Origin of the sequence: Aquirufa esocilacus (assembly GCF_042715595.1) — a bacterium.
GTDB classification, from domain to species: Bacteria; Bacteroidota; Bacteroidia; order Cytophagales; family Spirosomataceae; genus Aquirufa; species Aquirufa esocilacus.
In genome coordinates, this window is sequence record NZ_JBBKXX010000001.1 from 1132715 (window position 1) to 1189979 (window position 57265).

At 43.2% G+C, this 57265-nt stretch carries 57 protein-coding genes and 1 tRNA gene (2 of these 58 cut by a window edge); 34 read left to right on the forward strand and 24 right to left on the reverse strand.

Going from position 1 to position 57265, the window contains the following annotated elements:
• Both SKC37_RS04985 and SKC37_RS04990 read right to left on the reverse strand, forming a co-directional pair.
• On the reverse strand, window positions 1-555 hold the start of the coding sequence (locus SKC37_RS04985) for an NADP-dependent malic enzyme (RefSeq protein WP_377980400.1). The gene continues 1719 nt to the left of window position 1, outside the view; only the first 555 of its 2274 coding nucleotides appear in the window; the start codon lies at window positions 553-555; its stop codon lies off the left edge, out of view.
• A 6-nt stretch (window positions 556-561) separates the two neighbouring features.
• On the reverse strand, window positions 562-1824 hold the full coding sequence (locus SKC37_RS04990; protein ID WP_377980401.1) for a cation:dicarboxylate symporter family transporter: 1263 nt from the start codon (window positions 1822-1824) through the stop codon (window positions 562-564).
• Between the two features lie 115 nt (window positions 1825-1939).
• On the opposite strand from SKC37_RS04990, the gene trxB reads away from it, so the two are divergent.
• From trxB to bshB1, 3 genes are read left to right on the forward strand one after another with little or no spacing between them, the layout of a single operon-like run.
• The gene (gene trxB, locus SKC37_RS04995; RefSeq protein ID WP_377980402.1) at window positions 1940-2878 is read left to right on the forward strand and encodes a thioredoxin-disulfide reductase; all 939 of its coding nucleotides are present in this window, start codon (window positions 1940-1942) and stop codon (window positions 2876-2878) included.
• Window positions 2879-2888: 10 nt separating this feature from the next.
• On the forward strand, window positions 2889-3998 hold the full coding sequence (locus SKC37_RS05000) for a peptidoglycan DD-metalloendopeptidase family protein (protein WP_377980403.1): 1110 nt from the start codon (window positions 2889-2891) through the stop codon (window positions 3996-3998).
• A 5-nt stretch (window positions 3999-4003) separates the two neighbouring features.
• The gene (gene bshB1, locus SKC37_RS05005; protein WP_377980404.1) at window positions 4004-4699 is read left to right on the forward strand and encodes a bacillithiol biosynthesis deacetylase BshB1; all 696 of its coding nucleotides are present in this window, start codon (window positions 4004-4006) and stop codon (window positions 4697-4699) included.
• 173 nt (window positions 4700-4872) lie between these two features.
• On the opposite strand, the gene pdxH is transcribed toward bshB1, so the two are convergent.
• Entirely contained in the window at window positions 4873-5508 is a 636-nt protein-coding gene (gene pdxH / locus SKC37_RS05010; RefSeq protein ID WP_377980405.1) for a pyridoxamine 5'-phosphate oxidase, read from the reverse strand.
• A gap of 62 nt (window positions 5509-5570) precedes the next feature.
• Here pdxH and polA point away from each other — a divergent pair, with 62 nt between their 5' ends.
• Window positions 5571-8393, forward strand: a complete 2823-nt coding sequence (gene polA, locus SKC37_RS05015; RefSeq protein WP_377980406.1) for a DNA polymerase I — start codon at window positions 5571-5573, stop codon at window positions 8391-8393.
• A gap of 178 nt (window positions 8394-8571) precedes the next feature.
• Here the strand turns inward: polA and SKC37_RS05020 are convergent, their stop codons facing one another.
• Entirely contained in the window at window positions 8572-9438 is an 867-nt protein-coding gene (locus SKC37_RS05020) for a carbon-nitrogen hydrolase (RefSeq protein WP_377980407.1), read from the reverse strand.
• A gap of 120 nt (window positions 9439-9558) precedes the next feature.
• On the opposite strand from SKC37_RS05020, the gene SKC37_RS05025 reads away from it, so the two are divergent.
• From SKC37_RS05025 to SKC37_RS05035, 3 genes are all read left to right on the forward strand, one after another.
• Window positions 9559-11040, forward strand: a complete 1482-nt coding sequence (locus SKC37_RS05025) for a glycine--tRNA ligase (RefSeq protein WP_377980408.1) — start codon at window positions 9559-9561, stop codon at window positions 11038-11040.
• A gap of 19 nt (window positions 11041-11059) precedes the next feature.
• Window positions 11060-13030 (forward strand): DUF349 domain-containing protein, encoded by a 1971-nt coding sequence (locus SKC37_RS05030; protein ID WP_377980409.1) that lies wholly within the window; start codon window positions 11060-11062, stop codon window positions 13028-13030.
• Between the two features lie 61 nt (window positions 13031-13091).
• A tRNA-Thr gene (locus tag SKC37_RS05035) sits at window positions 13092-13164 on the forward strand.
• 35 nt (window positions 13165-13199) lie between these two features.
• Here the strand turns inward: SKC37_RS05035 and SKC37_RS05040 are convergent.
• The 3 genes from SKC37_RS05040 to SKC37_RS05050 are packed head-to-tail and all read right to left on the reverse strand — an operon-like array spanning window position 13200 to window position 14752.
• The gene (locus tag SKC37_RS05040; protein ID WP_377980410.1) at window positions 13200-13952 is read right to left on the reverse strand and encodes a DNA/RNA non-specific endonuclease; all 753 of its coding nucleotides are present in this window, start codon (window positions 13950-13952) and stop codon (window positions 13200-13202) included.
• Between the two features lie 12 nt (window positions 13953-13964).
• A complete protein-coding gene (locus SKC37_RS05045) occupies window positions 13965-14300 on the reverse strand; it encodes a 7(1) septoil knot domain-containing protein (protein WP_377980411.1) in 336 nt (111 codons plus the stop codon).
• Between the two features lie 29 nt (window positions 14301-14329).
• Window positions 14330-14752 (reverse strand): hypothetical protein, encoded by a 423-nt coding sequence (locus tag SKC37_RS05050; RefSeq protein ID WP_377980412.1) that lies wholly within the window; start codon window positions 14750-14752, stop codon window positions 14330-14332.
• Between the two features lie 202 nt (window positions 14753-14954).
• Here SKC37_RS05050 and SKC37_RS05055 point away from each other — a divergent pair, with 202 nt between their 5' ends.
• Genes SKC37_RS05055 through SKC37_RS05065 form a run of 3 tightly spaced genes read left to right on the forward strand, consistent with a single transcriptional unit; the run spans window position 14955 to window position 16479 of the window.
• The gene (locus SKC37_RS05055) at window positions 14955-15194 is read left to right on the forward strand and encodes a helix-turn-helix domain-containing protein (protein WP_377980413.1); all 240 of its coding nucleotides are present in this window, start codon (window positions 14955-14957) and stop codon (window positions 15192-15194) included.
• A complete protein-coding gene (locus SKC37_RS05060) occupies window positions 15169-15495 on the forward strand; it encodes a HipA N-terminal domain-containing protein (RefSeq protein WP_377980414.1) in 327 nt (108 codons plus the stop codon). The genes SKC37_RS05055 and SKC37_RS05060 overlap by 26 nt, the downstream gene beginning before the upstream one ends.
• The gene (locus tag SKC37_RS05065; RefSeq protein WP_377980415.1) at window positions 15496-16479 is read left to right on the forward strand and encodes a type II toxin-antitoxin system HipA family toxin; all 984 of its coding nucleotides are present in this window, start codon (window positions 15496-15498) and stop codon (window positions 16477-16479) included.
• Between the two features lie 6 nt (window positions 16480-16485).
• Here SKC37_RS05065 and SKC37_RS05070 read toward each other — a convergent pair whose 3' ends face one another.
• Window positions 16486-17457 (reverse strand): glycosyltransferase family 9 protein, encoded by a 972-nt coding sequence (locus tag SKC37_RS05070; RefSeq protein WP_377980416.1) that lies wholly within the window; start codon window positions 17455-17457, stop codon window positions 16486-16488.
• Window positions 17458-17531: 74 nt separating this feature from the next.
• On the opposite strand from SKC37_RS05070, the gene SKC37_RS05075 reads away from it, so the two are divergent.
• Window positions 17532-18749, forward strand: a complete 1218-nt coding sequence (locus SKC37_RS05075) for a M24 family metallopeptidase (RefSeq protein WP_377980417.1) — start codon at window positions 17532-17534, stop codon at window positions 18747-18749.
• Here SKC37_RS05075 and SKC37_RS05080 read toward each other — a convergent pair.
• The gene (locus SKC37_RS05080) at window positions 18735-20084 is read right to left on the reverse strand and encodes an ATP-binding cassette domain-containing protein (protein WP_377980418.1); all 1350 of its coding nucleotides are present in this window, start codon (window positions 20082-20084) and stop codon (window positions 18735-18737) included. The two genes, SKC37_RS05075 and SKC37_RS05080, sit on opposite strands and share 15 nt — an antisense overlap.
• Window positions 20085-20121: 37 nt before the next feature.
• Here SKC37_RS05080 and SKC37_RS05085 point away from each other — a divergent pair, with 37 nt between their 5' ends.
• Window positions 20122-21630 (forward strand): serine hydrolase domain-containing protein, encoded by a 1509-nt coding sequence (locus SKC37_RS05085; RefSeq protein ID WP_377980419.1) that lies wholly within the window; start codon window positions 20122-20124, stop codon window positions 21628-21630.
• 85 nt (window positions 21631-21715) lie between these two features.
• Entirely contained in the window at window positions 21716-22708 is a 993-nt protein-coding gene (locus tag SKC37_RS05090) for a sugar phosphate isomerase/epimerase family protein (RefSeq protein ID WP_377980420.1), read from the forward strand.
• A 50-nt stretch (window positions 22709-22758) separates the two neighbouring features.
• On the opposite strand, the gene SKC37_RS05095 is transcribed toward SKC37_RS05090, so the two are convergent.
• Window positions 22759-23769: a glycoside hydrolase family 43 protein gene (locus SKC37_RS05095; protein ID WP_377980421.1), complete on the reverse strand. Its 1011-nt coding sequence runs from the start codon at window positions 23767-23769 to the stop codon at window positions 22759-22761.
• A 47-nt stretch (window positions 23770-23816) separates the two neighbouring features.
• Between SKC37_RS05095 and SKC37_RS05100 the strand changes: the two genes are divergently transcribed.
• The 12 genes from SKC37_RS05100 to SKC37_RS05155 all read left to right on the forward strand — a co-directional run bounded on the left by SKC37_RS05100 (window position 23817) and on the right by SKC37_RS05155 (window position 32998).
• Window positions 23817-24851 (forward strand): Gfo/Idh/MocA family oxidoreductase, encoded by a 1035-nt coding sequence (locus tag SKC37_RS05100; protein WP_377980422.1) that lies wholly within the window; start codon window positions 23817-23819, stop codon window positions 24849-24851.
• Window position 24852: 1 nt separating this feature from the next.
• Window positions 24853-25476 (forward strand): Crp/Fnr family transcriptional regulator, encoded by a 624-nt coding sequence (locus SKC37_RS05105; protein WP_377980423.1) that lies wholly within the window; start codon window positions 24853-24855, stop codon window positions 25474-25476.
• Window positions 25477-25534: 58 nt separating this feature from the next.
• Entirely contained in the window at window positions 25535-26944 is a 1410-nt protein-coding gene (locus tag SKC37_RS05110) for a hypothetical protein (RefSeq protein WP_377980424.1), read from the forward strand.
• 90 nt (window positions 26945-27034) lie between these two features.
• A complete protein-coding gene (locus SKC37_RS05115) occupies window positions 27035-27856 on the forward strand; it encodes a sulfite exporter TauE/SafE family protein (RefSeq protein ID WP_377980426.1) in 822 nt (273 codons plus the stop codon).
• 32 nt (window positions 27857-27888) lie between these two features.
• Window positions 27889-29307: an MBL fold metallo-hydrolase gene (locus SKC37_RS05120; protein WP_377980427.1), complete on the forward strand. Its 1419-nt coding sequence runs from the start codon at window positions 27889-27891 to the stop codon at window positions 29305-29307.
• 2 nt (window positions 29308-29309) lie between these two features.
• The gene (locus SKC37_RS05125; RefSeq protein WP_377980428.1) at window positions 29310-29582 is read left to right on the forward strand and encodes a rhodanese-like domain-containing protein; all 273 of its coding nucleotides are present in this window, start codon (window positions 29310-29312) and stop codon (window positions 29580-29582) included.
• 1 nt (window position 29583) lies between these two features.
• Window positions 29584-29826 (forward strand): hypothetical protein, encoded by a 243-nt coding sequence (locus SKC37_RS05130; RefSeq protein WP_377980429.1) that lies wholly within the window; start codon window positions 29584-29586, stop codon window positions 29824-29826.
• Entirely contained in the window at window positions 29804-30022 is a 219-nt protein-coding gene (locus tag SKC37_RS05135; protein WP_377980430.1) for a hypothetical protein, read from the forward strand. The genes SKC37_RS05130 and SKC37_RS05135 overlap by 23 nt, the downstream gene beginning before the upstream one ends.
• A 116-nt stretch (window positions 30023-30138) precedes the next feature.
• Window positions 30139-30699, forward strand: a complete 561-nt coding sequence (locus SKC37_RS05140; RefSeq protein WP_377980431.1) for a YeeE/YedE family protein — start codon at window positions 30139-30141, stop codon at window positions 30697-30699.
• 68 nt (window positions 30700-30767) lie between these two features.
• Window positions 30768-31214 carry a DUF6691 family protein gene (locus SKC37_RS05145; RefSeq protein ID WP_236633223.1) on the forward strand — a complete coding sequence of 149 codons (447 nt, stop codon included), beginning with the start codon at window positions 30768-30770 and terminating at the stop codon, window positions 31212-31214.
• Window positions 31215-31358: 144 nt separating this feature from the next.
• Complete coding sequence (locus tag SKC37_RS05150) at window positions 31359-31928, forward strand: hypothetical protein (RefSeq protein ID WP_377980432.1); 570 nt, start codon at window positions 31359-31361, stop codon at window positions 31926-31928.
• A 17-nt stretch (window positions 31929-31945) separates the two neighbouring features.
• Window positions 31946-32998 (forward strand): Hint domain-containing protein, encoded by a 1053-nt coding sequence (locus tag SKC37_RS05155; protein ID WP_377980433.1) that lies wholly within the window; start codon window positions 31946-31948, stop codon window positions 32996-32998.
• A gap of 143 nt (window positions 32999-33141) precedes the next feature.
• On the opposite strand, the gene SKC37_RS05160 is transcribed toward SKC37_RS05155, so the two are convergent.
• The 3 genes from SKC37_RS05160 to SKC37_RS05170 form a co-directional block, all read right to left on the reverse strand.
• Window positions 33142-34815 carry a bifunctional metallophosphatase/5'-nucleotidase gene (locus SKC37_RS05160; RefSeq protein WP_377980434.1) on the reverse strand — a complete coding sequence of 558 codons (1674 nt, stop codon included), beginning with the start codon at window positions 34813-34815 and terminating at the stop codon, window positions 33142-33144.
• Window positions 34816-34820: 5 nt separating this feature from the next.
• Window positions 34821-35867 carry a c-type cytochrome gene (locus SKC37_RS05165; protein WP_377980435.1) on the reverse strand — a complete coding sequence of 349 codons (1047 nt, stop codon included), beginning with the start codon at window positions 35865-35867 and terminating at the stop codon, window positions 34821-34823.
• Between the two features lie 89 nt (window positions 35868-35956).
• Window positions 35957-36613, reverse strand: coding sequence for a DUF2202 domain-containing protein (locus SKC37_RS05170; RefSeq protein WP_377980436.1), 657 nt, complete (start codon window positions 36611-36613; stop codon window positions 35957-35959).
• Window positions 36614-36756: 143 nt separating this feature from the next.
• On the opposite strand from SKC37_RS05170, the gene SKC37_RS05175 reads away from it, so the two are divergent.
• A complete protein-coding gene (locus SKC37_RS05175; RefSeq protein WP_377980437.1) occupies window positions 36757-37947 on the forward strand; it encodes an NAD(P)/FAD-dependent oxidoreductase in 1191 nt (396 codons plus the stop codon).
• 32 nt (window positions 37948-37979) lie between these two features.
• Here SKC37_RS05175 and SKC37_RS05180 read toward each other — a convergent pair whose 3' ends face one another.
• The gene (locus SKC37_RS05180) at window positions 37980-38384 is read right to left on the reverse strand and encodes a DsrE family protein (RefSeq protein WP_377980438.1); all 405 of its coding nucleotides are present in this window, start codon (window positions 38382-38384) and stop codon (window positions 37980-37982) included.
• A gap of 34 nt (window positions 38385-38418) precedes the next feature.
• Between SKC37_RS05180 and SKC37_RS05185 the strand changes: the two genes are divergently transcribed.
• The 4 genes from SKC37_RS05185 (at window position 38419) to SKC37_RS05200 (ending at window position 40510) form a co-directional block, all read left to right on the forward strand.
• Window positions 38419-39012 (forward strand): class I SAM-dependent methyltransferase, encoded by a 594-nt coding sequence (locus SKC37_RS05185; protein WP_377980439.1) that lies wholly within the window; start codon window positions 38419-38421, stop codon window positions 39010-39012.
• Between the two features lie 68 nt (window positions 39013-39080).
• Window positions 39081-39386 (forward strand): rhodanese-like domain-containing protein, encoded by a 306-nt coding sequence (locus SKC37_RS05190; protein WP_377980440.1) that lies wholly within the window; start codon window positions 39081-39083, stop codon window positions 39384-39386.
• 114 nt (window positions 39387-39500) lie between these two features.
• Window positions 39501-39800, forward strand: a complete 300-nt coding sequence (gene trxA, locus SKC37_RS05195; RefSeq protein ID WP_130897006.1) for a thioredoxin — start codon at window positions 39501-39503, stop codon at window positions 39798-39800.
• Entirely contained in the window at window positions 39797-40510 is a 714-nt protein-coding gene (locus SKC37_RS05200) for a thioredoxin domain-containing protein (protein ID WP_377980441.1), read from the forward strand. The genes trxA and SKC37_RS05200 overlap by 4 nt, the downstream gene beginning before the upstream one ends.
• Window positions 40511-40651: 141 nt before the next feature.
• Here the strand turns inward: SKC37_RS05200 and SKC37_RS05205 are convergent, their stop codons facing one another.
• The 5 genes from SKC37_RS05205 to dinB all read right to left on the reverse strand — a co-directional run bounded on the left by SKC37_RS05205 (window position 40652) and on the right by dinB (window position 47470).
• The gene (locus SKC37_RS05205; RefSeq protein WP_377980442.1) at window positions 40652-41848 is read right to left on the reverse strand and encodes an MFS transporter; all 1197 of its coding nucleotides are present in this window, start codon (window positions 41846-41848) and stop codon (window positions 40652-40654) included.
• Between the two features lie 63 nt (window positions 41849-41911).
• Window positions 41912-42478: a Crp/Fnr family transcriptional regulator gene (locus SKC37_RS05210; RefSeq protein WP_377980444.1), complete on the reverse strand. Its 567-nt coding sequence runs from the start codon at window positions 42476-42478 to the stop codon at window positions 41912-41914.
• A gap of 122 nt (window positions 42479-42600) precedes the next feature.
• Window positions 42601-43107, reverse strand: a complete 507-nt coding sequence (gene msrB, locus SKC37_RS05215) for a peptide-methionine (R)-S-oxide reductase MsrB (protein WP_377980445.1) — start codon at window positions 43105-43107, stop codon at window positions 42601-42603.
• 208 nt (window positions 43108-43315) lie between these two features.
• Complete coding sequence (locus SKC37_RS05220) at window positions 43316-46234, reverse strand: DNA polymerase III subunit alpha (RefSeq protein ID WP_377980446.1); 2919 nt, start codon at window positions 46232-46234, stop codon at window positions 43316-43318.
• Window positions 46235-47470 (reverse strand): DNA polymerase IV, encoded by a 1236-nt coding sequence (dinB, locus tag SKC37_RS05225; RefSeq protein ID WP_377980447.1) that lies wholly within the window; start codon window positions 47468-47470, stop codon window positions 46235-46237.
• Between the two features lie 108 nt (window positions 47471-47578).
• On the opposite strand from dinB, the gene SKC37_RS05230 reads away from it, so the two are divergent.
• Together SKC37_RS05230 and SKC37_RS05235 are read left to right on the forward strand one after the other, a co-directional pair.
• Window positions 47579-48277, forward strand: a complete 699-nt coding sequence (locus SKC37_RS05230) for an XRE family transcriptional regulator (protein ID WP_130896999.1) — start codon at window positions 47579-47581, stop codon at window positions 48275-48277.
• A 92-nt stretch (window positions 48278-48369) separates the two neighbouring features.
• Entirely contained in the window at window positions 48370-50466 is a 2097-nt protein-coding gene (locus tag SKC37_RS05235) for a Tex family protein (RefSeq protein WP_377980448.1), read from the forward strand.
• 205 nt (window positions 50467-50671) lie between these two features.
• Here the strand turns inward: SKC37_RS05235 and SKC37_RS05240 are convergent, their stop codons facing one another.
• Genes SKC37_RS05240 through SKC37_RS05255 form a run of 4 tightly spaced genes read right to left on the reverse strand, consistent with a single transcriptional unit; the run spans window position 50672 to window position 53640 of the window.
• The gene (locus SKC37_RS05240) at window positions 50672-50989 is read right to left on the reverse strand and encodes a heavy-metal-associated domain-containing protein (RefSeq protein WP_377980449.1); all 318 of its coding nucleotides are present in this window, start codon (window positions 50987-50989) and stop codon (window positions 50672-50674) included.
• A gap of 4 nt (window positions 50990-50993) precedes the next feature.
• Window positions 50994-51197, reverse strand: coding sequence for a heavy metal-binding domain-containing protein (locus SKC37_RS05245; protein ID WP_377980450.1), 204 nt, complete (start codon window positions 51195-51197; stop codon window positions 50994-50996).
• A 1-nt stretch (window position 51198) separates the two neighbouring features.
• On the reverse strand, window positions 51199-53202 hold the full coding sequence (locus SKC37_RS05250) for a TonB-dependent receptor plug domain-containing protein (protein ID WP_377980452.1): 2004 nt from the start codon (window positions 53200-53202) through the stop codon (window positions 51199-51201).
• 42 nt (window positions 53203-53244) lie between these two features.
• Window positions 53245-53640 (reverse strand): HYC_CC_PP family protein, encoded by a 396-nt coding sequence (locus tag SKC37_RS05255; RefSeq protein ID WP_377980453.1) that lies wholly within the window; start codon window positions 53638-53640, stop codon window positions 53245-53247.
• Window positions 53641-53675: 35 nt separating this feature from the next.
• Between SKC37_RS05255 and SKC37_RS05260 the strand changes: the two genes are divergently transcribed.
• Together SKC37_RS05260 and SKC37_RS05265 are read left to right on the forward strand one after the other, a co-directional pair.
• Window positions 53676-55274 carry a S8 family serine peptidase gene (locus tag SKC37_RS05260; RefSeq protein ID WP_377980454.1) on the forward strand — a complete coding sequence of 533 codons (1599 nt, stop codon included), beginning with the start codon at window positions 53676-53678 and terminating at the stop codon, window positions 55272-55274.
• A complete protein-coding gene (locus SKC37_RS05265) occupies window positions 55271-56380 on the forward strand; it encodes an acyltransferase family protein (protein ID WP_377980455.1) in 1110 nt (369 codons plus the stop codon). Before SKC37_RS05260 ends, SKC37_RS05265 begins: the two co-directional genes overlap by 4 nt.
• Before the next feature lie 216 nt (window positions 56381-56596).
• Here SKC37_RS05265 and SKC37_RS05270 read toward each other — a convergent pair whose 3' ends face one another.
• Window positions 56597-57265: the 3' portion of an ROK family protein gene (locus SKC37_RS05270; protein ID WP_377980457.1), read on the reverse strand. Its footprint extends 261 nt past the window's final position; 669 of the gene's 930 nt are visible here — the last part of the coding sequence; the start codon falls outside the window, past its right edge — the gene reads right to left on this strand; the stop codon is at window positions 56597-56599.

The window sequence follows — 57265 nt, forward strand, 5'->3', positions numbered from 1 at the left end:
CTTATCTACGATTTCCAAGGCGTTCAACAGCGCCGCAGACGAAATAATCGCCGTTCCATGCTGATCGTCGTGCATGATGGGAATCTTCAAGCGAGCTTTTAATTTCTCTTCAATTTCGAAGCATTCCGGGGATTTGATATCCTCGAGATTAATCCCGCCAAAAGTCGGTTCTAAACGAGCCACCGTATCCACAAATTCATCTGGATCCGTCACGGCTAATTCAATGTCAAATACATCGATATCAGAGAAAACTTTGAAAAGAACACCTTTCCCCTCCATCACGGGCTTACTTGCCTCTGGGCCTATATTACCTAAACCTAAAACGGCAGTACCGTTTGAGATGACGCCCACTAGGTTTCCTTTGGCCGTGTAATCGTATACTTTCTCTACATTATTGGCAATTTCTAAACAAGGCTCAGCCACACCCGGCGAATAAGCTAAGGACAAATCGCGCTGAGTCGCCGTCGATTTCGTCGGTTTTACTTCAATTTTTCCAGGTTTCCCTCCTGCATGATACTCGAGCGCATCTTGTCTTAAAATGGATGAAATAGACATATATGATTAATTTGTTGATTGTTCTGAATCAAATTCCCCCTCGTGCTTCGCTATCCAAACCGTCGCCACTCCATTCCCGATAAAATTCGTGATCGCTCTCGCCTCTGACATAAAGCGATCCACTCCCAATAATAAAGCCAGGCCTTCCACTGGGATCACTTGCAACGCACTTAAGGTAGATGCCAAAACGACAAAGCCACTGCCTGTCACGCCGGCGGCCCCTTTGGACGTTACCATCAAAATGCCCACAATCGTCAGCATCTGTTCCCAAGACAAATGTACGCCATAAACTTGGGCTAAAAACAAGGTTGCCATGGATAAATAAATACTAGTTCCATCTAAATTAAAGGAATAACCCGCAGGCACCACTAGGCCCACCACGGACTTCGAACAGCCCATTTTTTCTAACTTGTGAATTAAAGACGGTAAGGCAGCCTCAGAGGATGAAGTTCCTAACACCACTAATAATTCGTGTTTGATGTATCCCAAAAAGGACCAAATACGCTCCCCACAGCTTCGCATAATAAATCCCAATACTACGAAAACAAAAATCCCCATCGTCACATAGACCGTCAGCATTAGTTTCGCTAAAGGCACCAAAGAATGAATCCCAAACTTTCCAATGGTAAAAGCCATCCCTCCCAGCGCTCCCAATGGCGCTAAATACATCACAATCTTCAACCCTTTAAACACCCAATGCGAAGCCTGCTGCATCCCGGCAATCATCTTCGCCTTGCCTTTTACATAATTCAAAAAGACCCCGAAGAAAATAGAGAAGCCTAATACCTGGACGGTGAAGTTTTCTTTCAGAAAACCCATCCAAGAGAACCCTGCCGCCCTTTGCGTAAACTTCGAAATGTCCCCGCCTGCAATATCGTCTCGGATAACCCCTATTCCTGGTTCAATAAGCGTAGAAACCGCCAAACCAATCAATAAAGCAATCGTAGTCACCACCTCGAAATACAGTAAGGCCTTGCCGCCCACACGACCCACCTTTTTCAGGTTTCCCATATTCACAATCCCTAAACTAATAGTCAAGAAGATGATAGGGTTGATAAAGAGTTTCACTAAACTGATAAATACTCCGCTCAACACTTCACTGAGTGTAGGACCAAAACTTAATTCAGCTCCGAGTAAATTGTAGGTGAATTTCGAATTCAACACCTTAAGTAAAACAAAATCAGGCGCGAAATGGCCCAGGAGTACCCCCAAAATGATGGATAGTAAAACCCAAAATGTCAGGTTCTGGAAAATATTTAGCTGCTTCATTCGTTTAGGTTCAGTTACCAAACAAATGTAAGAATTATTAAGAAAAATCATCGTTTGTGTTTCTGCCTATATTTCCCGAATTTTGTAGGCTAATTACCTTTCGATAGAAATTCAAATGTCAGAAAAAATCAAATGCCTTATTATCGGTTCCGGTCCTGCCGGCTACACCGCTGCAATTTATGCTTCACGTGCTGGTTTACACCCAGTGATGTACCAAGGTGGACAACCTGGAGGACAATTAACGACGACCACAGAAGTTGATAATTTCCCTGGCTATCCGAACGGTATTGATGGCCCGGCCATGATGGTGGACTTAGAGAATCAAGCGAAGCGTTTTGGAACAGATGTGCGTTATGGCATGGCGACTAAAGTGGATTTCACCTCGTCTCCTAAGAAAGTTTGGATCGATGAAACCACTGAAATAGAAGCAGATGCGGTGATAATTGCTACGGGTGCCAGTGCTAAATGGCTAGGATTAGAGGGTGAAACAAAATTTAATGGCTTAGGTGTTTCTGCTTGTGCCGTTTGTGATGGATTCTTCTACCGCAACCAAACTGTAGCTGTTGTGGGTGCAGGAGATACAGCAGCTGAAGAAGCGAGTTATTTAGCTAATCTTTGTACGAAAGTGCATTTAATCGTTCGCCGCGGCGAAATGCGTGCTTCCTTGATTATGCAGGAGCGAGTAAAGAATAACCCCAAAATTGAGATCCATTGGAACTCTGAAACAGAAGAAATTTTAGGCGACGCAAACGGGGTAACCGGTATTCGCATCGTTAATAATGTAACCAAAGCTACTGAGGAAATTGCCTTAACGGGTTTCTTCGTAGCGATTGGACACCAACCTAATACAGCGATCTTTAAAGGTCAATTAGAGATGGATGCCCAAGAGTATTTACTCACCGAAAAAGGAAGTGCCCGTACAAACATCGATGGTGTTTTCGCCTGTGGTGATGTACAAGACACTATTTATCGCCAAGCAATTACAGCTGCGGGAAGCGGTTGTATGGCGGCATTGGACGCGGAACGTTGGTTAGCCGCGAACAATCTACATTAATCAAATCACCATGAGAGTTGTAAGCTACATTTTGGGAATTATGTTTTTGTTATCGAGTATTACCTCGAATGCACAGGAACGTAATTTATTTAAGAAAAACACAAAAATTGAAGTCAAATCAAACTCTCAGCTTTTTCAAGATAAGGACAAGAAAAAGGACGAACTTGACGAGCTTCCTCCCCTACTTTTCAGAAATGAAACGGAGTCGATAGGCGTGACAGCGGGCTCAGAGATGCAGGAACGTAAATTTGAACCTATTAAGGTGGTCAATGCGAGTATTAGCAATTTTGATACAACCTCCATCGATGAGGGGGAAAATCTTATCGTCGAAATAGAGGAAGAAGCGGCACCCGCGGGTACAGAGGACTATGTTGAAGTAGCGTCCTATTTTGCTATTTGGAATACAAAATCAATTGATCCTTACGATATCGATGCAAAAGATTTTGATGAACCAGTAGACATTGAGCTGTACAATAAGGAGGCCGGTCATAACTGGGCCGCCCCGCTAAATAACGTTAGGCTTACGAGTCAATTTGGACCACGCTGGGGAAGATTGCACGCTGGGGTTGATTTAGACCTAGACACGGGAGATCCTATTTATTCCGCTTTTGATGGAATTGTTCGGGTAAGCAATTATAATCCAGGAGGTTATGGCAACTATGTCGTAGTTCGACACTATAATGGATTTGAAACGCTCTATGGGCACATGTCTGCGAGAGGAGCTGAACCCGGAACTGTCGTGAAAGCAGGTGACCAAATAGGTGTAGGAGGTAGCACAGGTAGAAGCACAGGTCCACATTTACACTTTGAAACGAGGTACGAGGGGAATCCCATGAATCCCAAAAATGTCTATAATTTCAATCCATTCGAACCCTTATCTGACCACGTTACCATTACAGCGAGGTCATTTGACACCCGTTCTCTTACATTAAAAAATGAATATGGGTCGGTAGGTGACAAAGTGCGCTCTAGAACGAAAGCCTGGACTAAAGTAAAGAAAGGGGATTCCTTAGGTGCTATTGCGAGACGCACAGGCGTATCCGTAGCGAAATTGAAGAAATTAAACGGTATCAAAGGATCATCAATTATCCGTCCTGGCCGTAAAATCCGTATTCACTAATCGCTATGAAGTTAGATATCCTCGTGATGGCTGCACACCCAGACGATGCTGAATTAAGCTGCGCTGGGACGATTATTTCACATATCGCGGCCGGAAAGAAAGTGGGAATCGTCGATTTCACCCGAGGCGAATTAGGAACCCGAGGCACCCCAGAAATTCGCTTACAAGAATCAGCAGATGCTACCAAAATTTTAGGATTACATGCCCGCGAAAACCTAGGCATACGGGATGGATTCTTTAGAAATGACGAAGAAACGCAATTAAAGCTCATCGAAATCATTCGCAAATACCAACCTGAAGTTGTGTTAGCTAACGCTTTAGAGGATCGCCACCCAGACCATGGGAAAGGTGCTCAATTAGCGATAGATGCCTGTTTTTTATCAGGGTTACGCCAAATCAAAACAGGCGAACTTCCAGCTTGGAGACCGAAACAAGTTTATCATTACATTCAAGATCGATATTTAGAGCCTGATTTCGTAATTGATATTACAGCTCACTGGGATCAGAAAGAAGCCGCTATTCGGGCATTTAAGAGTCAATTTTTTGATCCAAACTCAGCTGAACCAGCTTCTTATATCTCTAGCCCAGACTTTCTTAACTTCATCCAAGCGCGCGCTATGGAGATGGGACACAAGATTGGGGTGAAGTACGGAGAGGGGTTCCAGAGTCAGAAGACGTTGGAGGTGAAGTTATTTTTGTAAAGCACAAAGAATAAAGCACAAAGTATAAAGTAGGTATCGCCTTCGGCGATGATAGCAAGAAATGTTGTACAATATCTAAACAATAAAAAGAGCGGCAAAAGCCGCTCTTTTTATTCCAACTTTGTTCTTTAGGCTTTGTGCTTTATTCTTTAAAAAGCGTCTAAAGCCGCTTTTTAAGGCGCTACCCGATAACACTCCCAGTCCCCTTTTTCCCTAGCATCATACACCACACGGTCGTGCAAACGAGAAGGTCTGCCTTGCCAAAATTCAAAATAGTCTGGTACTAATCGATAACCTCCCCAATGGTCTGGTTTAGGAATCTCTTTACCATCGTATTCTGCGGCTAATTCAGCGTATCGAGCTTGTAAAACTTCGCGGGAATCTACGCGGGCACTTTGCTCCGATACCCAAGCGCCTAATTGAGATTCGCGCGGACGAGAATGGAAATACGCGGTGGATAATTCAACAGAGAGTTTTTCTACGTGACCTTCGATGCGGATTTGGCGTTCAAGTTCTCCCCAAAAAAAAGTGATTGAAGCTTGCGAGGTAAAGGCTAATTCTTGGCCTTTGCGAGATTCGTAATTGGTAAAAAAACTAAAACCATGATCAACCGTTTTTAATAAAACGATGCGACCTGATGGGCGACCTGAAGCACTTAATGTGCTTAAAAACATCGCGTTTGGCTCTGGAACCTCTGCAGATTGGGCTTCTTTAAACCAAACAGCAAATTGAGCAAAAGGATCGGGATGTACATGTTGTTCGTGTAATTCTCCTTTTTGGTAGTTTAGGCGCAGGTCAGCTAAGTTCATAAGTCGATGATATTTGTTATCTTTACAAAGGCAATCTCTATCCCCAAATATAGCTGAATTACATGAAAAAACTATTCCTTTTTGACGCGATGGCTTTGATTTATCGCGCGCATTTTGCTTTCGCTAAAACACCTCGAATTTCATCAAAAGGAATTAATACTTCCGCCGTTTTTGGCTTTGCAAATACGATCCTAGAGGTTATTAACAAGGAAAAACCAGACTATTTGGGGGTTGCTTTTGACACACCTAAACCTACCTTTCGTCATATCGAATACACTCCCTACAAGGCGCAGCGACAGGAACAGCCGGAGGATATTACGATTGCGATTCCTTATGTAAAGCGTTTAGTGGAGGCGATGGATATTCCGTTGCTGATTTTAGATGGCTATGAGGCGGATGACGTGATCGGGACCATTGCAAAGAAAGCGGTGCGGGCGAATCCGGATATTGAGGTTTACATGATGACCCCAGATAAGGATTACGGGCAATTAGTGGAGGAGCGCATTAAGATGTATAAACCTGCTTTTATGGGCAAGGGTGTAGAGGTTTTAGGGCCAAAGGAGGTTTGCCAACGTTGGAACATCGCTAATGTCGACCAAGTAATCGATATGCTGGGTTTGATGGGTGATGCGGTAGATAACATTCCGGGTATTCCGGGTGTGGGTGAAAAGACGGCCCAAAAGCTCATCGAGCAGTTTGGCTCCTTAGAAAACTTACTAGATAATACCGATCAACTGAAAGGCAAATTGCAAGAAAACTTGATCAATTTCCGCGAGCAAGGGATTTTATCAAAGCATTTGGCCCGTATTATGCTCGAAGTACCTGTCGAATATGAAGAGGAGAAATTAAAAGCAACGCCTCCTAACCGCGCGCTTTTAGAGCCTTTATTAGAAGAATTAGAATTCAGAACGCTGCGCAAGCGAATTTTGGGTGAAGACGAGCCCGTTGTGGCAAAGGTGAAAGCTTCGCCTAAAGTGGATGCGAACCAAATGGATATGTTTGGATCACCTGCTCCTTCCTCCGCTACAACACCTGATACCGAGGAAGAAGAGGTTAGCACAACTAGCTATTCAAATCTCAGTAATACTGCGCACCAATACCATTTAGTGCAAGGCGAGAACGCGATTAAGTCTTTGATTAGCTTCTTGGACCGCCAGGATTCCTTCTGTTTTGATACGGAGACGACGAGTTTGGTGGCCATCGAAGCAGCCTTAGTGGGCATGTCCTTCTCTTACCGCAAGGGCGAGGCCTTTTATGTGCCGTTCCCAGAAGATCCGGCGGCTTGCCAGGCGCAGGCAGATTTATTCAAGGATATTTTTGCCAAAGAATCTACCATCAAAATCGCCCAAAATATCAAGTACGACATGAGCGTCTTGCGTAATTACGGCATCGAAATCAAAGGTGCCACTTACGACACGATGCTCGCGCATTACTTAATCGAACCGGAGAAACGTCATGGGATGGACGCTTTGGCACTTGCCTATTTAAGCTATGAGCCCATGTCCATCGAAAACTTGATTGGCAAAAAAGGCGCGAAGCAAGGCAATATGCGTGAAGTAGAGCTAAACTTGATCAAAGAATATGCGGCAGAAGATGCAGACATTACTTTGCAATTAAAGCCATTCCTGGACAAACAATTAACGACAAATCCGAAAGCCGTTCAGTTACTTCATGAGGTGGAAATGCCGCTAGCCCGCCTTTTGTCCACGATCGAATGCGAAGGTGTAAACCTGGATGTTCCCTTCTTACAGGAAATGTCTAAGACGTTGGAAGCGGATTCCAAAGCCGTGCAAGAGAAGATATTTGCCACGGCTGGCCAAGAATTCAACATTGCCTCCCCTAAGCAATTAGGCGAGATTTTGTTCGAAAAACTGAAGCTAGATCCGAAAGCGAAAAAGACCAAAACCGGCCAATACATGACGGGCGAAGAGGTCTTATCTAAATTAGAAGCGGAACACGAAATCGCCTCCTTGATTCTCGACTTCCGCGAATTACAGAAATTAAAATCAACCTACGTGGATGCCCTACCGGCTCTTATTTCGCCCAAAACAGGCCGCATCCACACGTCTTTCATGCAAGCAGTCACGGCAACCGGTCGTCTGTCTTCGAAGGATCCGAACTTACAAAACATCCCGATCCGTACCGTACGTGGTCGTGAGATCCGTAAGGCCTTCATCCCACGCGATGAAAACCACTTGATTTTATCTGCCGATTATTCCCAAATCGAATTGCGCATTATGGCTGCTTTCTCGAAAGACGAATCGATGCTCGATGCGTTCAACAACGGCCTTGACGTACACAAGGCAACTGCCGCGAAAGTGTTCCATGTCCCTTTAGAAGAAGTTACATCTGACATGCGTCGCAAGGCGAAAACGGTGAACTTTGGGATTATTTACGGCGTTTCGGCCTTTGGCCTAGCGGCTCAATTAGCCATTTCCCGCACGGAAGCAAAGGAAATCATCGATCAATACTTCGTTGAATTCCCTAAAGTGAAGACCTTTATGGACCAAAGCATCGCCGACGCCCGCGAAAATGGCTACGTCGAAACAGTTTTGGGTCGTCGTCGCTATCTACGCGATATCTTATCCGCTAATATGAATGAGCGAGGTTTTGCCGAACGCAATGCCATCAACGCCCCTATCCAGGGTTCAGCGGCTGATATGATCAAAGTAGCGATGATTCAAATCCAAGATTTCCTGGAAAAAGAAAACTTGAAATCGAAAATGATTCTAACGGTGCATGATGAACTCGTGTTCGATGCACATAAAGACGAAGTTGACTACCTTAAAACCCATATCAATAAGATCATGTGCGAAGCGATGGATTTAGGCGTCGCGATGGAAACAGGAATTGGCGTGGGAGAGAATTGGCTGGAAGCGCATTAAAAATCAGCGGAGCAGCTTTTTTAAAGAATAGAGCACAAAGCATAAAGAATAAAGATGGAATAAAAAGAGCGGCAAGTGCCGCTCTTTTTATGTTATAGAAATATAAAACTCTTCACATAATTATCGCCGCAGGCGATACAAACTTTATTCTTTGTGCTTTATTCTTTGTGCTTTGATTTTAATCTATAAACCTCTCCGTAATCCCGCCATACGAATCAATCCTGCGATCTCTAAAGAAAGGCCAGGTTCTGCGGTAATATTCGCTCGAATCGACGTCTACATCTACTAGAGCAATTTCCTCTTGATCATGAGAGGCTTGAAAGATCACACGACCGAATGCATTAGAGACAAAGCTTCCTCCCCAAAACTGTTGGCCATTTTCTGTTCCAACGCGGTTTACTGAAACAACAGGAATGCCGTTAGCGACCGAATGTGAACGTTGGATGGTTTGCCACGCTTGGTATTGTTCGCGGTTTATTTCACCGTCTTTTTCTTCTAAATCCCAACCGATAGCCGTTGGATAGACTAACACCTCTGCTCCTTGCAAAGCCGTTAAACGAGCTGCCTCCGGATACCATTGATCCCAGCAGATGAGCACCCCTATTTTGGCAAACTTCGTTTCAAAAACCTGATATCCTAGATCTCCTGGCGTGAAGTAATACTTTTCATAATAGCCTGGATCATCTGGAATATGCATTTTACGGTACTTACCCAGGTATTTCCCGTCTGCATCAATGACCGCAGTAGTGTTATGGTAGAGTCCTGCCGCCCGCTTTTCGAAAAGAGATGCGACGATAACCACGTTTAATTCAGCTGCCAAAGCGCCTAACTCCTCCGTCGATGGTCCAGGGATCGCCTCTGCCAAAGCAAAGAAATCCTGCTTTTCTTCGTAACAGAAATAGACCGACTTGAACAATTCTTGCAAGCAAATTACTTGGGCGCCCTTAGAGGCGGCGTCGCGAATCGAGCTAATCGTTTTTTGCCAGTTTTCTGAAACAGTTGTGCTGCAGGATAGCTGAATTAAGGCGAAGGAAACGTTTTTCATCAATATCTTGGTTTTTACCATGTTAATCGAGGCAAAATTAAGAAAAAACACGTTGCAAGCCTCATTCTTTGATTCTTTTCGGTAAATTGCAATCTAATACGATTGAAAAAAATTGATTTAATGGAAAATAAAAAACAGGATACCGCCTCGGCATTGAAGGATATTATTTCACACGCGAAAGAATATGGTTTCGTATTTCCTTCTTCGGAGATTTATGATGGTTTGCAAGCGGTATATGATTACGGTCAAAACGGTGTCGAGTTAAAGAATAACTTAAAAACGGTTTGGTATAAGGCGATGACGATGTTGAATGACAACGTAGTAGGTCTTGACGCCTCCATTTTTATGCACCCATTGACTTGGAAGGCTTCTGGTCACGTGGATTCGTTTAACGATCCCATGATTGATAATAAGGATTCCAAAAAGCGTTACCGTGCTGATACTTTATTAGAAGAAAGAGCAGCTCAATTAGAGGACGAGGGAAAAGAGGCAGAAGCAAAGGCTTTATTACAAAAGATGGCGAAATGCTTAGATGCAGGGGATTTAGAGGGAGTTCGCCAGATCATTATCGATGAAAATATCAAGTGTCCGGTTTCGAACACGGCTAATTGGACAGAGGTTCGTCAATTCAATTTGATGTTCTCTACTCAAGTAGGCGCCGTTTCTGAGGATGCGAGTTTAATTTATTTACGTCCAGAGACAGCTCAGGGAATCTTTGTGAACTTCTTAAACGTACAAAAGACGGGCCGGATGAAGGTTCCTTTTGGCATTGCCCAAATCGGAAAAGCATTCCGTAACGAAATCGTTGCCCGTAATTTCATCTTCCGTATGCGGGAATTCGAACAAATGGAGATGCAATTCTTCGTTCGCCCTGGCACGGAAATGGAATGGTACGCAAAGTGGAAAGAAACGCGTATGAAGTTTCACTTAGCCTTAGGTTTACCAGCTACTTCCTTGAAATTCCACGATCACGATAAATTAGCGCACTACGCGAATGCGGCGGTGGATATCGAGTATAAATTCCCGTTTGGCTTTAAAGAAATGGAAGGAATCCACTCGAGAACGGATTTCGACTTGAAAGCACACCAGGATTTATCGAGAAAAAAACAACAATATTTTGACCCAGAAATAAACGAAAATTACATACCTTATGTGGTGGAAACGTCTGTAGGGGCTGATCGTTTATTCTTAGCGATTCTTTGCAATGCGTATACAGAAGAGACGGTGGGCGAAGGAGAACAAGAAAAACAACGTGTTTTCTTGAATTTCCACCCGGCTTTAGCTCCGGTGAAAGTAGCCGTTCTTCCTTTAGTGAAGAAAGATGGTTTAGCAGAGAAAGCACAAGAGATTGTTAACAGCATTAAATTTGCCTTCAATACAACATATGACGATGGTGGCGCCATAGGCAAGCGTTATACCCGTCAAGATTTAATTGGAACACCGTATTGTGTGGTGGTTGATTACCAAACTATGGAAGACAACACCGTGACCGTTCGCGATCGCAACACGATGACCCAAGAGCGCATTTCTATAGCAGACCTAAAAGAGAAAATTGGTTATGCTGTATCGATGGAGCGTATTTTTGAAAAACTTTTAAGTTAAAACGCAAACAACGACGATTATGATCACCGAAGAGAGCAATCCAGCAGAAGAATTGGAAACCACTCCTACTAGCCCAACAGAAACACCTGCAGAAGAAACATCTACTGAGGCAACAACAGTTGAAGAGACAGCTGTTGCTGAAATAGTGGAAGAGACGGCAGTCGAAGCAGCAGCACCTACTGAGGTGGCAGCTCCGGCGGAAGTAGTTTTTCCTGTAGTGGAAGAAAAGGCCGTGGAATTTCCGGTTTTAGACCTTTCAAAAGCAACAAAAGAGAGCATTCTTGCCTTCTATGAGCAATTGAAGTCCATTCTTCAAGCGAGCGCCTCATCGGCGAACTTCAAAAAAGTAGACGAATTAACCAAGGAAGTGAGAACGGCTTGGGAAGCAATCAAGCAAGGCGAGCGCACTGTGGCTTTAGCTGCATTTAAGTCTACTAACGAGGATTCAGAAGAAGGATTCTCTTTCAAAGGGGATGAAATCTCTCAACAAATCGATGCTATCGCTTCCTTTATCCGCACGGAAAGAGGAGCTTTCTTCTCTAATTTGGAGAAATTAAGAGAGAAGGCACTCGAAGGAAAAACGCGTTTAATTAATGAATTAAGAACTTTAGTAGACTCGGATGACAATTCAGATCCGGCGCATGTGAATGCGAGCTTTAAAGCCTTCAAGAAGATTCAAGAAGAGTGGAAAGGTTTAGGCAGTGTGCAAGGACCCATGAATCAGACGCTTTGGCAGAGTTATCATGCCTTAGTAGACCGTTTCTACAGCAATAGAAGCATTTTCTTCGAACTATTAGAGTTAGATCGCAAGAAGAATTTACAGGCCAAAGAAGGTATCGCCACTAAACTAGAAGCTTTAGCAGCAGAAATTTCTAAAGGCGGAGCTTTACAGAAATTATTAAAAGAGGCGGAAGAGCTGTTTGAAGAATACAAGCACATCGGACCCGCAAACAGAGATGACAATGAGTCGCTTTGGACGCGAGTGAAGAAATCATTGGATGTACTTTTTGAACAAAAAAGAGCTATCAACGATGCCCAAAAGCAAGTTTTCGAAGAAAATCTCAAAGTGAAACGCGAGATCGGTGACTTAATGAAGCATTATGCCAATTTCACTGCTGCGAACATCAGCGAATGGAACCAAGCTTCGAAAGCGGTATTAGCGCTACAAGAGCAATGGAATAACTTAAAAGGCGGATTGCCACGTGATGGAGGAAAAGAAGTGAGTCACAACTTTTGGTCTGACTTAAAAACGTTCTTCAAACACAAGAGCGATTTCTTCTCGAAAATCGACGCAGAGCGCAAGGCTAACTTAGCTGCGAAGCAATTGTTGATCGACCAGGTGAACGGTATCGTAGAAACAGGCACCATCACTCCTGAAGTGACTCAGATGGTTATCGAAACACAGAAAAAGTGGAAAGAGATCGGTCACGTACCAGAAAAACAGAAAGATTCCATCTATGCGAAATTTAAGGCAGCATGTGATGCTTACTTTAATTTAACTCGTGAAAAGGGCAAGAATGCGAAAGACGTAGAGTTCGAAGCTAATTTGGAATCGAAGCAAGCGATTTTGAAAGAGATGGAAGCCATGCTCAAAGATCCTAGCCTATTAGCTACCTTAGGAGAAAAGAAAGCAGCTTGGGATGCCATCGGTTTCGTGCCTCGTAACCATGTGAAAGCTATTCAAGAGAGTTTCCGCACAACGTGGAATGCTTTAATCGATTTAGCACGCACACAACCTAAAGAGCAGCTGGCTGCATGGGGTTTTGAATTAAAATCATTGGCTTCTGAAGCAAATAATGGTGGAGAAGAGAAAAAATCTGCTTCCCCAGATGCGCGTAAGAAAATTCAAGCCTTAGAAAATGATATTGCCGTGTTAACCAATAACTTAGAATTCTTCGCGAAGTCTAAAAACTCGGATAAACTACGGGCTGAGGTCGAAAAGAAAATCGCTCAAGCGGAAAAAGAACTCGAAAAATTGAAAAAAGATTAATTTTTTTCAATCAATATTTTGCGTTTTAATCCATTTGGCTTACTTTTGTGAACTCAAATGCGCCTCCTTAGCTCAGCTGGTAGAGCAACTGATTTGTAATCAGTAGGTCATTGGTTCGATCCCGATAGGAGGCTCAAGAAGCTCGACAGCAATGTCGGGCTTTTTTGTTTTACAACCCCCACGCCCCTAAACTCACCGTACCCTCTAATTGATTCTCTAATCCATCCTCCAGTTGAGGGAAGAAATCAATTCCTGTTCGTCTTTCGATTTCGTCTACAGAAACGGCAAATGATTTAATGGGTGAAGAGGAACCTGCGTTGGAGAGAATGAAGCCTATTATTTTGGGATTAGTTCCTGATTTGTATACTATTTTATAAAAAGAACATGGGATAATGATTCCGCCAGCCATTACGCCACAACTTCCGTTTAAAATGGGGCCAGTGACCACATAAACTCCATTGTTTGTGATGGCGGCTTCCCGAACCCAGGATTCCAGTGTGGACCAGATCCCTCGATTAAAAGAGGGAGCCATGGGTGACATATTGGACATATAAAAAGTCTCCGACATGGCTGTGAGATTCAGCGCCATATCAGCGGCAGGACAAAGGTGTCCACGATCATAACCACTACCCTGGTAGGATGTGCTACTAACGGGATTGTTTTTGACTAATGGGTCGATTCGAAAATCATCCGTCCTAGATTGTGTGCCTTTGATACTCTCAGGCGATAATTTATAATAGGAGAATTCAGATTGCCTATCTGAATTGGAATAGGACAAGGTATAATAGGTATGTTTGATGAGGTAACCTTTGGAAGTCGTAGGCGTATAATTTCCTGTATCCGGTGAAATTACTTCCTCTTTGGCACAGGAGGATAGTAAAGTAACGGAGAATAGAAATAGGAAACGGTTAACTAAATTCAATGAAGACGTGGTTTAGTACAACAGGTGCTGTTTAGACGAATTTCTCCAACCTGCTTGATTTTCATAATTCACAAAATACACTTTGAGATCTGCTTGGTTCTCGTAGCGGACAAAATAGATTTTCTTCTTGGCTTGATTGGAATAGTTTGTGAAGAACCACTTACCGTCATTCGAACCCGCTTGATTTTCGTATTTTACTTTATACACTTTTAGATCAGCCTGATTCTCATAGTTAACCACAAAGACTTTGACATCCGCTTGATTCTCATAATCAACGGAGAAAATCTTCTGGGCCTTAGCGGATAAGAAGCAAAATAGTAAGGTCAAAATAGTTGCTATATATTTCATGGTATTAGGTTTAGGTAATTAAGCTTAAGTCAATTTTGGGGTAAACCATTCTTAATCATTTTATCAATATCAGGATGTAAAATCACTTTGCCAAAAATTCCCATTCCCACCGGATTCTTCTTTCCCTCGTAATAAACATTAGTGATAGAGAAAAGATAATAGTCATCTACTCGTACACTTTGATCAATAAATTTGTCCACAATCATCCCTCCTAATGCGGCACCAAAGGTGGCTCCTAATTGCGAAAATTCAGTGTCATTTTCACTCTTCAATTTATCCATTTCCGTATTCAACAACTCCCGCATTTTGTCTTTCAAAATGACTTTATGTTCCGCTGCAGATGGGTTAGTTGCAAACGCTCCGATACCGACTAACAGTATAAAAAAGAGCACAAATAATCCGGATGAACTGGAGCCATTTTTGTGGTAGGTTGGGTGATCAGTAGAAGACATAGAAATAGGTTTATTTTTTTTGAAAAAGTGAATTTAAGCACTTCCATTTTAGTACACTCTTTATTGTCACATTATTTATTTAACGGCAAAAAGTAAACAAATAGCTCAAAACTAACAATTGCATTAAAATGTGCACTATATTGCACAAAATATTCAAATTTAGGAAAAAATACCAAATAATTACACATTAAAGAGCAGTTTAATGCACCAACAATCTATCATAGAAACGCTAAAAACGCGACGAATTAAGCTCCAAGTGACTCAAGAAACACTTTCTTTACTGACGGGGTTGGGTCTCAGAACCATCAAACAGCTGGAGAGTGGCAAGGGCAATCCCACCTTGGAAACCATCCAAAAAATAGCCGACGTTTTAGGGCTAGTATTACGTTTAGATATCAAAAATTTAACGTCGGAAAATGAGATCAACAACGATACTTTATAAGGGAATTCCGGCAGGAATTTTGAGTCAACTAGCGAACGGAAGTTTTCATTTTCGGTATATAGAATCGTGGCTCGATGACAAAAAAATGCCAGCGATAAGTTTGACATTACCCAAGTCAAAAAAGGAGTTTAAATCCCCTCACCTATTCCCTGTATTTTTTCATTTATTACCGGAGGGTGCGAACAAACAAGCGGTCTGTAAATTTAAGAAAATTGATCCGGCGGATCATTTTGGGATACTAATCAATACGGCTCAATTTGATACGAGCGGAGCGATCACTATTCAACCATCGATGTCATAAATGCAAACCCAACTCACCTACTGTCCTAGTACACTTGCCGAGGGGAATGCTTCGTATAGCCGCTCTGCGATTCAGCGACTTTTCACGAATCATAAAGTCCATCACGAGATGACCTATGATTCTCCCTCATGTTCTGAAGAGATGTCCCGCCTCTTCTATGAAAACAGAACCATCATGTCTATTTCTGGAGCACAAGAAAAGTTTTCATTCATATTAGAGAAAAATAAATTGCGTCTGGCCAAATCAGGAGAAAGCGGACAATACCTAGTAAAACCGATTCCTACCTTAGGGAGAAATAAACACTGGATGCCCGCTAATGAGCACTTGACGATGCAAATTGCCCGTCAGGTATATCAAATCGATACGGCAGATAATGGCATTATTTTCTTCAAAACGGGTGAAATGGCTTATTTAACGAAACGGTTTGATCGAGGTGAGGATGGACATAAGCGGGCGAAAGAGGATTTTGCGGTTTTGGCAGAACGAACACCACAATCTCACGGCATAAACTACAAATACGAGGGCAATTACCTCGAATTGTTTCAAATCATGCAGCAATACGTGCCTGCCTATGCAGTCGAGGCGTCCAAACTATTTAAACTCATCCTATTTAATTACCTATTCTCAAATGGGGATGCTCATTTAAAGAATTTCTCTTTGCTAGAAAGTGACGACGGCGATTTCATTTTGAGCCCAGCCTATGATTTATTAAATACAGAAATGCACCAGGCTGAAATTGATTTTGCCTTGCAAGGTGGCCTCTACCCTAAATCACAATACCAGGGTAAAATACTGAATCAATTCATTCAATTGGGAAAACTGGCTAAAATACCAGAAAAGATGGTGGAGCGATTATTAGCACAAATGCTAAGTAACTCTGAGCAGGTTGAGCGCTTAGTTAGAAGCTCTTTCCTAGATGAGACTGGCCAAAAAAACTATTATCAAGCCTACCAAGGTAGATTAAAACGCTTGAAATACACCTAGGTTAAATTACCACAAGCGCTCCACTTGCCGGGCAATTTCTGGCAAATCTTGCTTTTTCATGCAAGCAAAATGACCTTTCGGACACGTCTTGGTTCCAAAATTCGAACAAGGTTGGCAACTTAATTCAGGCACAATCGATTGAAAAACCCGGGCTTTTGAATCCGCTGGCATCAATGGCTCCACCTGCAAAGCGGGAGAAGTAGCCCCCCAGATCGCTATCACATTTTTTTCAAAGGCACAGGCGATATACAACATTCCGGTATCGTGCGAGATGACTACACGGGCTTTGGCAACCATCAAAGCAGATTCATGTAAAGAATAAACGCCACAGGTATTCACGATGCGGGCAGGATCTAGTGCCGCCAATGTATCGCCATCTGCCATCTCCTCCTTACCTCCTACTAGTACAATAGGATGGGGAATCTGTGCACACAACGTCTGTAATGATTCTAATGGCAATTTCTTCGTAGCGTAGGATGCACCTATCACTAAGGCGACATAGCCCTCTGGAAACAAAGTCGGTCCTGTGACACTAGAGGGAACAAAATAGTCCAAACCTTTTCCATCGTATACAACCCCTAAAGGCGATAAAGCATCCACACTACGTAAAGAAATGTGGCGATCAGCCATTTTATTCAAGTGGAATTTGGTCAACAAAAACTTCTCCACACTTAGCTTATTATACGATAAATAAGGAACACCTAACGCTAAGCGAATCCGCAAACTGCGCAGATTCTTATGTAAATCGATGATGTAATCGAATCTTAAGGCCTTTAATTCCTGGATGGTGGCAGATAGATCTTTGTCAAAATAATGGAACTGGTCCACGTAAGGATTCGCCTCCGAAACAGCTTTCATAGACTTTTTCGTCAAGAAATGAATCTCCACACCGGGAATCTGCTGTTTCGCGCAACGCAAGGCTGGAGAAGCTAAAACGATGTCGCCAATGGCCGAGAAACGAATAAAAAGTAGCCGCATACGTAAATTCTGAATTTAAAGTTAATTCATCCCGGGAGAATTTCTAATGTTAATGTTTTATTTTAAATTTAAGGATGCAACGTAGAAACTTCATTAAAGGGGGCCTATTGGCTTCTACCCTATCTTTAAATTCCTCCACATCAGCTTTAACTCCCATCGAATTTACGCCCATCAGTGCGGAAGAGCGTAAGATGCGTGTGGCTAAGGCGCAGAAATTGATGGCGGAGAAGCAAATCCAGGCCATTGTTTTAGATGCAGGGATTAACATGACGTATTTCACGGGCATCAGCTGGCATCCATCGGAGCGGTCGATGTTAGCGGTCATTCCGGTGAAAGGTGAAATTAATTTCATTTGTCCGGCTTTCGAGGAAGATCGGTTTCTAGAAATGGCTCCTGCTGGAACTAAGGTTTCCATCTGGGAGGAAGATGAGAATCCTTTTGCATTGACTACATGTGTCTTAAAAGGTATAGGTATAGAGAAAGGCCAAATAGGTATCGATGAATTCTGTCGTTTCTTCATCTTCGATGGATTACGCAAATCAGACGCTAGCTTTCAATTCGTGAGCGCAGATCCGATTACCATTCCGTGTCGAATCATTAAATCGGCGTCAGAAATTGCCTTGATGCAAAAAGCGAATGATGCGACGGTTAAGGCCATTCAGGCTGGAATTGCGGCTTTATCAATAGGTTGTACGCCTCGTCAAATCTCACAGAAGATTGCCCAAGCTCACGCAGAGCAAGGTGCGATGCACGGTTTTGCGTCTGTGACTTTTGGGGTGGCGACTTCGTTTCCACACGGAAGTTCTAGAAAGCAAATTTTGAAATCAGGCGATGTGGTGATGTTAGATTGCGGATGTAGCGTGGGAGGATATGAATCAGATATTACGAGAACCGTTGTTTTTGGGGAGCCTAGCGCGAAGCAAAAACAGATCTGGGATCTAGAGAAAAAGGCACAACAAGCGGGTTTTGAGGCAGCGAAATTAGGAGCACCTGCTGAAAACGTGGATTTTGCTGCGCGTAACGTATTGATTGACGCAGGTTTTGGCCCTGATTATAAATTACCTGGACTTCCGCATCGTACTGGCCACGGAATTGGAATGAGTGGTCACGAATGGGGTAATATGGTCAAAGGGAACAAGGCGCCACTCGAAATAGGCATGTGTTTCAGTATTGAACCGACGATTGCGATTCCCGGGGAATTTGGCGTACGCTTAGAGGATTGTGCCTATATGACGGCAGATGGCCCTAAATGGTTCTCAAATCCAAGCAAATCCATCTCAGAGCCGTTTTAATTCCAACACCTGATTCACGCAAGACGGAATATCGCGGTCATAGTGACTGACGTACAGCAAGGTCATTTCAGAATTTTCCGCTAAATAATCAAGCACCGACTTCAGGTGCTCTGTTTGAACACGATCTAGTCCTTGACATGGCTCGTCGAGTATCAAGAGTTCTGGATTCTTGACCAAAGCACGCGTGATTAACACCATACGCTGTTCCCCACCCGAAATCTGCAAGAAAGATCTTTCTTTCAAATGAGCGATACCCATTACTAGCATCCAATGATTCACTTGAGCCGTTTGCTCCTCAGTTAAGCGCTTAAACAACCCAAGCGTATCAAACAAACCAGAGGCCACCACTGAGAAGCAAGAACCACCCTCCTTAAAATACAAATGCAACTCCGGACTCAAATACCCAATTTTGCGTTTAATGTCCCAAATACTTTCTCCTGATCCACGCTTACGGTCAAACAAGATGATATTCTGCGAATAAGCCTGTGGATTATCTGCCGTAATTAAACTGATCAAAGTCGACTTCCCTGCCCCATTTGGACCTTTGATCACCCACCGCTCTCCCCTATTTACTTTCCAGCTGAAATCGCTTAATATGATTTTCGATCCGTATTTAATCTGCACCATTTCCATTTTCACAGCTGTTTCGAATGATTCTAATGGCCGCAGTAAAGGCGCTGGTTTCATGGCAGATTCTTGTGACAATGGCAATTCAATCACCTGATTAATGAAATCAGGCACATCGCCTGGCGAAGAAACGAGGATGAATTGTATACCTTTCGAGTCTAGAGATAGTAATCCTTTTGTGAGTATATCCCGGCCTTTTACATCCAAACCCACATAGGGATTATCTAAAATCAACCAATCTGGCTGGTAAGCAAGCGATTTAACAATTTGCAATCGCTTGTTCTCGCCATTGGACAATTGAATTAAGGGGCGCTTCAATAGGCTTTCTAATTCAAAAACCGAGACCCAATCCCCTAATGCCAATCCAGCTAATTCCTCCTCCACCGTATAGGCATCCTCGCAATCGGAAGAATTAAAACGCTGTTGTAAATAAAATTCAGAGAGATTACTGCGATTCTTAAATTGATGCTGTTGCTCTACAAGCATCACATAGGCTCTTTTATCTGGATTTCGACAAGAAAAAAAGACCTCGCCCGTTCGAAATAATCGACCAGATAAGGCTTTTGCCAAAGAGGTCTTCCCTGATCCCATCGGTCCTACGATGGCCGTTTTTTGGCCAGATAAAATCTGAAAAGAAATCGATGAGACAACAGGTTTAGCTCCCAAGGAGACCGAAACGTCCGAAATTTTAGCGAGGCAATTATCCAAGAATATTTCCTATTTTTAACAAAAATAAACCTATTCGATGAAAAAAGCCTCATTCCTCTCCGGACTCTTGTTCCTGTGTAGTTTTACTATCCTTGCCCAATCTCTACCACACAGTACGCCAGAAGCAGAAGGCGTGTCGTCCGAAGCCATCATCAAATTCATCGAGGGTTATTCCTCGGACAAACACGAATTGCATTCCTATATGCTCATACGCCACGGAAAAGTGATTTCAGAGGCTTGGTGGAAGCCCTTTACTGCAGATAAAAAACACAGCATGTACAGTGTTTCCAAAAGCTGGACCTCCACCGCCATCGGTTTCGCCGTAGCTGAAAAGCGCCTTACCGTACAAGATAAAGTCCTTTCTTTTTTTCCAGAACACGCTGATTTGAAAGACAAACCCTTTCTAGCCGACCTATGCGTACAAGACCTCTTAACCATGTCTGCTGGTCACGAAAAAGAGCCTCTACGCAGTGTGATTGTCTTTTCACCTGACTGGGTTCGCGGATTTTTGAACTACCCCATCGCGCATAAACCTGGCACTACGTTTTTATACAATACGTTAGCCACCTATATGTTATCTGCGATCATCCAAAAAGTGACGGGAATGACCACATTGGACTATTTAAAACCACGCTTATTAGATCCATTACACATTAACGGAATCGACTGGGAAGCTGACCAAAAAGGCATCAATGTGGGTGGCTGGGGCATTCGCGTGAAGACAGAGGATATGGCCAAACTAGGTCTATTATACCTAAATAAAGGAAAATTCGAAGGCAAGCAAATCTTGCCAGCTGCCTGGGTAGAGGAAGCGACCAGCAAGCACATCGACCAAGAACCGGATGCTAGCGCAGAAAAAAAGGCCAACGGGCAATATGCAGATTGGTTGCAGGGCTATGGCTACCAGTTTTGGCGCTCTAGAAATGGGGCATTCAGAGGCGATGGAGCGTATGGGCAGTATATTTTGATGATGCCAGCGCAAGATGCGGTGCTTATTATCACATCAGAATCTCAGGATTTACCGGATGATTTGAACCAGGTTTGGAAAAACTTATTGCCAGCGTTTCAAGCCAAAGCTTTACCTGCTAACCCTGCAGGATTAAAGGCGCTTGCCGCGTTTAATGCTAGCAGACAAATCAAAGCACCAGTCTCTAGCCTACAAGCTGCATTACCTACAAAAAGCTATTCTTTAGGGACTAACCCACTGGATTTCAGACAGCTACAGGTAGATACAAAAGGAACCCTTACCATCACAACCAAAGATTCCGCACAGCACGAATTTAGACTGGCTCAAGGTGCTTGGGCTACGGGAAAATCAAATTTAGTAGGTCCCTATATGCTAAGAGCTGCTAGAGTTGACCTAGCCAAAAAAGCCCCATTTGATTACGCTGGATCCTATCGCTGGGTGGATGCGGAGACACTGGAGATCACCTTATTGTATTACGAAAGTCCGCACCACTGGACATTTACACTAAAAGGCGACCAGGTATCGGTGATCAATTCATTTGAACCCCAAAATGAAATCAAGATCCCGCAACGGAAATAAGCGGGATTTCGTCGCAAAATTTAACCCGCAGGATATAAATTCCGGGATATATTCGTAAAATGAACTCAGAAACCTATTCTTACCTATGAAAAATAACAACAACACATCGCGTCGTCAGTTTTTGGCGGCCGGCTCACTTGCCTCTTTAGGCCTTTTGTGGGCATCGAATTCGTCCTTTCGTTTCGCAAAACCAAACTCCGTTTTTGGTGGCGTTCAAATAGGCACCATTACCTATTCTTTCCGCGGCATGCCGGGAGACATCAAACAAATCATCCAATACTGTGTAGAATCAGGCGTTTCAGCCATTGAATTAATGGGAGATGCTGTGGAAGATTATGCAGGACGTCCGGCAAATCCGGTTCCGATGCGTTGGACCCCAGGTCAACCCCGCCCTACCTTAACCGACGAACAAAAGGCAGCACTAGCACAATACCAAAAAGAGGTGGCAGCTTGGCGCGAATCTGTTTCCATGGATAAATTCAAGGAAGTGCGCAAGATGCTTGATGACGCGGGCATCTCCGTATACGCTTACAAGCCGAATGCCTTTGGCGAGAAAAATTCGGATGCTGAGGTGGAGTCAGCCTTACGCGCTGCTAAAGTGTTAGGGGCCAAATCGGTTACTTTAGAATTACCTTCTGCTGCGCAGACTCAACGTTTGGGAGCTTTAGGAGAAAAACATAAGATTTACTTTGGCTACCATACCCATACACAGGTGAAAGATACCGTGTATGATGAGGCTTTGGCCCAAAACAAATACAATTCCATCAATCTAGATGCAGGTCACTACATCGCCGTGGGAGCTCCTCACACGACGGCTTCCTTGATTGCGTTTATCGAAGCGAAACACGACCGCATCTCCAGCATGCACATTAAAGACCGTACATCGAAAGAACACGGTGCAGGAAACCTAGCTTGGGGCAATGGCGACACTCCTTTGAAAGAGTTGTTGACGTTAATGAAGAAAAATAAGTATAAATTCCCTGCGACAGTTGAACTAGAATACGAAGTTCCGGCAGGATCTACGGCAGTAGAAGAGGTGAAGAAATGCGTGGCGTATGCTAAGAATATACTAGCTTAATATATATGCTTGTAAAAAGGCCGCCTCGTTATTCGAAGCGGCCTTTCTTTTTATTTATACGCATCGATTGTCTCAATACTACCATCCGGTCGGTATTTCAACTCTGTTACCTTAATATTTCTTAAGTGGGTCTTGCCTGAGATTTCCACATCGTGGTAATATAAATACCATTTGCCATTTTGTTCCACAATCGAATGGTGATTCGTCCAACCTTTCACTGGCTTCAAGATAACCCCTTGATAGGTAAATGGTCCATAGGGACTAGTTCCTGTGGCATAAGCGATGTTATGCGTATCGCCTGTAGAATAAGAGAAATAATATTTACCTTGGTATTGGTGAACGAAAGCAGCCTCGAAGAAACGGCGATCGTGATCCTCTGATAATAAAACCTTACCCGCTGCATCCAAAATCTGCACATTACGCGGCGCCTCTGACATTTGTTTCATATTCGCATCTAAACGAGCTACTTTGGCCATCAAAGCAGGCTGCCCATTGGCTGGTTGTGACTCATCTGTCGCTCCATAAGTACCCGACTTCCAGCGTTGTAATTGACCACCCCAGATTCCGCCAAAATACAGATAAGACGTACCGTCTTTATCTTTAAACACACAAGGATCGATACTGAACGAACCTTTCATATACTCTTTCTCTGCATTGAATGGGCCCTCTGGCTTAGAGGAAGAGGCTACTCCAATGCGGAAAATACCCTCCTTATCTTTGGCTGGGAAATACAAATAGTAGGTTCCTTTCGATTCAGCCGCATCTGGCGCCCAAAGCATCTTGGAGGCCCAAGCCACATCTTCCAGCTTTAAAGCGACACCGTGGTCTACCACCGGACTTGCTGGAGTCTTTTGAGATAATACATGGTAATCATTCATCGCAAAGTGACTCCCTAAATCATCTTCCTTTACTCCGGCATCGATGTCATGTGAAGGATAAATGTAAATTTGGCCCTGAAATAGGTGGGCCGATGGATCAGCGGTGAACATATGCGAAACCAACGGCTTCGACTGCCCCAGCGCCGTTAAACTTAGTAGGCTTAAAGCGAGTATTTTTTTCATGTTAAATCGTTTATGTTAAAAGGTCTGAATTGTTTATTTTTACTTCTATGAAACCGATCGAAACCGCTTTACTGTCTTTTGGAATGTCTGGCCGCGTTTTTCACGCCCCATTTATTCAACTTCATCCAGGGTTCAATTTACGAGGATCTTGGGAACGCTCCAAGAAAACCATAGAGAATGCCTACCCTGGAACATCCTCCTACGATTCGATGGAAGCCGTTTTAGCCGATCCTTCGATTGAGTTAATCATCGTTAACACTCCCATTTATTCCCATTTCGAATATGCTACCGCTGCCTTGAAAGCTGGAAAGCACATTGTTGTGGAGAAAGCGTTTACTTGCAACGCGGCTGAGGCAGAAATGCTCGTATCGTTAGCGAAAGAAGTGAACAAAAAGATCTTTGTTTACCAAAACCGCCGCTGGGATTCCGATTTCCTAACCATGAAAAAGGTCCACGAATCAGGAGTTTTGGGTGATATCGTAGAAGCTGAGTTTCATTTTGACCGCTATAATCCCCTCATGTCCCCTAAAAGACATAAAGAAGATGCAGGTCCCGGCGCTGGAATTGTGACCGATTTAGGTCCCCATTTAATTGATCAAGCTTTGCACCTATTTGGTAAACCAACGCATGTATTTGCGGATTTACGCAAGACAAGACCTGGAACAGAGGTCATCGACTTGTTTGAGATACTTTTGTATTATCCAGCCTTGCGCGTTCGCTTAAAAAGTGGTTATTACTTCAAAGAACCCATTCCAGCTTTCCAATTGCACGGAACGAAAGGCAGTTTCATCAAATCCCGTTCCGATCGTCAAGAAGTTGATTTAGACAAAGGCCACGTTCCAATAGGTGAAAATTGGGGTGTGGATGCTCCAAGTGAATACGGATTATTACACGTGGATGGAAGCAGTCCAGAACGTGTTGCTTCTGAAAAAGGCGAGTATATGGCATTCTATGAAAATGTTTTTCAATCTTTGCGTTCCGGAGTGGCACCAGCGGTAACCGGAGAAGATGGAATCGCGAGTATGCGCGTCATTGATGCCGCCTACGAAAGTTTAGAAAAACAAGCCGTTATCAGTTACTAAAATGGAATTATTCAATCAGTTTGAGCCTGAATTAAGCAAAAAGATTCAACAAGTAGGCGTTGTTCGTAAATTCAAAACGGACGACTATTTGATGAAAACAGGGCAATCCATTCGGTCAGCTGTCTTGGTAACGAAAGGAATTATCAAAGTATTCCGAGAAGACGAGGAGGGCAACGAAGTATTTATGTACAATCTGCATCCCGGCGAAGCATGCGCCATTTCGATGACTTGCGCAGCGAGGCAATTATCGTCTCAGATTATGGCCAAAGCCCTCGTCGATACCGAAGTCATCGCCATCCCAGCCGAATTAATGGACGAATGGGGCGCTAAATACAAATCTTGGTACCAATTCGTGCTAGAGACCTACCGATCTCGGTTCGAAGAATTACTAGACACCTTAGATCAAATCGCGTTTAGAAATCTGGATGAGCGCTTACTTTGGTACTTAAAACAACACCAAAAAAGCCTAAAAACGAACATTTTAAAGGCTTCCTTTACCGATATTGCCCAGGAATTAAACTCCTCCCGAGAAGTAATTTCGCGCTTGATGAAGAAACTAGCAGAGAAAGGCTATATCAAAATCAATAAAAACCAGATTGAGATTGTGGATTTGAGGGGACTGTGATTTTCATCACGAACTAAGTCACATTTTTGCGACAATTTGCAGGCCTAAATACAAAAGCATGCAAAAAAACGCCTTATTCATTCTATTCTTACTCTTATTTTCAGCTACACTCGTAGCTCAGCATCAAGAAATACATACGCCTCCACATCTTTGGAAAGGTAAAAAAAGTGTCGCGGAGGATTCTACTTCCTTATTATTCGCTTTTAAACATGGAAAAGTACATGGTAATCTTCGCTACTTTTTCATGGCAACAGAGAATCAAGATCATTTAACCGACGCTCATGCAAATGCAGTGGGCGGTGGACTTTTTTATGAAACGGCTTCCTTTAAAGGGTTTCAATTCGGAGTAGGTGGGTATTTTATTTACAATGTGAATTCATCCGACATGACGCACATTGACCCTTACACTCAAACGGTAAGTCGTTATGAAACATCCTTATTCGACCTAGAAAATTTAGCCAATAAGCATGACTTAGATCGATTAGAAGAATTATACCTGAAATACAACTTTAAAAAATCTCATATCACGGCTGGAAAACAGCTCATCAATACACCATTCATCAATTTACAAGATGGTAGAATGCGCCCTACGGAGGTAGGCGGATTGTTTGGCGAGATTTTCCCGGGGAAAAAGAATAAACTAGAGGGAGGATACTTGTATGAAATTTCTCCACGCGGAACGGTGGATTGGTATGGTATAGGGGAGTCTATTGGAATTTATCCCAATGGCACGAATGTAAATGGGACAAAAGGGAATTACAAAGGCCATATTGAATCCAATGGGGTCTATCTTGTAGGATACACTCACCAATTACCTCAAGGCAACTCGCTTAAGCTTTGGAATGTGTATGTGGATAATGTATTCAACACGAGTATGTTACAATGGGATTTGAAACGGGGTGCTTGGGTAGCTGGAGTCCAATACACACAACAACAAGCGGTTAACGAGGGTGGAAACGAAGACCCTAGTAAGACTTATTATTCACCTGATCAACACTCCCGCGTCATTAGTACTAAAGTAGGTTATGAGTTAGGAAATTGGAAAACATCCCTTAATTATACGCGCATCACCGCAGAAGGTCGTTATTTAATGCCGCGTGAATGGGGACGTGATCCTTTTTATACTTTTATGCCTCGGGAACGAAATGAAGGATTCGGCGATGTACATGCGTATATGGGGAAAGTCAATTATGCTTTTTCTAAGACACCTTTAAAGGCTTCCCTAAGTTATGGCTATTTTCAACTACCAAATGTAAAGAACTATGCCATGAACAAATATGGCTTGCCTAGCTACACGCAATTGAATCTAGATCTTACCTATGAGTTTACTGATTTCTTAGAAGGTGTAGACATCCAGGCTTTATATGTTCACAAAGCAAACCAAGGAGAAACCTACCAGAATGAAAAATACATCATCAATAAGGTCAATATGAGCAATTATAACCTGATTTTGAACTTTCACTTCTGATGAAAATTTTTTTTAGGCTTGTGATAAAAATCACGAATTAGCTCTAAAAATGGCTCCAAATTTGTATCAACAAAAAACAATAACAAACGCATGGAAATTATAGGTTATTTCGCCTCTCTACTTATTGGAATTTCACTGGGCTTAATCGGCGGTGGCGGATCCATTTTAACAGTACCCGTATTAGTTTACCTTTTCGGAGTTGATCCTATTTTAGCAACCGCATATTCCCTATTCGTGGTAGGTGCTAGTTCATTAGTAGGCGCATTCCCTAAGTACAAGCAAGGATTAATCAACGTGAAAACGGCTGTCATTTTTGGCATTCCTTCTATCGCAGCCGTGTATGCTACTCGAAAATTCATCGTTCCGTTAATCCCTTCCGAAGTATTTACTTTAGGAGACTTCGTGGTAACAAAATCGATTTTAATGATGGTTTTATTTGCCATCTTAATGGTAGCGGCTTCCATCTCCATGATTCGCGGAAAATGTGAACAATGTGAAAAAGAGAAATTAGGCACTTACGTAGAAGAAGAACAAGTGTTCAATTACCCAATGATCCTATTAGAAGGAGCTGTGGTAGGTACATTAACAGGTTTAGTAGGCGCTGGAGGTGGTTTCTTAATCATACCTGCTTTAGTAATGCTTTCTAAATTATCCATGAAGCAGGCAGTAGGAACTTCCTTATTGATCATCGCAGCGAAGTCATTAATCGGATTTACAGGTGATTTAGGTCATCATATAATCGATTGGAACTTATTATTAACCGTAACAGGTCTAGCGATTGTAGGTATATTCTTTGGCGATATTATTAGTAAAAAAGTAGACGGAAATAAATTAAAAGTAGGTTTTGGATGGTTTGTTTTAGTGATGGGTATCTATATCCTGATCCAACAAGTAGCCTTCCCATTAAAATAAATAAACACATTCACAGCATAATAATTACGAAAATGAAAGTAGAACAAATTTACACTGGATGTTTAGCACAAGGTGCTTATTACATTGAGAACAACGGAGAAGCAGCGATCATCGATCCACTTCGTGAAGTACAACCTTATATCGAGAAAGCAGAGCGTAACGGAGCTAAAATCAAGTATGTATTTGAAACTCACTTCCATGCAGACTTCGTTTCTGGTCACATTGACTTGTCTGCCAAAACAGGCGCTCCGATCGTTTACGGTCCAAATGCGGCTTGTCAATTCGAATGTATCTCCGCAACTGATGGCCAAGAATTCCCATTAGGAAATGCGACCATCCGTGTTATTCATACACCTGGTCACACGATGGAGTCGACTTGTTTCCTTTTGATCGACGAAAATGGAAAAGAAACTAGCCTATTCTCTGGCGACACTTTATTCATCGGTGATGTGGGTCGTCCAGATTTGGCACAAAAAGTAAAGGCTGATTTAACAGAAGATATCTTAGCGGGTCATTTATTCGATTCATTACGTAACAAAATCATGCCTTTAGCAGACGACATCATTGTATATCCTGCACACGGCGCTGGTTCTGCTTGCGGTAAAAACATGAGCAAAGAGACTACGGATACGTTAGGTAACCAAAAGAAAACGAACTATGCGTTGAATCCAGCTTTAACAAGAGAAGCATTCAAAAAAGAAGTTTTGACTGGCTTAGTTGCACCTCCAGCTTATTTCCCTTTGAACGTTTTGATGAATATTCAAGGATATGATTCAATTGACAAAGTATTAGAGCGTGGGCAACATGCTTTAAGCCCAGAAGGATTTGAAGCAGCAGCTAACGAAACAGGCGCGTTAATCTTAGATACACGTGATCCTCAAACTTTCGCAGCAGGATTCGTGCCTAACTCGATTAACATCGGTATCGATGGATCTTTTGCTCCATGGGTAGGTGCTATGATTCCAGACATCAAACAAGAGATTTTGTTAGTGACTGACGAAGGCCGCGAAGAAGAAGTTATTACTCGTTTAGCGCGTGTAGGATATGACTTCACGATCGGCTACCTAAAAGGTGGATTTGCAACTTGGAAAGCTTCAGGAAAAGAAATCGATCGTATCGAATCAATTAGTACTGATGAATTATTGAAACGCGTAGAAGCTGGAGAAGGTGAAATCTTAGACGTGCGTAAAAACTCTGAATACTTATCTGAGCACGTCATAGATGTAGAAAATGCTCCTTTGGATTTCATCAATGATAGTATGTTAAAAATCAACAAAAACAAGACTTACTTCGTACACTGCGCGAGTGGTTACCGTTCGATGATCTTTAACTCGACATTGAGAGCTCGTGGCTATGATAACTTAATTGATATCAAAGGTGGTTTTAAAGCGATCAAAGAGTCTGAGAAGTTCAAAGTGTCTGATTATGTTTGTCCATCTACCCTTTTGTAATCATGGAAGAGTTATTAACTAATCCAGCAACTACGGTTGTTGATGTCAGAGAAACAGGTGAATTTGCAGGCGGTCATTTCGATGGAGCTATCAATATTCCTTTGGGAATTATTCCCTTACGATTAGATGAATTCAAAGCAATGAACGGCCCAATTGTCGTTTACTGTAGAAGTGGCAATCGTTCCGGAATGGCTATGAACTTATTAAAGCAAGCAGGTCTTTCTGAAGTATATAATGGCGGAGGATTACAGGATATGTTAATTTACCAAAACTAATATGCTAGCTAGCCTAACACAAAATTGGGGTTTCATGCGCATTATCCGCCTAGTTATAGGTGGATATGCGCTTGTTGAAGCTATCCGTGCATCAGATGTACTGATTGGCATCATGGGAACCGTCCTGATTAGCATGGCCTTATTCAATATAGGCTGTGGCGCTCAAGGTTGCGGTGTACCTACCTCTCGCAATAAAAACACTTCAAGTGATGAAGTAGAATATGAAGAAGTTCTTTCAAAATAAGGGTTGGCAGATCTTAGGTGGACTATTGGGCGGAATTGCCGGATATTTCTACTGGAAAGAGATTGGTTGCGTTACAGGAACCTGCCCTATTACGAGTAAGCCATTAAATAGCATTCTTTATTTCGCTGTTTTAGCTTATTTTGTGACGGGAACGATGGCAGGATTTAAAGCACAAAGAATAAAGCACAAAGAATAGAGATGGTAAGTGGTAAATGGTGAATGATAAATTTTCCCTCCGGACTAATTCCCTCCGGACTGACTACTGCCCACTGCCCACAAAATAAAGATTAAAACAATTAAATACCTTTTAAAATGGAAACAATTACCCAACCCTGGCCTTGGTATACGGCAGGAATTATTATCGGACTTATCGTTCCGGCCTTATTAATTTTAGGAAATAAACACTTTGGTATATCTGCGAATTTACGTCACGCCTGTGCTGTCTGTTTACCTAGCAATATCCCTTTCTTCAAGTATGATTGGAAAAAAGAAACCTGGAATTTCTTCTTTGTCGGAGGAATCTTAGTGGGTGGTATTATTTCAACGCTTTACTTAGGATCTGGAGATGCCGTTATCGTGCACCCAGATTTAGCTAAGGAATTAGCGAGTTATGGCATTACTGACTTTTCAGGTATGGTACCATCGCAATTATTCTCATTCGAATCCTTATTCACAGTTCGTGGATTAGTCATGATGGTAGGAGGAGGATTTCTTGTTGGATTCGGTGCGCGTTACGCAGGCGGATGTACATCTGGACATGCGATTATGGGCCTATCTGACTTACAATGGCCTTCATTAGTGGCTACCATCTGCTTTATGATAGGTGGTTTTATTATGGCTAATTTCATTTTACCCTTCATCTTACACTTATAATACACATGGAAAATAAGACAAATCAACACACAAATCCAGCTGATTTTGAGGTGCGTTCATTAGACACCATGTGTGTGAATGAATCGGAATTAAAGCACCCTTGGTACTATAACCTAAAATATAGCCTAGTTGGCGTTATTTTTGGCATTGTATTCATTAAAGCAGAAATCATCTCTTGGTTCAGAATTCAAGAAATGTTCCGCCTTCAAAGCTTCCACATGTACGGAGTGATCGGAACGGCTGTAGTGGTAGGAGCCATCTCTGTATTTTTAATCAAGAAATTCAAGGTTAAAACCATACACGGTGAGGAAATTACTTTTACGGACAAGAAGTTTAATAAAGGCCAAATCATAGGTGGCTTGACTTTTGGTCTAGGATGGGCCTTAACCGGAGCTTGCCCAGGCCCTCTATTCGCACAAGTGGGTTCTGGTGCCATCGTCATTCTAGTCGTTATTCTTAGTGCCACAGCTGGAACTTGGGTGTATGGCAAGTTTAGAGATCAATTGCCTCACTAAAATGGTGAATGGTGAACGGAAAATGAGGATGTCGATTGGGTTCGGCATCCTTTTTTGTTTTAAAACATTACCGTTAAATAAATATATTTACCTAAATATGGTAATCAAATCGAAGATAGATAAATTAGATGAAATCCTTTTAGAATGCGTCGTCTTCAATCACTGCTGTTAATTGTTTGGCTTTTAAATACACCTGTAGAACTTCATTCCTTCAATTCAGTTCGGGAATATCAAAATCCAGTAGAAACCTTTTCCGGAAAGTATAAAGTATATGAATTCACGGTAAAAAAAGGTCTTTTTAAACGCATCAAGCCGGATTTATACTATTGCAGTAAATATAATGCATTCATCGAATTTCATCTAAATATTACATACAACTTTGACGAAAGTGGTTTTTTTCGCAAATCAGATTTAGTTAAACATTTTAAAAATAGGGTATCACCTACCCTACTAATTGATAAGGAAAATTGGTTTGCTCTTTCCGGATTTAACAAAAAGAGAGACATCGCGTACTACAAAGGTTTTTATGAAGAATTTTATAGTATGCAAGGTCGAGACTCTGGTAAACCATCCTGGGTGTGGTCTAGATCAGGGGTCATTGAAATACGCTACCCGGAAATGTATAAAAAAGAATTAGATCCTATTGTCTCTAGCATTAACAAATCATTCAAATTTGATGTAGCGGCAACCTTTGAAACAGAAATGAATCCATAACTAATTAATTTATTCAAATGAAAAAGACCCTAGCAAAATTTGCACTAGTAATTTTAACCATCCCTACCATCTCTTTCGCTCAACTACCTGTCATTAGAGCCGTGGGAGGAGCAGGCAAAAATGTCAATTGGCCACAAGAGAAGAAAAATGCAGATCCTGACGGCCCTGGCTATTTTTCAAATGACTGTTCACAAGGCGTAAAACCTACCAAAGCCTCTTCAACACTTGCTGGACAAGGGAATAAGAATTATGGAGTAAAAAACTTATCGGATTACAATCCTATGAGCGCTTGGGTGGAAGGAAAAGCAGATTACGGAATAGGTGAATCTTTTGAAATTAGAGCTGCTGGGGTGAACAGCATCTATAATGGATATCAATCATCCCCTAAAAACTGGCTAGAAAATTCAAGAGTAAAACGTTTTAAGGTGTACAGAAACAACGCGCCTATCTGCTTCCTAGACTTAACGGATGAAATGGGGGGGCAAAGATTTGAACTTCCTGGTCACAATAATTACAATGCAGAAAAAGAGTACACTTTCAAATTTGAAATTGTTGATGTGTACAAAGGAACGAAATGGCCAGATGTGGCTATATCAGAAATAGACGTAGTACTTTGTTGTTTTGTGGAATCAACGGTTATTAATACTGAGAATGATTCCAAAAACATATCCGATATTAAATTAGGGGACAAAATATTTTCGGTGGATATTAATTCTGGGAAAATCAATTCAACACAAGTAGAGAAAGTAACCAAGCAGACTCACCTCAGTGTTTTAAAAATCGCTACAGAGAAAAGACAAATTGAATTGACTTTTGATCATCCATTATATATCAAAGACTTTGGTTTTTCATCGATTTCTCGCTACATGCAAGCTAAAAAAATAACGAATTATACCGATTTGATCAATAAAATCGAAATTTTAGTACTTGATGAAAATAACCAAAATACGGTATTTGAAAAGTTGAAAAAGATCGAATTAACGGAGGGAACCTTTGAAACATATTCCATCTTACAATTAAGTGAGGGCAAAACATTTGTTGCCAATGGCTTTGTAACTAAGGTCTATTAACTAAAACAGAATTAGATCATCTCAAAAGCTAGCATCAGCACAAACTGAATGCTAGCTTTTTTTATGTCCCATAAACACAAAAATAGGATGTCGAAACTAATCGACACCCCATCTCTACTCTATACTCTCCTATCTATAATCTCCTATCTAAACGTATAATCCACACCCGTAACTTGACTCAACAAATCTTGAGGACCATCTAGAATCTTCGCGTCGTGACGTAAAATAGGTGTCACTGGAGAGAATTTTGCTAAGTACTCCTTCATCATTGAGTGTAAAGTATAGGCCGTATTAGTTGCCTCTTTTACTCCTTTCATACGGCACAGCATATCTTCCGGATCGCCATCGCGCTCGCAAGCGCACAAGGTATACATACGGCTTTTATCTAATTCAGCGCCCGCAATGGTCACTTTTTGAACGCGCTGTCCTACCCGCTCAAAGGCTTTGAATTCGACTTGCATTCCTTTAAAGCGGATAAGCCAGCCACCAAAACGTTTGGAAGCATCCTGGGCAAACACATTCTGCATCTCTTTTTCTAACCAATCTAAAATCTGTTGTCCGGAAGCTTTCGCTGTTCGGATAGTACTATCCACTGGTAACATATCGTATAAATAGCCCTCCGTAATCGCTACTTTTCCATCTTTTCCAGGGACGCGTGGTGGACAAAAACGGAATCCATTAGATAGAACAACGTCCGCATTTACTTTCCATTTTAAGGCATCTACAATCATTGTGTCGATGGTATTCTCTACCACAAAGTTGCGGTAAAGAGGGACCGTGCTATATCCTAGTACTTTATTAATTTCTTCCTTGTACGGCTTCTCTAAGTCTTGAACTAAGGCTTTGATCGCTGGATCAGCTGGGTATTTGATGGGATCGACTTCCACTAATTCATAGGTAGAACCTAGGACTTTACCATCCTTAACTTGAATATCGAGTTTGCCAATAAACGAACCAAAGGCTCCTGGCTCCACAATCTTCGTGTATTCCGCTTGTATCGGTTTACGAACCCTTTCATGTGTATCTGCCCCAAAAATATAGTCTACTCCTTGGCAATCAGGATTATTGCCCAAAGCAATTTGCTGAGATAAACCTAAGTGAGATAAGATAATCACAAAGTCACATTGCTCTTGCTCGCGCAATAGCGTCACGTATTCCTTCAGATTATCTTCTGGTTTCGTATAGACAATACCCTTTGAATACAAAGGAGATTGACGCAAGGGAACTAAAGGGTCTGTATAGCCTAAGAAACCTATTTTAATCCCCATACGATGCATGATTTGGTAAGGCTGGAAGATGAGTTCACCTTTCTTTCCATCCCCTAAATCATGGTACATATTAGCACAGATTTTGGGAGCTAATAACCCTCCCAATAATTTCTGCATGTTCTTTTTATAATAAACTACCTCCCAGTTTCCCGGTAGGTATAGATCATAATCCATCGCATTTAATAAAGGAACGAATGCCTGCCCCGTTGTTTTCACGGAGAGCATACTTCCTTGGAACATGTCTCCAGTATCGAGCGTAATGGTATTCTGAGGATTTTTCTCCTTTAATTTCTGTAAAGCGGTGGCCATATGAGGATATCCTCCAGCCTTGCGAAAGGTCAACTCATTATTCTCCCAAAACAATTCATCGTGTGCATGCAATTGACAGTGCACATCCGTGGTTTGAAGAATCGTAATTTGACCAGATCCAGCGATTGATTTTGTTGATGAAGTAGTATTCTCTGCATTTTTAGCTTGTAAGCCTACAGGCGTTAACGCTGCCACACTCGTCAGTATTCCGCCTTGTAAAAATTTTCTTCTAGAGTTCATTCGGTTTATTTTTTAGACTTCTTGTGTTTCGCAATCCATTCTTTAATCGGCTTATATGGGCCATATTTATGTTGTTCTTCTGTAAAAGGATCAGCATAAGGGCCAAAAGGATGGTCAAAAGGCTTACCCGCGACATCCGGCCAGTCCTTGCTTAAATCTTTACTAGGCCGAGGCATGGAATTGACATAAGCCGCTAAATCCCATGCTTCCTCATCTGTTAACTGCGGTTTCTCGTAATTCGCTCCTAATGGCATGTTGTATTTAACATACCCAGCAAAATTGGACATCCGGTAAAGCCCTGCCCCATGATTATAACTATGAGGGCCCCAAAGTGGTGGATAAGTATATGACTTCCCATTTTCAGCCAGCACGCCACCGCCATCTGCCTGATGACAGGACTGGCATTTAGCTGCGTAAACTTCCGCACCTTTAGCGGGATCAATCGCGCGTTTTAAACCTTTTAATTTGAAAATCCCTGATCCCTTAGGAGACTTACCTTTCTTCACATCCGTGCCTAGCCATTTAATATAGGCCAAAATCGCACGCATCTCCTTGCTTTCAGCCGGCAATGCCTGCCCATTTAAACTACGTTCAAAACAATCATTCACGCGCTTCACCTGATCTTCAATGGCCCCTGAACGAGCTCTGAATTTAGGATAGGTTGATTGTACCGCGAAATAATTATTTCCCCAAGGCTGCGTACCTGCATTTAAGTGGCAGTTTTGGCAATTCATCCCATTGGAAATAGCCTTAACAGAACCCTTTGGCCCTAAATAATCAGATGTATGGGCAATTAACTCTTTACCGTATTCCACTAGTTCTTTCTCCTCTGGCTTTAGATACATCATTCGCCAATCCGATGGTGCCGTCCAAAGATGAGTAAAGTTAGAATCTGGCTCCACATAAACTTGAGTAGAATCAGTGGCATCACTAGCTGAACTAACATGGGAGAACCCTAAATAACCCAATAAACCAAACAGGGCAATTAATAAGGCATAAAGGAATACTTGTAATAAGCCTGGCTGAGTTGAATTTGAACTAGTATTAGACATAGAGGTACTGTATTTAAAGCTGTTAACGTACAAAAGACTAGATAAAACAGCATAAACAATGTGACATTTGTCACTATTACGATAAAAGATTACATTTTTTCAGTAGGCGTTGTCACGATTGCGTCAAATTCGGCTTTGGTAATATAAACAGGGGTGTAAGTGCCTCCCGCATTTGTCAGATTCTTGAAAAAGGAACGTAAGTGGTTGCGGCTACCTTTGTTTAAAAAATCATACACTAATTTGACATCCTGATTATTAGTTACCGCGATGGATTTATTCAAATCAAAAATATCCAATTCCTCAATTTTTGCCCCCACTTGATAGGCTGCTAATACGCTCCCATTCCCTTGGCTTACTAGCGCATTATACAGTGATTGAAGATCTGCATTAGCAAAAACGCCGCGTGGATTCTTATCCATAGGATCGACTAATTGGTATTTAGTTATAATCGTTAACATCGCCTCCATATGGCTCAATTCGCTATTGGGGATGTTTTGGAAAATCTTAACCCCATATTTATCAAACATCGCTTGATATACATCGTAGGCTAACTTTTCCTCCTCTCGAATAAACAAAACACGCTGCTTTTCAGCTGAGTCTAATGGTTCTACAGGCAAACTAGAGACTGTAGCTTGAATGGCGGACAAACTTTGAGACAAATTGCCTTGATCATCCCCTAGAGGACCTCCTTTTTCACAACTACTTAAAAAGACAAGAACAGCAACGAACGATAGGACCTTTTTCATATGAGATTATTTATATTTTTCTCAAAGGTAGAGTGCACTAAAAGGAGAAAGCGTGATATTACTCACGAAAACAGACATGTGACTTTTATCACTTTTTGGCAAGAAAATAGGAGCTATTTTTGAATAAACTTAGACTGTTAACCATGAAAACACATCACCATATTGTCATCGTTGGCGGGGGAAATGCCGGTATTTCAATCGCCTCGCAACTATTACGTAAAGATTCATCTTTAGACATCGCCATCATCGATGGCGCAAAGAAACATTATTACCAACCCGCTTGGACCTTAGTAGGTGGTGGAGAATTCAATATTCAAGACACAGAACGCGATGAAGCATCGGTCATCCCTGCCGGAACCACGTGGATCCAACAGATGGTTTCGGGTTTTAAACCAGAAGAGAACAAGGTTACCTTAGCTGATGGAACCGATTTAGGTTATGATTATTTAGTGGCAGCTCCTGGGATCCAATTGAATTGGGGGGAGATAAAAGGCTTAAAAGAAAATCTAGGTAAAAATGGAGTTTGCTCTAATTATAGTTTCGAAACAGCCCCTTACACCTGGGAATGTATTCAGAAGACTAGAGGCGGCAAGGCAATTTTCACCAATCCACACACCCCCATTAAGTGCGGTGGTGCTCCTCAAAAGATTATGTACTTAGCTGCTGATTATTTCAAAAAACACGGCATTGATAGTCAGGTGGAGTTTTGGAGTGGAGGTACACGTGTTTTTGGCGTAGAAAAATACGAAAACACCTTAAAAAAGGTCATTGCTCGATACGGTATACATACACAATTCTTTGTGAAGTTAGACGAAATCGATGGACCAAACAAAAAAGCAAAATTTGTGGGAATAGGTGAATCTAATAAAGATCAAGAATATTGGGTTGAATACGATATGATTCACGTCACTCCACCACAATCTGCTCCAGACTTCATTAAGACTAGTCCTCTTGCCAATACTGCAGGTTGGTTAGATGTGGAAAAACACACCTTACAACATATTAAATTCAATAATATATTCGGGTGTGGTGATGCAGCTAATCTTCCCGCATCACGAACTGGAGCAGCTATTCGAAAGCAGGCCCCCGTTTTAGTAAGCAATTTATTAGCTGTTATGAAGGGCAAATCGATGACTGCCTCCTATGATGGTTATTCTTCTTGTCCCATTATCACTGGTTATGACAAATTGGTATTAGCAGAATTTGATTATAATAATAAACCGGTAGAGACATTCCCATTTGATCAATCGAAAGAGCGCTGGTCTATGTACCAAATGAAGAAATACCTACTTCCCTATTTGTATTGGAATCAAATACTTCCCGGAAAGATGTAAAAAAAAGGCCGCTGTTAGAGCGGCCTTTCAACTTAATATTTGAGATAGGCCCAGCCGGCCTCTTGCTTAAGGACGACTTCTGCTACACCAGAGGGAACTGTGCCCGCTTGTGTTAAAATAGTAGAGCGATCGATTTTGCGTTCGCGAATCGTATTTTCACAGGCTTTGAACAAAACACCCGTAGCTGCTAATTCTGCAATTTTGGCTTTTTGCGTCGTTTTGCCATCGATTAAAATACCGATACCAGAACCATGAGCGACTAATTCAATTTGTGTAGTAGGCCCCAGTGCGGTTTGAAGGTTAGAAATATTCTTCAACGCTCCGTGCCAAACCAAGGTATCTGAAGTATTTAATTGCACAACCACTTTGTGTGTTTGTGCGTTAGCTGCGAAAGAAATGAAAGCAACAAATAAGGTTAACAGTAGGTTTTTTTTCATGATTATATTTTTTACTAAACTACAAATTTTACAAATGAAAGCAATGTGGAACGAGCGTTATCAAACGGACGAATACCAATATGGAATAAATCCAAATGATTTTATGAAAGAGCAAATCTCACCCCTACCCTCGGGCCGCATTTTATTCCCAGGTGCTGGAGAGGGACGAGATGCCGTTTTTGCTGCCAAAAAAGGATGGGAAGTCCACGCTTTTGACCTAAGTGAACAAGGTAAAGCAAAGGCGGAAAAATTAGCTTCAGCCGAAAAAACACGGATTCACTATAAAGTGGCAGATGCAGCGCTGGTAAAATTCCCTATGGAATCTTTTGACGTCATTGCCTTAACCTATTTCCATTTGCCCTTAGAGACTCGATTACACTTTTACAAGCAATGCGTTTCCTGGCTTAAACCTGGCGGTTTACTTATTTTAGAGGGATTCAATCAGCGCCAACTAGGATTAAGTTCTGGAGGACCTAAAAACATAGACTGGTTATTTTCCTCTGCAACCATTGCTGCTGAATTCCCTGGCTTAAAGATTATTGTAAACGAAGAGAAGCAACGCACATTGAATGAAGGGCCACTTCACCAGGGTTTAGCAGAGGTTGTACAATTAGTGGGACAAAAATAAGGAGCGGACAAATGTCACGTTCAAGCAAAATTCAGCGACCTATATTTGCCTATATAAACACAGAAATTATGTTAGAATTACTCAAAAATTTATTCGGATTTGGGCCAAAGGTTGACTTCAAGGCACTTTTAGCGGATGGTGCGACATTAGTTGATGTCCGTACTCCAGCAGAATTCAAAGATGGACACATCAAAGGAGCCATCAATTTACCTTTGCAAACTTTAGGTTCTAATTTGAACAAACTAAAGAAAGATCAGGTTATAATTACTTGTTGCCGCTCGGGAAGCCGCAGTGGAATGGCACGCCGCCAGTTGCAAGCTGCCGGTTATACGCAGGTGTACAATGGAGGGCCGTGGACTTCACTTAATGCATAAAAAAAAGAAGGAATGGTGAATGGTAAATGGTGAATGGTAAATGTTTCCCTCAGACTCATTCCCTCCGAACTGCCTACAGACAACTGCACACTACCCACTGAAAACTAACAAATTATGAGCAAATTCGCCGACCTATTGAAATCGCCAGAACCCGTTTTAGTTGATTTTTCAGCTGAATGGTGTGGCCCATGCAAGCAATTAAAACCTATTTTAGAGCAATTAAAGGCTAAAATTGGTAATTCTGCCAAAATCATTAAAATCGATGTCGACAAGAATCGTACCTTAGCAGATAAATTCCAAATCCGTTCCGTACCTACGATGATCCTATTTAAGGATGGCAAGTCGGTTTGGCGCCAATCAGGGGTAATTCCTGCGAGTACTTTGGAAGGTATCATTAAACAACATTCAAAATGAGAAACGTTTTATATTCATTTTTAGTCCTTGGACTTTTATTTTCATGTGGTCCAAAAGAAGGTCAACAAGATTTAGGTGTATCAGAATTCCAAACAGCTTTAACGGCTGAATCGAAAGCTCAGATTTTAGATGTCAGAACCATCGATGAATTCCAAAACGGTCACATCGAGGGTGCACTGAACGCAGATGTGAGCTCAGCGGCTTTCCAACAAATTGCCTCAGGCTTAGATAAAGACAAAACTGTTTTCGTCTACTGTCTTTCCGGTGCAAGATCTGCTTCAGCCGCAGGAATGCTAAAAGAAATGGGCTTCAAATCTATCATCAATTTAACAGGCGGTATGTTAGCTTGGCAATCAGCTAATCTTCCCGTAGCTACTGGCGAAGCGAAACAAGCAGGTTCTGCCGGTTTAACAGAAGCTACTTTTGCCGAAAAAATCAAAGGCAAACCGATGGTCATCATCGATTACAATGCCACTTGGTGCGGCCCTTGCAAGCAATTAAGCCCCATCTTAAAGGAATGGGTTAAAGCTCAAAACGGTAAAGTAGAACTAATCGAAATCGATGTAGACGAAAACCAAGAGCTAGCAAAATCCAAGAAAATCGAAGCTATTCCTTACCTAGAAATGTACAAGAATGGCGTTAAGACGTGGTCTAGCGTGGGATTGATAGGGAAAGAGGAATTAGATAAGTCAGTGGGCAGTGGGCAGTAGACAGTGGACTGTTTAGAGTCTGGAGGGAATTAGTCCGGAGGAAAGATTTACCACTTACCATCTTCCCCTCCTTGTTCAGTTGTTAATGGTGATTCTTTTTTGAAAATTATTGCGCAGCACAATTTTAAAAAAGAATCACTATTAACAAATCATCCTCCACTTAATCACCCCCGCGGAACCCAAAGTCAATAATCCAATGACGATTACACTCACTTCTAGTACGAAATAGTCCGCTAAAATTCCAGTTAATATAGCTCCAAAAGCATAGCCTAAATCACGCCACAAGCGAAAAGTGCCTAAACTAGCAGCCCGATCAGCTGGGTGTGTATTTTCAGCGATGGACGCTAAAAAAGTCGGATAGACAACCGCTGTTCCTATGCCTATCACAAAGGATAGGATAGCAAAAGCGGCGAATGTTTGAGCCCAAATAAGACCTAATATGGCAAAGGCTTGAAGAAGCATGCCGATAAACAACAAATCTTTTTGGCAAATAAAATCGGATAAACGTCCTGTTCCTAACTGCGCTAGGCCCCAAACAAGGGGATAGATGGCCGTTATAATCCCTATTTGGCCTATATCAAATCCTTTAGTAGCTAATAACAGGGGAAATAGCCCCCAAATCATCCCATCATTCAGATTATTGACAAGCCCTGCTTGAGAGATAGCTCCTAAATTACGATGCAATAAAGAAGTATCCCAAAAGGGTTTTTTAAGTAAAGGGAGCGAACTTTCTTGGGCCGCTTTTTGGACAAATGACCGAGTATCTTTCACCCAAATCCAAGAAATCAACAAGCCTAAAAACACAAATACAATCCCTACATAAAAGGGATAAGGCCTAATTCCATACGTATTCGCTATCCAGGCCGTTAAAAGCGCCACTAAACCGACGGATAAATACCCCGCGAATTCATTAATTCCCATGGCTAAACCCCGCTGCTTATCCCCCACTAGATCGATTTTCATAGTCACGGTACTAGACCAAGCGAGGCCCTGATTAATTCCCAAAAGTACATTAGCAGCCACAATCCAATTCCAAGTGGGCGCCCACATCAACAAGAACGGAATGGGAATCGCAAAAAGCCAACCGTAAATCAACAAACGTCTACGGCCCAATGTATTCGCAAAATGACCAGCGAAGTAATTTGTTAAGGCTTTGACAATACCAAAAACGACAATAAAGGAAAATATGGCCGAATGAGAGGCAATATGAAATTCCTGAGCTGCTAATTGAGGCAAAATGGAACGTTCAAGGCCGACCATCCCGCCCACAAAGGCATTCACTAAAACCAACAAACTAAACTGCTGCCAATTCTCTTTCAATCCGAACCGAACTTCCATTTGCGTAAAATTTAGACACAAAGGTGCTCAGATGAACGCCAAAAGCACTTAACAAATGTTAAATTAGGATTTCTTCGCGCGAATGCGACTCAAACTTACCTGCGTGATTCCCAGATAAGAGGCAATAAATTTCAATGGAGCCCTCTTTAATACCTCAGGCTGCTCTTTCTCTAATAAGTGATAGCGTTTCTCTGCCGCATGAAACTGCAAATTTTCTATCCGTTGTATAGTCTCCACATAGGCCTTTTCAAACAATTTCGAGAACAATCGCTCGATATCCCGGTGCTCTTCATACAGAGAAGTTAAAGCGGACGTATCTATGGACCAAAGCTCCGAATCCTCCAAAACCTGTATGCCTTTTTGACTAGGCTTACCCGCAAAAAGGCTTTCAGCCCGCGCAATCAAGTTGAATTCGCCATAAAATCCCTCTGTCACATCCGTTCCATCTTTGACGTAATAAATACGTGCCATTCCTTTTTTCAAAAAATAAAGGGTCTTGCAGGTTTGGCCGATGGATTGTAAATCCTGGTTTTTAACAATACTAATCTCCTGGCAAATACCTGCCAATGCCTCTTGAGAAGCTACGCTCAGAGGGTAAATAGACTGGAAATAGGGGATGATGAGGGACATAGTTAACAGTTGTCAGTGGAGAGTGGTCAGTGGTCAGTCGGCAGTCCGGAGGGAATGAGTACGGAGTAGAGAGTAGAGAGAAAACATTCACCACTTACCATTCACCATTTACCATCTATACTCTATTTCTTCACCGCTTCAAACCCAATCGACACCGAATTCACGCAATAGCGCAAACCTGTATCTGTAGGACCATCGTCAAAAACGTGGCCTAAATGGCCTCCGCATTTTGCACAGGTAATTTCTGTGCGGCGCATTCCTAAGGTATTGTCTACGGTTTCTTTAATGACGCCTGCTTTCACTTCTTTGTCAAAACTAGGCCAACCGCAATGCGAATCGAATTTAGAATCAGAGCTAAAAAGGGGGGCTCCGCAGCCTCTGCACGTATACATTCCTTTTTCGTTGTGCATTAAGAATTTGCCGGTGTAGGGATGTTCGGTGCCTTTTTGGCGTAAAATATAATATTCTTCTTCCGTCAATTTAGCCTTCCATTCGGCTTCTGTCTTAGGCAAATTTTCCATCGTCTTTGTTGCTGTAGTTGCTATCGTTTGTGTAGGCGTTTGTTTGGGTTGTTGTCCACAAGCCTGCAGGCTTATGAATACGAATACTAATCCTAGAATCTTTTTCATGTGATTGTGATTTATAGCATAACGCAAGATAAGGGAAAAAGGTTTACGCGCCGCATGCGGCAGTAGACAGTGGGCAGTGGACAGTAGTCCGGAGGAAATGAGTCCGGAGGAAACATTTACCATTCACCACTTACCATTTACCATCCTCTCCTCTCTATACTCTCTTATCTCTACTCTACTTTATTCTTTGTGCTTTGTGCTCTATGCTTTAGACGTACCGCGGATCCACCCGCCACGCTAACTTCCGCAATTGTTGCACGCGCAGGGTTCTATGGCCAAAATCGTCCATCGACACGCCCTGCATCCAATAAATTCCACTGCCCCGGAAAGAATAGTTCTTTAGGTCGGAGGGGAAATGGACCGTATCAAAGAACTCGCCTTGGAGGTCCACAAAGTAGCCAAAATACATTCGTTCGCCCTGTTTCGTTCGGGTGGACTTTAAGGTGACGAGGTAGCCGATGATATCGCCTTTAGGCAATACCAAATCCGCATTCAATAAGGTCTCTGGTAATTCCTCAAGCAACAAAAAGGGCGAACAGAGAGGAAAACCGAGAATTTCCCATTGGTCGAAAGCATCCTCCTCGGGTTCGTGGATAAGCGGCGGCAAAACCCCGATGTCAGGGGAAAGCTCCTCGAACATCTCCATCGAGACCACCGTAGAGACTTTGCCTTGAAAACGCGCGTGCGCCTCCCATAATAGGGGCTTTTTGGCCTGACCTAGGTTGCGAAAGGCACCTATGCGAATCAACAAAATCGATTGCTCTAGCCCGATGGACACGCGGTGCACAAAATCCTCCCAAGAACGGAAAGGCCCAGACTGCCTCCGCGCCTCGAGTATTTCTTGGATGACCCGCTTCTCCAGGCCTTTGATATGTACCCAGCCCAAATAAATGCGCTTGCCTTCGATCCGGGTTAGGTATTCGCTCTCATTGATCTCCGGTGCCTCCACCTCTGCTCCACAGCGCCGAGCCTCGTGCACATAAAATTCGGTTCGGTAGAATCCTCCAAAATTATTAATCACCGCCACCATAAATTCGAGCGGGTAATAGGTCTTCAGATAGAGACTTTGGTAGCTTTCTACGGCAAAAGAAGCCGAGTGCGCTTTCGAAAAGGAATAGCCCGAAAAGCTTTCCATCTGCCTCCACACCTCGCGTGAAACGGCTTCTGGATAGCCTTTGGCGGCACAATTCTCGAAAAAAGCCTGCCTGATGCGGTCAAATTCAGCTCTAGAACGGTATTTACCCGACATCCCGCGGCGCAGTACATCGGCCTCCGCTAAGGTCAGTCCGGCAAAATAGTGAGCCACCTTGATCACGTCTTCCTGGTAGACCATCACGCCATAGGTTTCCTTCATCAGCTCCCCCATCAGCGGGTGCACGGGTTCATAGGAATCCGGCGCGTGGAAACGCTCGATGTAGGCCTTCATCATCCCAGATGAGGCGACGCCGGGGCGAATGATGGAAGAGGCGGCGACTAGGGTGATGTAATCTTGGCAACGTAGCTTCTTTAAGAGCGAACGCATCGCGGGCGATTCGATGTAGAAGCAACCCATCGTCTCGTGGCGCATCAGCTGTTTGCGCACGCCTTCGTCTTTCATAAAGTCCTGAACGCGGTGGACGTCGACATCGACTCCCCGGTTTGCGCGGATGATGTCGACGGACTCTTTGATGTGGCCGAGGCCTCTTTGGGACAAAATATCAAACTTCGCAAAGCCGATCTCCTCCGCCACGTACATATCGAACTGGCAGATGGGGAAACCTTTGGGCATTCCCTCCAAGGCCGTGTAAGCGGATAAAGGCGCGTCCGAAATCAGGATGCCGCCCGCGTGAATGCTGAGGTAATTAGGGAAATCGAGCAAGAGTTGGCCGTATTTGACGATCAGCGCCTGTATTTCAGATGTCACCTCCCGCATGGCGGTGGCGGGATCGAGCCAGGCGTCTATCTCGGCTTTGGGAAGACCAAAAACCTTCGCCAATTCCCGGTAAATCGACTTATCCCGAAACGTCACATAGGTGGCCAGAAGACACACGTGCTTCGCCCCATAGCGCTTAAAGATGTAATCGATGATGTCATCCCGTTCATCCCAAGAGAAATCTATGTCAAAATCCGGCGGACTCGTCCGGTGTTTGTTGATGAAACGCTCGAAATAGAGGTCTAATTCGACCGGATCCACGTCTGTAATCCCGATACAATAGGCCACAATGGAATTCGCCCCAGAGCCACGCCCCACGTGAAAATAGCCCCTAGAACGCGCATAGCGAATGATATCCCAGGTAATCAGGAAATAGGCATTAAAATCCAGCTCGTGAATAATCTTCAATTCCTTCTCCACCCGCGCCTTCGCCTCGCGATCGCCGCGCGGATAACGATACCGCAAACCCTCGTAAGCTAGCTTGGTGAGGAGGGCTAAATCGTCTTCTTTGGAAGAACTAAACAGCGAACGATTCTTTGGCTTTTTAAAATCAAAACTAAAAGAGCAATCCGCTAAGATTTTATCCGCCTCCGCTAATAGCTGCGGATAATCCGCACAAGAAGCCGCTATTTCAGCAGGAGTATAGAAACGTTCGTCTGCCTGCGCCTGGTCTTTGGACGAAAGTTTGCTCAATAAAGTATTCAAATCGATCGCGCGCAGCAATCGGTGCATCGAAAATCCACGCTGATCCAGAAAGGTAAACGGCTGACACCAGACAAAATCACGCAGGTCTTTTTCTTTCCAAAGCAAATTCCGGTCACTCGCCCGCACGCCCCAGCGCTCCCGCGGACCAGCCAGCGTCTTAATCTTTTTCCGCATGGCTAGCGGATAAATCGTCCACACATCGTCTGAAACAGGAGGTCGCTCTGGCCAGGGCTCTTTGGACACTAAATACTTCGTCGCAAAATCATTAATCTGCAAAAAACCGTGTTCATTCCGCGCTAAACACACATAACCCGCCTCGAACTCCATCCCCACCACAGGCTTAATCCCCTCCTGCTGACACGCCTGCACGAAATCAAAGACGCCGGAACTCCGGTGGATATCCGTTAAGGCCAACGACGTAATGCCGCGCGCCTTCGCCTCCTGAACTAATTGCTCAGGCGAAAGCGTACCATAGCGCAAGCTGTAGTAGGAATGGCAGTTCAAATACATCTATTCGTCGTTTTTTGCGTGTGACGCACCAGGAGGTAAAGTAGCGAGTGGCGCACCAGCAGCAGGCAGTCGATTCCTCCGTTCGGCACTCCCCATCAATCCGCTCGCACGCAAGATGGAAAACTCGCCGTAGCGGTTCTTCAGGGAATCCATCGCCTGATACAGCGGCACGAGCTTCGCCCCGTCGTCAAACAGATTCAATTGCTCCTGCCCTTGTAACAGTTTGGAGAAACGCACCCCGATCAGCCGAATCAACAGCCTGCGGTCATACAGCTTCTCGAACAATTCGTAGACCGCCGGAATCAGGCGGTGGTCGCTAGCAGAAGCGGGGATACTGATTTGACGGGTATGGGTGTCAAAATTCGAGTAACGCACCTTCACCGTAATACAGGAGGTACATTGCCCCAGCTTGCGCAAATCATAGCTCAGCTGCTCGGTCAGCGAACCCAGGATCCGTCGTAATAAAATCACATCCGTACTATCCTGCTCAAACGTTATCTCCTTAGACAGGGACTTCTGTTCAGAATAAGGCACCACAGGACGCAGATCGATGCCATTAGCTCTTTCCCAAAGCATCGTCCCCGACTTCCCAAAGGTTCGCTCTAACACCCGCTGCGGCATTTGGCTGAGCGTTCCTACGTTAACAATCCCCATATTGCGCAGGGTTTGGGCCGTGACGGCACCGATCATCGGGATCTTGTTCACCGTCATCGGCGCTAAAAAGGCTTTCTCCTGACCGGCTAGCACCTGGTACTCCCCGGCGGGCTTGACGTGATTCGTCGCGACTTTGGAAACCGTCTTATTCACCGACAAACCAAACGACATCTGCAACCCAATCTGCTTTTTAATCCGATCCCGCAAATCCTGGGCAAAAGCATAGGACCCAAAAAAGCGCTCCATCCCCGTCATATCTAAATAAAACTCATCAATCGAAGCTTTCTCCACCAAAGGCGCCCGCTCCATAATCAACGAAGTCACCATCTCCGAATGCTGCACATACGCCTCGTAATCACCCCTTAACACAATCGCATCTGGACACAATTTCAGCGCCATCTTCATGGGCATCGCAGAACGCACCCCAAAAGCCCGCGTCTCATAACTACACGCCGCCACCACGCCTCGATCCGAACCGCCGCCCACAATGACCGGCTGGCCCACGAGTCGTGTATCTCGGAGTCGCTCTACCGAGACAAAGAAACTGTCTAAATCCATGTGCACAATCGCGCGCTCCTGCATAAAATTGGTAGATATTTGGGTATTTTGAATACCTTTCGTAACTTCGAAAAGTATACGAAGAAATTTTAGATACGAATTTTATTCATTTTCCTTTAATAAACAAATCGCATGAGCACTTTTTTTAGTCAGAATTTACGTTTTTTACGCAGCAAGATGTCGGAGAAAACTTCGCAGGAAAAACTGGCGGAATTACTGAATATTAAGAAGCCGACTTTGGGCTCGTATGAGTCCGGAAGAGCGGAGCCTAAATATGCGGATTTGATCTCCCTAGCGGAGTTTTTCAAGGTCGAAGTGGATGAATTATTGAAAGAAGATTTGTCCAAAAGAATCCCCGGCTTGTCGAACAAACCTAAGCTACGAATTTTAGCTACGACGGTCGACGCGAACAATGAAGAGAATATCGAGATGGTACCGGTCAAAGCTTTGGCAGGATACACCGCCTCCTACGACGACCTCGACTTCGTCCGCGACCTCCCTACGTTCCAAGTGCCTTTCCTACCTAAAGACAAGAAATACCGCGTTTTCCCCATCAAAGGCGAATCGATGTTGCCCCTACAACCGGGCTCTTTAGTCTTCGCTGAATACGTCGAAGACTGGACCCAAATCAAGGATGGCACGATCTGCATCGTCGTGACCCGTGAGGACGGCGTCGTGTTAAAACAGGTCATCAACCACCTCGCAGAACGCAAAGTCTTGATACTGAACTCCACGAACAAGACTTACGATCCTTACCCGATTTTGGGCTCTGAAATCCAGGAAATCTGGAAGTTCGCGGGGTATTTTTATAATGAATTTCCAGAAAACTAAAAAAATGATGAATGGTAAGTGGTGAATGGTAAATGAAAATTTACACCGAACCCCATTTACCATTTACCACTCACCATTTACCATCTCTATAGATGATCTCACGCATATCCCACTCCCTTTCCATTTCCGAAAACCAAGTTCGCAAAACCATCGCCCTATTGGACGAAGGCGCCACGATTCCCTTTATTTCCCGTTACCGCAAGGAGGCGACCGGAAGTTTAGACGAAGTACAGGTGGCTGCGATTCGTGATTTACGGGACCAGTACGTGGAATTAGAGAAGCGCCGCGAGGCGATTTTGAAGTCACTACAGGAACTCGAGAAATTGACGCCAGAATTAGAGAAGGCGGTTAGAGGGGCTGAGACTTTGGCCAAATTAGAGGACATCTACCTCCCCTACAAACCCAAGCGCAAAACGCGCGCGATGGCGGCCCGTGAAAAAGGCTTACAAGAGCTCGCAAACCAAATCCGCTTACAAGGCCTAAAAGACCCAGAGGTCTTAGCAGCTGAATACTTAGACAACGTAGAGGAAGCGTTAGCGGGCGCTCGGGATATTTTAGCAGAGGAGATGATGGAAACGGCTGAAGCCAGAGAGGAAGCAAGAAATCTATTTACGCGCAAAACAACGGTTAAATCTACCGTTGCCAAAGGCAAAAAAGACGAGGGCATTAAATACAAAGATTATTTCGACTGGTCTGAATCCTTGGCACAAGCGCCGTCTCACCGGGTTTTGGCCTTATTCAGAGGCGAAAACGAGGGGATTCTAAATCTGAACTTAACAGGTCCAGACGAGGACGTATTAAATAGATTAGAGCGCCGCTTCTTAACCGGAAACAATGCCTGCGCGAAACAAGTGGGATTAGCCATTCAAGATGGGTATAAACGCTTGCTGATGCCAGCGATGGAAACCGAAATGCGGGCTGAGGCGAAGAAACGTGCAGACGAGGAAGCCATTCGCGTATTCGCAGAAAATATCAGACAACTGTTATTAGCGGCACCATTAGGCCAAAAACGTGTTTTAGCCCTCGATCCCGGCTTCAGAACTGGCTGTAAAGTCGTTTGCCTGGATGAACAAGGTACACTTTTAGACAATACCGCGGTTTATCCGCATACCGGACCTGGACAATCCGCAGAAGCTGCTCACACCATCCAAGCTTGGGTGAAACAATACAAAGTACAAGCGATTGCCATCGGAAATGGAACGGCAGGTCGTGAAACAGAATCCTTTGTGCGTGGACTTAAGCTAGAAGGGATTACCATCATTATGGTGAACGAAAGTGGAGCGTCCATCTATTCGGCCTCAGAAGCGGCGCGTGATGAGTTTCCGGATAAGGATGTAACGGTTCGCGGAGCTGTTTCGATCGGTAGACGATTGATGGATCCTTTGGCAGAACTCGTAAAAATCGATCCTAAATCCATCGGTGTGGGACAATACCAGCATGATGTAGACCAAAAGAAATTACAGGCCTCCCTAGACGACACCGTTATCTCCTGCGTGAACTCAGTAGGCGTGGAATTAAATACGGCCTCTAAACAGATTCTTTCCTATGTTTCTGGCCTAGGACCTCAATTAGCTCAAAACATCATCGACTACCGCACCAAGAACGGCCCATTCCTCAAGCGCTCTGACTTGAAAAAGGTCACGCGTCTAGGCGAGAAAGCTTTTGAACAAGCGGCTGCTTTCTTGCGCATTCGCAACGCGAAAAACCCATTAGACGCCAGCGCCGTGCATCCAGAACGATACGAAATCGTAGAGAAGATGGCGAAAGATTTGAACTGTAAGGTTTCTGATCTACTAGCGAACGAATCCTTACGCAAGCAAATTCGCTTGAGTCAATACGTGAATGCGGAAGTAGGTATGCCTACGTTGACGGATATCCTGGAGGAATTAGCGAAACCAGGTCGTGATCCACGCGAGCAATTCGAAGCTTTCGAATTCACGGAGGGAGTAAACTCGATTAAAGATCTTCGGGTAGGAATGATGCTTCCGGGAATTGTGACGAATATTACGAATTTTGGTGCCTTTGTCGATATTGGCGTTCACCAAGATGGATTAGTGCACGTCAGCCAGCTAGCGGACAAGTTTGTGAAAGACCCTAATGAAGTGGTGAAAGTGGCACAAAAAGTGCAAGTCCGAGTGACGGAGGTGGATGAGGTAAGGAAGAGGATAGCGCTGAGCATGAAGTGCTAATGATGAACTGATGATCTATCAGTATTAAAGCATAAAGCACAAAGAATAAAGTACAAAGATGGTATCGCCTTCGGCGATGAGCATGTGAACTGATTTAAAAAAAATCCTAAGGAAATAGTTCCCGAATTTATCCCCAAAGGGGATTCCTACTTTATTCTTTGTGCTTTATGCTCTATGCTTTAAAACTACATTAACCATTTAAAGGCTAATCTTTCTTTTTGCAGCAATTCGGCAATTTCGAATAGTCCTTAGCTACCGCTTTCACCTCATCTGCATCGTATCCCGTTTCAGAGATCGCTTTCCTGATACCAGCCGCATCGATTTTCGCTGAGTCATATTCTACAGTGATCACCTTGTCGTCTAGATTCAAATCGGATTTAGCAACGCCCTTAGTCAAGGCTAAATTTTTCTCAATGCGCTCTTTGCACATTTCGCAAATTGCGGAGGTTTTAATCTTTACTGTCTCTTTAGGACCAGCAAGCGCCAAAAATGGCAACATAAACAAAAATAGGATCTTTTTCATCGCTTTATTTTTTAACTACTTTCAAATCCATCGTGCAAGCAGGGCATTTACCTTTCTTCGAATAGGTCTTTTTGCCTTCACACTTCATTGGACACGCATATTCTTCTTTTTTGTTCTCTTTTGCAGCCTTTTGAGTGGCTTGAGAGGTGGACGCAATGGCCCCAAACATTCCCATTACTAGGGTCGAAACTAAGATGTACTTTTTCATATTAATTGATTTTAAAACGGATTCCTGTATAAACCATGGTGCCTACTATGGGCCCCCAAACCATCGATGCATCAAAACCCAACGCAAATGGATCTTTAGCACTCATAATCGGATTAGCTTGAGTAAAATTAAAAAGATTTTCCACACCTAGGTACAATTCCCACTTTTTAAATTGACGCGTCACTTGTGCGTTCACCGTAGAGAAAGCTGGGGCCAGAACGTCAGGAGAAGAAGCCGTATGCAAATGACCGATCGTCGCATTAGGAATTCGTCTTGTTCCATTCCATTGCCATGTTAGATCATATTTCCAAATTTCATATGGTGTCGCATAGGCCAAATTGACTAAAACCCGATCACGATTTAAAAATGGCTTTGACAATCGATTCAAAGCCCCCGATTCGGTTAAATAGTCCGCCTGCACATCTTGAAAACGATAGGCGGCTTTGAATTCAAAGCGCTTAAATGGACTATAATTAAACTCAGCCTGTAAGCTGGTCGAGTAAGATACTCCAGGGCTTGAGTAGAACCGAACACTCGAAGCTGACTCCATATCCACCATCCATTGGTGGGTAAAATCAGTTTGAAAGGCATCAATCACCAGATTTGCTTTGCGGGATCCGATGTTCATATTTTTCGTCAGTGTGATCCCGTAATTCCATGAAACTTCTAATGGATTTAGATTCCCGACTAATTTCAAGGCCCGGTTATTAATCAAATAACCCATATTTTCTGCCAAAGGATTCACCCGTCTCCACCCCTTTCCGGCAGATAAACGAACAATCCAATCAGGAGCTACATCCCATTTTAGATGCAGACGAGGTACCCACTGCGTACCTAGTTGATTATGGAAGTCGACTCTTTGGCCTAATACCACTGTTAATGCATTCGGAATCGTCCAGGTGTATTCTCCATAAATACCAGGTACTATTTCCGTGCGAGCAAAAGTAGAATCTATATAAGTCTCTTGATAGGAATCTAGTAAGAAACTCGCTCCAGCTTTCCAGGTATGGTTAGTGTTATCGATGATGGATTGAAAAATCAAATTCCCGTACATGCTCTGCTCTCTACCGTGGTAATTTTTTGTGGAAAAATAGGAGTCATTTGCATGATTTGCCGTACTTAAAATCAAAGCCAAGCCTTGATAAGGCTTTTGTGGATATAATCGAGCTACCTTAGCGAAAGTCTCAAATCGATCTGTCTTGCTCCCAAAGCCATAAATTTGCGAACGATCCGCTTCAGAAGTGAACGACTTTTGCCCCCCTAAACGATCTTCAAATAAGTAATTCGCTCCCCACTGGATCATCCAACGATCCGTCGCATATTTCCAGCGATTGAGGACATTCATTAAATTAAATAAGGGCAAATCCAGAAAGCCATCTCCATTGCCGTCTAGGCGAGCTGCCTGCTGAGAATAATGCGTAAACACACCAGTGGATAAGCGAGAATTGAAGCGATGAGCACCTTGTTGATTGACCTCAAAACGCCCCTGCGAGTTCGTGTAAGTATTTAAATAATAGACTTCGGAGGTGTCTGGCTTTGCCAGTTCAACATTGATCGCGCCGGTCATTGATTCATATCCATTCACAACGGAGATGGTTCCTTTGGCTAAATCAATCGATTTTATCCACGTTCCTGGTAAATAATTCAAGCCGTATGTGGATTTCAGTCCGCGGATCGATGGAATATTTTCCACATTCGTCTGAACATAATTTCCAGATAAACCCAGCATTTGGATTTGCTTGGATCCCGTCACCGCATCCGCATAACTCACGGAAACAGAGGCATTGGTTTCAAAACTCTCCGATAGGTTACAGCAAGCCGCTTTTCCCAAGGTTTTGATCGTCATTATCTCGGTGGCAAGAACTGCATTATCGTCTTTTTGGCCAGGATTAGCCACTATCCGAAATTCTTTTAATTCCGTATCGCGCTCAATACTGTCTTTTCGCACAACTTGTTGAGCCTGCAAAAGTGTAGAAAAACAGAGTAAAATAAGTAATTTATACATCGTTGTTTGGTTTTATATGATAGAAAAAAACTTCCTATCTTCTCAAATCAAATACGACTGTAATTGCGCTAAACGAATATGCAGCGAGAGCGGCGGTGCATTGGATTGGTCAGAAAAATAATCTAAATGCTGATTAAATACAAAGGGTTCTGAAAACTGCAGGTTGCTAGTAAAGGGCACAAATGCGAGAAAAATTGACTTATTACCCTTTGTCAAATCAAAATTAAACTTGACTTGATATTTCCCTAACAAACAGCATTTTGATCTTGAAATATGAGCTTCTGCTGTTTTTTGACAGCAGGATTCCACTTTTGTGATCGTTGTTTTCTTTGCCCCAGTATAGATGCAAGTGGCTTCGGTCCACGAAATACCTAAACTCCCAAAAAGAATCCAGGCGGCGAGGAAAATGGACGTGAAGCTTTTGGCAAAGAATTTCATCAAACGAATTTAGTTACAATTCACTAATTTGCTGTATGATTCAGCGGTTAATCTTTCTATTCCTTTTCAGTGCTAGCCTTCCCATGCAGGCTCAGACCTACCGCTACCTCATTCTTTTCAAAGACAAGGCTTCGAATAGTTATTCAATAAACAATCCTGGCGCTTTTTTAAGTTCCAAAAGCCTCGAACGTCGCCGCAAAAATCGCGTCGCCATTTCACCTCAAGACTTGCCGGTAAGCACCACTTACTTAGACCAAGTAAAAACCACCGGTGCGCGCATTTTGTTTCCCCTAAAATGGATTAACGGCGCTCTAATCACCCAAAAACCGAGTGAGCTTAAGAAAACACTTGCTCTAAGTTGCGTTAAAGGCCTTTATTGGAATTTTCCTGCAGATTCTAGTGCGGCCTTTCAAATTCAATCGGGGACACAATCCACTGCGATAAGTCCTGATTACGGGAATTCATCCACCCAAATCAACCAAATAGGCATCGACCAGATGCACACAAAAAACATCCTGGGAGATGGCATCCTAATCACTCTGCTTGATGATGGTTTTAAGAATACAAATACAGTGCCTTACCTACAGAATATAGTCAGCGAAAAACGAATCACCGCCACGCTGACCACAGACCCATCCGTTTCCTCTGTTTACACCAGCGGTGGACACGGAACAAACGTCCTTTCCACGATAGCTGGATACGAACCAGGTAAACTAATTGGAACAGCTTACAAAGCTTCCTTTGCTTTGGCCCAAACCGAAGAAAGCGGTCACGAATTAATCGTAGAGGAAGCGAATTGGCTAAGAGGCGCAGAATGGGCTGACAGCTTGGGGACAGACATCATTTCCTCCTCATTGGGCTATTCCACCTTTGACAATCCACTGCATAATCACACCTATGCGGACATGAATGGGAAGTCTACCCTCGTATCAAAAGCTGCCGCCTGGGCAACTGGCAAAGGAATTCTATGCACCATCAGTGCCGGAAACGAGGGAGCGAATGAGTGGAAATTTATCACCGCGCCCGCCGATGCTGATTCCATTTTAACGGTGGGAGCTGTGAATGCGCTGGGTGGATTATCTTCATTTAGTTCGATTGGACCCAGTTTTGATGGCCGGATTAAGCCTGATGTAGTGGCGTTGGGTTCAAATACCGTCGTGGGTAAAACAGATAGGACGGTAGGCATTTCTAATGGAACCTCCTTTTCAGCCCCTCTAGTGGCTGGGCTTGCAGCAGGTTTAATGCAATCTTTCCCAACTCATACCGCCCAACAAATCAGAAATGCTATCCTAAAATCAGGATCTCAATTTTCTCGAACAGATATGTTGCTGGGGTTTGGCATCCCTACTTTTGACAAGGCGAGTACCACAATAGAACTTATTTTAGGCAATGTAGAGGAGACGTTTTTACGCATTTACCCCAACCCAGCAAACCCAGGAGATGCCCTTCATATCTCGATTCCATTCCCTTCAGCAGCATTGGAAATAGTAAATAGCTCCGGAATCGTTGTTCATACCTTTTACCTAGCGCAATCAGAATCAACAATTTACCTCGGACCTTTCGTTTCTGGGAAATATTATTTTAGATTTACCACTGAATCAACCTCTATCGTCAAACCTGTCCTATTACTATGAAAACACGCTTCCTTTCCCTTGACATCCTCCGCGGAATTACGCTCGCAGGGATGATTTTGGTTAATAATACAGGTAATGGAGAATTCACTTATAGTCCACTACTACATGCAGAATGGAACGGCTTCACGCCTACAGACCTAGTTTTTCCAAGTTTCCTTTTCATGGTAGGAGTAGCCATGCGCTTTTCTTTCAAGACATTCAACTACGAATTAACTCCCTCGGTACGAAACAAAATTTTAAAGAGAACGCTTTATCTTTTTTTAATTAACTACTTCGTCTTCTATTTCCCTTTCACTGATTTTTCATTTGAAAAACTGCGTTTTTTGAACGTTTTACCTCGTATCGCTCTTTCCTACTGTGCCGTTTCCTTTTTAACCCTTCAGGTCCCATCCAAATGGTTAACATGGATTAATGCCGGTATTTTACTCTCATTTTGGGGTATTTTATATTTCTTTGGCGATGCTGGACTTTGGATGGATATTAGTTCGAATGCGGTCAGAAAACTGGATTTATTTTTATTTAGTGAATCCCATTTATACCATGGAAATGTGGTCAATGGCATCGCTCTTGCTTTCGACCCAGAGGGTTTCCTTAGTACATTACCAGCTATTTCAACCTGCCTTTTCGGCTATCAAGTTAGTCTGTATTTAGAGACTCAGGCCAAAGAAAACAAGTCGGCTTTACTCGGCCTTCTAGGCTGGGGCGCCGCGTTGATTTTATTAGCCGTGATCTGGGATTACGACTTTCCTATTAATAAAAAGCTATGGACGAGTTCTTTCGTTCTACTTTGCGCAGGAATTGACTTTATCTTGATCGGATTATTAAACTGGTGGATAGAGACCAAAGAACGTCATTTCGGCAATACGTTCTTCCTTGTTTTCGGGACCAATTCCATCCTTGCCTATGGAATTTCAGAAGTCATTGCCATTCAACTAGGAAATGTGCAAATCCAAGATATGTCAGCTAGTCAATGGCTGTATTGGCATCTCTTCGAACCCATCTTTGGCAAATACAATGGCTCATTGGCTTATGCCATAACCTTTGTGCTGGTTTGTTGGGGGGTGTGTTGGGTGTTTTGGAAGAAGAGAATATTCTTGAAAGTATAGCTTTTCGAGTCGGCGCCTTGCGCCTTAGTCGCTGGGTCGCCACTTCGTGGCTTAGTCGCTGCTTCGCAGCTTAGTCAACTTCGTTTTAGTCAAAGAGTCAAAAAGAGTGACTAAGTCCGCAGGACGACTCCTTTTCGCAAGCGAATTTTTAGCTGAGGGTAGTTTAGTTGAGGGATTTTAGAAATTATGGCGTAGACCAATTTGAAAATCCCTTAACTAAATAGCCTCAGAATGAAAAAGGAGCGCCGCACCAAAAACCCCTGCCGAATCACCCAACTTAGGCTTCACAATCGGGGTCAATACCTCTCCTGAATTGAAAATATACTTTTTGATTCGTTCGATTCCCTCTGTATACAGCAAATCGATATTCCCCACACCGCCACCGATGACGATGACCTGAGGGTCTAAGACGTTAATTAATGTGGAAACGGCACGACCAAAATTCTCTAGCATTCGCTCAATTGTAGCAGTTGCATGAATATCAGTTCCTGCGAGATGAGCTTGTAGGATTTGTGGCATGCGGAGTTTTTGGCCAGATTCCGCTAAATAAAACTCCTCTAAAGCAGGTCCAGAGATGACGTGTTCGACACAACCTGATTTACCGCAATAGCAGGCTTTGCCGCCTTCTTCTAGAATATTGTGTCCCCATTCGCCACCAATGCCATGTAAGCCATTGATAACTTGGCCGTGAACGACTAATCCACCGCCTACACCGGTTCCCATGATGATGCCAAAAACGACTTCCGCCTTTGGATTCACGTCTTGCACCGCACCCAAATGGGTTTCTGCTAACGCAAAGCAATTCGCATCATTTGCGAGACGTACTTCAACTCCTAAGGCTTTGGTTAAATCAGCTGCCATCGGACGACCATTCATGGAGGTCGT

Excerpts from the sequence above, each read along its gene's own strand:
- SKC37_RS04990 (WP_377980401.1), bottom strand. The coding sequence starts at position 1,824 with ATGAAGCAGCTAAATATTTTCCAGAACCTGACATTTTGGGTTTTACTA.
- trxB (WP_377980402.1), top strand. The coding sequence starts at position 1,940 with ATGTCAGAAAAAATCAAATGCCTTATTATCGGTTCCGGTCCTGCCGGC.
- SKC37_RS05000 (WP_377980403.1), top strand. The coding sequence starts at position 2,889 with ATGAGAGTTGTAAGCTACATTTTGGGAATTATGTTTTTGTTATCGAGT.
- bshB1 (WP_377980404.1), top strand. The coding sequence starts at position 4,004 with ATGAAGTTAGATATCCTCGTGATGGCTGCACACCCAGACGATGCTGAA.
- pdxH (WP_377980405.1), bottom strand. The coding sequence starts at position 5,508 with ATGAACTTAGCTGACCTGCGCCTAAACTACCAAAAAGGAGAATTACAC.
- polA (WP_377980406.1), top strand. The coding sequence starts at position 5,571 with ATGAAAAAACTATTCCTTTTTGACGCGATGGCTTTGATTTATCGCGCG.
- SKC37_RS05020 (WP_377980407.1), bottom strand. The coding sequence starts at position 9,438 with ATGAAAAACGTTTCCTTCGCCTTAATTCAGCTATCCTGCAGCACAACT.
- SKC37_RS05025 (WP_377980408.1), top strand. The coding sequence starts at position 9,559 with ATGGAAAATAAAAAACAGGATACCGCCTCGGCATTGAAGGATATTATT.
- SKC37_RS05030 (WP_377980409.1), top strand. The coding sequence starts at position 11,060 with ATGATCACCGAAGAGAGCAATCCAGCAGAAGAATTGGAAACCACTCCT.
- SKC37_RS05045 (WP_377980411.1), bottom strand. The coding sequence starts at position 14,300 with ATGAAATATATAGCAACTATTTTGACCTTACTATTTTGCTTCTTATCC.
- SKC37_RS05050 (WP_377980412.1), bottom strand. The coding sequence starts at position 14,752 with ATGTCTTCTACTGATCACCCAACCTACCACAAAAATGGCTCCAGTTCA.
- SKC37_RS05055 (WP_377980413.1), top strand. The coding sequence starts at position 14,955 with ATGCACCAACAATCTATCATAGAAACGCTAAAAACGCGACGAATTAAG.
- SKC37_RS05060 (WP_377980414.1), top strand. The coding sequence starts at position 15,169 with ATGAGATCAACAACGATACTTTATAAGGGAATTCCGGCAGGAATTTTG.
- SKC37_RS05065 (WP_377980415.1), top strand. The coding sequence starts at position 15,496 with ATGCAAACCCAACTCACCTACTGTCCTAGTACACTTGCCGAGGGGAAT.
- SKC37_RS05070 (WP_377980416.1), bottom strand. The coding sequence starts at position 17,457 with ATGCGGCTACTTTTTATTCGTTTCTCGGCCATTGGCGACATCGTTTTA.
- SKC37_RS05075 (WP_377980417.1), top strand. The coding sequence starts at position 17,532 with ATGCAACGTAGAAACTTCATTAAAGGGGGCCTATTGGCTTCTACCCTA.
- SKC37_RS05085 (WP_377980419.1), top strand. The coding sequence starts at position 20,122 with ATGAAAAAAGCCTCATTCCTCTCCGGACTCTTGTTCCTGTGTAGTTTT.
- SKC37_RS05090 (WP_377980420.1), top strand. The coding sequence starts at position 21,716 with ATGAAAAATAACAACAACACATCGCGTCGTCAGTTTTTGGCGGCCGGC.
- SKC37_RS05095 (WP_377980421.1), bottom strand. The coding sequence starts at position 23,769 with ATGAAAAAAATACTCGCTTTAAGCCTACTAAGTTTAACGGCGCTGGGG.
- SKC37_RS05100 (WP_377980422.1), top strand. The coding sequence starts at position 23,817 with ATGAAACCGATCGAAACCGCTTTACTGTCTTTTGGAATGTCTGGCCGC.
- SKC37_RS05105 (WP_377980423.1), top strand. The coding sequence starts at position 24,853 with ATGGAATTATTCAATCAGTTTGAGCCTGAATTAAGCAAAAAGATTCAA.
- SKC37_RS05110 (WP_377980424.1), top strand. The coding sequence starts at position 25,535 with ATGCAAAAAAACGCCTTATTCATTCTATTCTTACTCTTATTTTCAGCT.
- SKC37_RS05115 (WP_377980426.1), top strand. The coding sequence starts at position 27,035 with ATGGAAATTATAGGTTATTTCGCCTCTCTACTTATTGGAATTTCACTG.
- SKC37_RS05120 (WP_377980427.1), top strand. The coding sequence starts at position 27,889 with ATGAAAGTAGAACAAATTTACACTGGATGTTTAGCACAAGGTGCTTAT.
- SKC37_RS05125 (WP_377980428.1), top strand. The coding sequence starts at position 29,310 with ATGGAAGAGTTATTAACTAATCCAGCAACTACGGTTGTTGATGTCAGA.
- SKC37_RS05130 (WP_377980429.1), top strand. The coding sequence starts at position 29,584 with ATGCTAGCTAGCCTAACACAAAATTGGGGTTTCATGCGCATTATCCGC.
- SKC37_RS05135 (WP_377980430.1), top strand. The coding sequence starts at position 29,804 with ATGAAGAAGTTCTTTCAAAATAAGGGTTGGCAGATCTTAGGTGGACTA.
- SKC37_RS05140 (WP_377980431.1), top strand. The coding sequence starts at position 30,139 with ATGGAAACAATTACCCAACCCTGGCCTTGGTATACGGCAGGAATTATT.
- SKC37_RS05145 (WP_236633223.1), top strand. The coding sequence starts at position 30,768 with ATGTGTGTGAATGAATCGGAATTAAAGCACCCTTGGTACTATAACCTA.
- SKC37_RS05150 (WP_377980432.1), top strand. The coding sequence starts at position 31,359 with ATGCGTCGTCTTCAATCACTGCTGTTAATTGTTTGGCTTTTAAATACA.
- SKC37_RS05155 (WP_377980433.1), top strand. The coding sequence starts at position 31,946 with ATGAAAAAGACCCTAGCAAAATTTGCACTAGTAATTTTAACCATCCCT.
- SKC37_RS05160 (WP_377980434.1), bottom strand. The coding sequence starts at position 34,815 with ATGAACTCTAGAAGAAAATTTTTACAAGGCGGAATACTGACGAGTGTG.
- SKC37_RS05165 (WP_377980435.1), bottom strand. The coding sequence starts at position 35,867 with ATGTCTAATACTAGTTCAAATTCAACTCAGCCAGGCTTATTACAAGTA.
- SKC37_RS05170 (WP_377980436.1), bottom strand. The coding sequence starts at position 36,613 with ATGAAAAAGGTCCTATCGTTCGTTGCTGTTCTTGTCTTTTTAAGTAGT.
- SKC37_RS05175 (WP_377980437.1), top strand. The coding sequence starts at position 36,757 with ATGAAAACACATCACCATATTGTCATCGTTGGCGGGGGAAATGCCGGT.
- SKC37_RS05180 (WP_377980438.1), bottom strand. The coding sequence starts at position 38,384 with ATGAAAAAAAACCTACTGTTAACCTTATTTGTTGCTTTCATTTCTTTC.
- SKC37_RS05185 (WP_377980439.1), top strand. The coding sequence starts at position 38,419 with ATGAAAGCAATGTGGAACGAGCGTTATCAAACGGACGAATACCAATAT.
- SKC37_RS05190 (WP_377980440.1), top strand. The coding sequence starts at position 39,081 with ATGTTAGAATTACTCAAAAATTTATTCGGATTTGGGCCAAAGGTTGAC.
- trxA (WP_130897006.1), top strand. The coding sequence starts at position 39,501 with ATGAGCAAATTCGCCGACCTATTGAAATCGCCAGAACCCGTTTTAGTT.
- SKC37_RS05200 (WP_377980441.1), top strand. The coding sequence starts at position 39,797 with ATGAGAAACGTTTTATATTCATTTTTAGTCCTTGGACTTTTATTTTCA.
- SKC37_RS05205 (WP_377980442.1), bottom strand. The coding sequence starts at position 41,848 with ATGGAAGTTCGGTTCGGATTGAAAGAGAATTGGCAGCAGTTTAGTTTG.
- SKC37_RS05210 (WP_377980444.1), bottom strand. The coding sequence starts at position 42,478 with ATGTCCCTCATCATCCCCTATTTCCAGTCTATTTACCCTCTGAGCGTA.
- msrB (WP_377980445.1), bottom strand. The coding sequence starts at position 43,107 with ATGAAAAAGATTCTAGGATTAGTATTCGTATTCATAAGCCTGCAGGCT.
- SKC37_RS05220 (WP_377980446.1), bottom strand. The coding sequence starts at position 46,234 with ATGTATTTGAACTGCCATTCCTACTACAGCTTGCGCTATGGTACGCTT.
- dinB (WP_377980447.1), bottom strand. The coding sequence starts at position 47,470 with ATGCAGGAGCGCGCGATTGTGCACATGGATTTAGACAGTTTCTTTGTC.
- SKC37_RS05230 (WP_130896999.1), top strand. The coding sequence starts at position 47,579 with ATGAGCACTTTTTTTAGTCAGAATTTACGTTTTTTACGCAGCAAGATG.
- SKC37_RS05235 (WP_377980448.1), top strand. The coding sequence starts at position 48,370 with ATGATCTCACGCATATCCCACTCCCTTTCCATTTCCGAAAACCAAGTT.
- SKC37_RS05240 (WP_377980449.1), bottom strand. The coding sequence starts at position 50,989 with ATGAAAAAGATCCTATTTTTGTTTATGTTGCCATTTTTGGCGCTTGCT.
- SKC37_RS05245 (WP_377980450.1), bottom strand. The coding sequence starts at position 51,197 with ATGAAAAAGTACATCTTAGTTTCGACCCTAGTAATGGGAATGTTTGGG.
- SKC37_RS05250 (WP_377980452.1), bottom strand. The coding sequence starts at position 53,202 with ATGTATAAATTACTTATTTTACTCTGTTTTTCTACACTTTTGCAGGCT.
- SKC37_RS05255 (WP_377980453.1), bottom strand. The coding sequence starts at position 53,640 with ATGAAATTCTTTGCCAAAAGCTTCACGTCCATTTTCCTCGCCGCCTGG.
- SKC37_RS05260 (WP_377980454.1), top strand. The coding sequence starts at position 53,676 with ATGATTCAGCGGTTAATCTTTCTATTCCTTTTCAGTGCTAGCCTTCCC.
- SKC37_RS05265 (WP_377980455.1), top strand. The coding sequence starts at position 55,271 with ATGAAAACACGCTTCCTTTCCCTTGACATCCTCCGCGGAATTACGCTC.